Below are 57,166 nucleotides of genomic sequence, written 5' to 3'. Positions count from 1 at the left end.
AGTGTCGCTGCTGCAGACCGTGCGCACAGCCGCAGGAGCGGGGCTCCGCGCACCCGCCATCGGCGTGGTGCTGCCGGTGCCTGGCGATGTGCGCGGACTCCCTGCAGGTACCCAATTTCAGCGCGACGCGGTGACCGCAGGCGAAGCCGTCATCATCGGCCGTGATGCATCAACCGCGGTAGGTCTTGTCCCTGAATTCGAGTACGACGAATTGGAAGACGAGTCCGATTTCGAGCCGGAGCCGACCGCATTGTCGTGGACGGTGTATTCGGTGCCGACGCAGGCCTCTGCCGAATTCGTCGACCTCGGTGAGGCGGAATACGCATTGCGCGCTGCGGTCCGGTCGGCCGCAGATGCATTGGGCGCCATCCGCGCCGCGGGCACCGACGTGGCCGACCCGCGCGGACTCGTCGAGCAAGTACTCGAAGGCAGCAGGGGCCATCGGGTGCCCGATCACGCGCCCACGCGCGCGGTGCGCGTGCTCGAAAACGCCGCTCACATCGACGCGATCGTGACCGTCAGCTCCGGGCTGATCCCGATCGGATTGCAGACGTCATCGGAAGTCCAGATCGCCAGCGAAGCGCTGCGACCGCTGTCCTCGGTGGTGCGATCGGCTCGGATCGCGGCGATCAGCGCGATTCTGCACTCGGCGTGGAGCGGCTAACGCAGTTCGGCGTGCAGACCTCCCCGTTCACCGAAAACCCTTGCAGCGCAGGTGCATCGGGACCGGGCACCCTGACGGGCTCGCGGCCGTCGCGCAACTCGTCGAGTAGATCGGCGACCAGCCTCGCGAATCGCGGATCGGCGTTCGGCGTCGCGGCCCGTGCGAATGCGATGCCGAGATCCTGGGCGTGGCCGCGTAGCTCGTTGTCCAGATCCCACACCACCTCGATGTGATCGGCGACGAAACCGATCGGACAGACGATCACGGCCTTGGTGCCGCCCTCGGCAAGTGCCGTCAAATGATCGGCGATATCGGGCTCGAGCCACGGCACCTGCGGCGGCCCGGAGCGCGACTGCCAGACTTGGTCGTAGTCGGCGTAGCCGGCCGCAGTGGCGACCAAGCGCGACGCATAGGCCACCTGACGGCTGTAAAGATCTGCACCACAACGGTTTCGGGCCGCAAGCGGAATCGAATGCGCGGTGAACACCAGGCGCGCGTCCCCGGAAACGGTCTGTGCGGCAGCGCCGATGGTCTCGGCGAACATCTCGACGAACAAGGGGTGGTCGAAGTACTGGCGCAGCTTCACCAGTTCGGGCGCTCCCTCGCCGGCTGCATCCCTGGCCCTGGCGATGTCCTCCACGTACTGCGTGCAGCTGGAGTAGCCGCCCCATGCCGAAGTGGCGAACACCGCGGCCCGACGAATCCCGTTGTCGCGCATGGTCGCGACAGTGTCCTCGACGTAGGGTTCCCAGTTTCGGTTGCCGAAGTAAACGGGTAGGTCGATTTCGGCCTCGAGCGCGCTGATCAACTCGCGGTTGATGCCGTTGATCGGCGACACGCCGCCGAAGTGCAGGTAGTGCTCGGCGACCGAGGCGAGCCGTTCGCGCGGGATACCGCGGCCGCGAGTGACGTTCTCCAGGAACGGCATCACATGTTCGGGCGCCTCCGGTCCGCCGAACGACAGGAGCAGAAGCGCGTCAAAATTCATCTAGAGCAGCTGTGTGCTGGCGCCGCCGTCGGCGTAGATGATGGTGCCGGTCGTCGCGGGCAGCCAATCGGACAGCAACGCGCACACCGTCTTTGCCACCGGCGTCGGGTCCTTCATGTTCCAGCCGATCGGGGCGCGTTGATCCCAGCCCTCCTCGAGCAGCTGCATCTGGGCGCCGGCCTCCTCGCCGAGCGCACCGCCGACGATGGCGCTCATCGCCAGTGTCCGGATCGGCCCGGCGGCAACAAGATTCGACCGAACGCCGTATTTACCGGCCTCCCGCGCCACGAACCGGTTCACCGATTCGAGAGCGCTCTTGGCCACGGTCATCCAGTTGTAGGCGGGCATCGCCCTGGTGGGGTCGAAGTCCATGCCGACGATGCCGCCGCCGGAATTCATGATCGGCAGCAGCGCCTTGGCCAGCGAAGCGTACGAGTACGCCGAGATGTGAATGCCCTTGGCGACGTCCTCATACGGCGCGTCGAAGAACGGGTTGATGCCCATGCCGGTCTGCGGCATGTACCCGATCGAGTGCACCACCCCGTCGAGCTTGTTGCCCTCACCGATCACCTCGGTGACCCGGTCGGCCAAAGACGCCAGGTGCTCCTCGTTCTGCACGTCGAGTTCCAGCAGCGGAGCCTTCTCCGGCAGCCGGTCGGCGATGCGCTGGATCAGCTTCATCCGGTCGAAACCGGTCAGCACCAGCTCGGCACCGGCCTCCTGCGCCACCTTGGCGATGTGGAACGCGATCGACGAGTCGGTGATGATCCCCGTTACGAGGATGCGCTTGCCTTCGAGCAAACCTGTCATGTCAAAGTCCTTCTCTCTCTTAGTGGCCCATGCCCATGCCGCCGTCGACCGGGATCACCGCACCGGCGATGTAGCTCGCGTCTTCGGACGCCAGGAAGCTGACGGCCCCGGCGACGTCCTCGGCGGTGCCGACCCGCTTCGCCGGGATGAACTCCAGTGCCCCGGCCTGGATTCGCTCGTCCAGCGCGCGGGTCATCTCGGTGTCGATGTAGCCCGGTGCCACCACATTGGCGGTGACGCCGGCCTTGGACAGCTCCCTGGAGATCGAACGGGCCATCCCGATCAGACCGGCCTTCGCGGCCGCGTAGTTGGACTGGTTGCCGATCCCCCACATCCCCGAGACCGAACCGATGAAGATGATCCGCCCGAACCGGTTGCGCTGCATGCTGCGCGACGCCCGCTGAGCCACGCGGAACGCCCCGGTGAGATTGGCGTTGATGACGTTCTCGAACCGCTCTTCTGTCATCCGAATCAGGAACGCATCCTGGGAAATGCCTGCGTTGGACACCAGCACCTCGACCGGGCCCTGATGCTCCTCGACCTCCTTGAAGGCGCGGTCGACGGCAGCGTTGTCGGTGACGTCACACACGACGCCGAACAGCCCGTCCGGCGCGCCAGATCCGCGGTGGGTCACGGCGACCTTGTGGCCGTCGGCGGCCAGCCGTTGGGCGATGGCCAGGCCGATGCCGCGGTTTCCGCCGGTCACCAGCACGGAACGCGATACGAATTCGGGCATGACCGCCAACTTAGTGCCTGGGGAGCATTCTTAAGAAATCGCCTTACGGCGGGCAGGAGCGCAGCGACATGGGGATATGACTAGTTGGGTAGGCGCCGGTTGATGAACAACGCGCCAAGCGCCGCCAGCGCCAGCACCAACGCGCCGAGTCGCAGCCAGCCCGCGCTCGCGTCGCCCTTGCGGGTTTCGTAGCCGATCTGCTCCTGGAGGTTCGTGAAGACTTCCTTGAGCTGCTCGACATCGGACGCGGTGTAGGACTGTCCATTGGACAGCTGGGCGATCTTCTTCAGCATCTCGTCGTCGACGGGTACCGGCGTCCGCTGGCCGTTCATCTCGACGAAGCCGTACTGGGTGCCGAAGGCCACCGTGGAGATCGGCACGCCCTGATCCTTGGCGGCCCGCGCCGCGGTGTAGGCGCCCTTGGGATTGTCGGGGTTGGACGGCACCGTCTCCTTGCCGTCGGACATCAACACGATGCGGGCAGGCGGTGGGGTGTCGCCGCCGCCGATCACCGCACCGACGGTGGAGATGGCCTGCAGCGCCGTGAAGATGGCCTCACCGGTCGCGGTGCGGTCGGCCACCTGCAGCTTGTCGATCGCATTCTTGGACGCATCACGATTGGTGGTCGGCGACACCAACACGGTCGCGGTGCCCGCATAGGCGATCAGCCCGAGGTTGATGCCGGGAGTCATCTGATCGACGAACTGCTTGGCCGCCTCCTGCGTGGCCGCCAGCCGGTTCGGTGACACGTCGGTGGCCTTCATGGATTGCGACACATCGACGACGAGCATCACCACCGCACGGTTGCGCGGAATCTTGACATCGTGCGTCGGCCCAGCCATCGCGATGGTGAACAGCACGAGCGACAACACCAACAGGATCGTCGGCACATGCCGCCAACGCGGCGGTCGCTTGGGCGCAACGCTTTCCAGCAGTTCCGTGTTGGCAAAGCGCTGCATTCTCTTGCGGCGCGCCGCCTGCATGGCGAGATACAGTCCGACCAGCCCGAGCACCGCAATGAGGAACAGGAAGAACCACGGGTGGTCGAAGCCCGTCAGCGTCATCGGTCCGAGCAACGGTAAAGTCATGTGCCAGTTGTCATTTCAGTTGCGTCAGTCGGGTAGTCGGCGGTTGATCAGCATCGCAGCCAGCGCCGCCAAAGCCAGCACCAGCGCGCCGAGCCGCAGCCAGCCCGCGCTCGCATCGCCCTTGCGGGTCTCGTAGCCGATCTGCTCCTGCAGGTTGGTGAAGACTTCCTTGAGCTGCTCCAGGCTCGAGGCGGTGTAGGCCTGACCGCCCGACAACTCGGCGATCTTCTTCAGCATCTCGTCGTCAACCGGGACGGGCTGGCGCTGATCGTTGATTTCGACGTAGCCGTACGGCGTGCCGAATGACACCGTCGAAATCGGCACGCCCTGGTCCTTCGAAGTACGCGCGGCCGTGTAGGCGCCCTTCGGATTGTCCGGGTTCGACGGCACCGTCTCCTTGCCGTCGGACATCAACACGATGCGGGCTGGAGGCGGCTCATCTCCCCCGCCGATCACCGCGCCGACGGTGGCGATGGCCTGCAGCGCCGTGAAGATGCCTTCGCCGGTCGCCGTGCGGTCGGCCAACTGCAGTTTGTCGATCGCGTTCTTCGACGCCTCGCGGTTGGTGGTCGGTGACACCAGCACCGTCGCCGTGCCCGCGTACGCGATCAGCCCGAGGTTGATCCCGGGCGTGAGCTGATCGGCGAATTGTTTGGCCGCCTCTTGCGCGGCGGCCAGCCGGTTCGGCGACACGTCGGTGGCCCGCATCGACTGCGACACGTCGATGACGAGCATCACCACCGCGCGGTTGCGCGGAATGCGGACGTCATGCGTCGGCCCGGCCATGGCGACGGTGAACATCAACAGCGACAACACCAGCAGGATCGCGGGCAGATGCCGCCAGCGCGAAGGCCTTTTGGGCGCAACGCTTTCCAGCAACTCCATGTTCGCAAAGCGCAGCATTCGCTTGTGCCGGGCCACCTGCACCAGCACGTAGAGCGCGGCGATCGCGACGACAGCGATGAGGAAGAGAAAAAACCACGCGTGTTCGAAGCCCGACAGCGTCATCGGTCCGAGCAACGGTAATGTCATATGCCAGTTGTCATTTCGTCGGATTACGTCCGGCCGGCGAGTGCTCCACGGCGGCGGTTGGCGACAAATCGGACGACGTCGGCGATCCAGTCCCGGTCGGTGCGCAGCGAGAGCAACGGTGCGTCGCAACGCCGTAGCGTGCGCGCCACCTCGGCACGATGGGCGGCCGCGGCTTTCTCGAAGTCGTCGCGCAGTTGCGCGTCAATGGTGAACTCCCGGGTCACCCCGCTTTCAGCGTCCTGCAGGATGACGTCGCCCACGTCGGGAAGTTCCACATCCCGAGGGTCGAGGATCTCGATGCCGAGCACCTCGTGTCGGCCCGCTATCGCCCGCAGCGGACGCATCCAGTTGATCGGCCCGAGGAAATCGCTGATGATCACCGCCATGCCGCGGCGCCGTTCCGGACGCCGCAGCGCGTCGATGGCGGCGGCCAGGTCGCCGCGTACCCCCGTCGGCGCCTTCGGCATTGTCGCGATGGTGCGCAACAGTTCCTGCTCGTGCATGCGGCCCGACAGTGCCGGAACGCGCCGCACCGAGTCGCCGTTGGCGATGATCGCACCGATCCGGTTACCGCCGCCGCTGTTGAGGAACGTGATCGCAGCCGCGGCCGCGACCGCCAGATCGCGCTTTTCGCAACCGGTGGTGCCGAAGTCCAGGCTGGCCGACATGTCGACCACCAACCACGTCTCGAGCTCACGGTCGGCGATCATCTGACGCACATGCGGGTGAGTGGTGCGCGCGGTGACCGACCAGTCCATCCTGCGTACGTCGTCGCCGGGCTGGTAGAGCCGCGACTCCCCCGGCTCGGACCCCGGCCCCGGCAGCAGCCCGAGGTGGTCGCCGTGCAGCACGCCGTCGAGCTTGCGGCGCACAGTCAGCTCCAGCTTGCGCAGTGCCGCTGTCAGCGCGGGGTCACGAATCTCCCCGCGCTTGAGCGACGGCAGGTCGACCCCTCGTCTGGAAGTAGTCACCGATTACCGGCGGCAGCCGCTGCTGCCGGCATGACCGGCTGCACCGAATGACCTTGCTGCGGAATGGCATTCACCTGCGGGAGCGCCACCGTCTGCAGGATCCGGTTGATCACGGTCTCCGAAGAGATCTCGTCGGCCAGCGCGTCGTAGGTGAGCACGAGCCGGTGCCGCAGCACGTCGGGGATGACCTCGACGACGTCCTGCGGGATCACGTAGTCGCGGCCACGCACCAGTGCCAGCGCGCGCGAGGCCGCGATGATGCCGAGGGACGCGCGCGGCGAGGCGCCGTAGGCGATCCACGCCTTGGCGTCGGGCATGCCGAACTTCTCGGGGTGCCGGGTCGCGGTGACGATGCGCACCACATAGTCGACGAGCGCGTGGTGCACGAAGTTGTTGGACGCCACGTCCTGCAGGCGCAGTAGATCACCGGGGGCCAGGATCTGCTTGGGCTCCGGCGGCTTGACGCCCATCCGGTACACGATCTCCCGCTCCTCCTCCGGAGTCGGGTAGTCGATGTTGAGCTTGAACAGGAAGCGGTCGCGCTGCGCCTCGGGCAGTTGGTAAACACCTTCCTGCTCGATCGGGTTCTGCGTGGCCATCACCAGGAACGGGGCCGGCAACGGGAACGTCTTGCCGCCGATCGAGATCTTGCGCTCGGCCATCACCTCGAGCAGCGCCGACTGCACCTTGGCGGGTGCACGGTTGATCTCGTCGGCGAGCAGGAAGTTGACCACCACCGGACCGAGTTCGATGTCGAACTCCTCTTTGCCCTGGCGATAGATCCGCGTGCCGACGATGTCGGTTGGCACCAGGTCAGGGGTGAACTGGATGCGGGCGAACGTGCCGCCGACGACCTTCGCGAAGGTCTCGACGGCCAACGTCTTGGCCACCCCGGGCACGCCTTCGAGCAACACGTGCCCCTTGGCGAGCAGGCCGACCAGCATCCGCTCGACCAACTGATCCTGGCCGACGATGATCCGCTTGACCTCGAAGATGGCGCGCTCGAGGGTGTGCACCTCCTGCTGCAGGCCTCCGTTGTTCGGCGGCGCGGCGTGGGAGGCGGGGTTACCGGGGTTGTAGGCCTGTGTTGGGGCCTGTCCGGAATAACCTCCAGCGCCCTGCGGCGGCCCACTCGGTGAACTCATCAACGGTCCTTCCAGATCTGTTAAGACGCTGGTCGCAGCGGCGTCGGCCGGAGTTGGCCGCACGCTCGCCGTCAACTATTCCAGGCAGTCCGGAATCCGTCGACGTTGCCCAGCGAAGTGTCGCCTGGTCGAACGGCATTCACCAGGAGTGCTCAGGTTTAACTCAGGCCACGCTCAGCTTTCGATAATTCGCGCGGCGTACGGCTGCAGACCCCCCTGCCGCACTGGACTGACCGTCACGTGGCCGGCGGCGCTCGACGCTTCCAGCATCCGCCCGCCACCCAGGTACAGCGTGACGTGCTGCGTGCCGCCGGGGCCGTAGAACAACAGGTCGCCGCGTTTGGCCTGCGACAGCGGCACCTTGCGGCCGGTGTTGTATTGGTCGCCGGAGTACTTGGGGATCAGCACGCCGACGCCTGCGAACGCGTAGCGGGTGAATCCGGAACAGTCGTAGCCGATCTTGCCCGCATCTTCGTCGACGCCTGCGCTCGGACCGTTCGGCGTGCCACCGCCCCAGGAGTACGGCACACCCATCTGGGAGGCGCCGCGGCGGATCACGTACTCGATCGCCTGCGGACCACGCACGCGCGCGCCCGGGGAAACCGCTCCTGTGCTTGGCGAGCCGCCGAGGCCGATGCTGGCGAGGAACTGCTGGCCCAGATTCTGTGTCGTTTGAAGGGCCACCTGCGTCGCCTGAAACGACGCGTTGGCGATCGCGACGGGATCGCCGGGCGCACCGGCGCTGAGGATCTTCGGCAGCGTCGGATCCCATTGCCCGTCGTCGGGGGCGGCGATCGCGGGTGCAGCAAGGCCAAGCAGCAGCGCGACGGCGATCAGTAGTCCAATTGTTATGCGGCGCAGAGGATTCACCATTCGATCATTCGAGTCACGTACGGGGTCATGCCGCTGGTGCGCACCGGCGAGATCTTCACCACGGACCCCGTGTACGGAGCCTCGAGCATCTGACCGTCACCGAGGTACATCGCGACGTGCTGGCTGGCGTTGGGCCCGTAGAAGATCATGTCGCCACGACGCATCTGCGACGACGGGACCTTGCGGCCCGCGTTGTACTGCGAGCCCGAGTAGTGGTCGAGCTTGATGCCGACGCCTGCGAACATGTACAGCATCAGCCCCGAACAGTCGAAACCGACTGTGCCGGCACCGGAATCGATGCCGCGGCTCGCGCCGGCGGCGTTGCCGCCACCCCACGAGTACGGCGTGCCCCGCACCGCGAGGCCGCGGTTGATCACGTACTCGGTCGCCTGGCGGCCATACACGCGCGGAATTGCGCCGTTGGTGTAGCCGCTCGGCGTCGGCACCAGGCCGATCTTCTGCAGGAAGCCGCGACCCATCTGCTGGGTCACCTGTGCCGATGTCGACGCGTAACCGAGGATCGTGTTGATGATCGCGATCGGGTCACCGCTGACGAACGCGCTCGGGATCGCAGGAAGAGTGGGATCCCACAGCGAATCCCACTTCTGACCGCCCCCATCGCGTGCCCCCGGCGCCCGATCCCAGTTCGCGTTCGGGTCACCGACGCGCGCCGCAGCGGGCTGGGCCGCAGGCGCACCGGTTGCGGGGGCCGACCAGTTGCGCGCGTCCTCGAGCTTGGCCTGCGCCGCGGCCCGTTCGGCGGTCAACTGATCGAGTTGGGACTGCTGGTCCTTGAACGTCTGTTGCGCGGTGGTGAGCGCCGAAACCGCGTTCTGCTGACTGGCTTCGGCGTCGACGACGGCCTTGTCGGCGTTCTGCTTCGCCAACCGTGCGGCCGACTCCTTGTTCACCTGCTCGGTGCGGGCCCGCTGGAGATCGGTGATGATCTGCTGTGAACTCACTGCCAGTGTCTGACCGGCCGCCGCGGTCGACAGGATGTCGGCAGGATCGGTGGCCGTCAGATAGGAATCCGAAGGACCGCTGACATACGTTGCGGCAGCGAAGGTGTCGAATCGCTGTTGGGCCGCCGCGATCGCGGCGTTCGCCTCCGAGACGCGCTGTGCGCTTGCGTCCACTTCCTGTTGTGCGGCCGCGGCATTCTCGCGCGCTGTCTGCACATCGACGATCGCCTTGTTGACGCTTTCCTGTTGCGCCTGAATCGAGGCGCCGAGGTCTTGCAGCTTCTGATTGGCGTTCGCCACAGCCGCGACAAGCTCGCCGAGGGTGTCCGAGCTGGCGGGCTGCCCGACCGCCAGGCCAGGAGTCGCGAGCAGCATGCCGATGGCAAGCATCACCGCGCGGACCCGAGGGTTGCGTCTCATCCGACCGTGTCTCCTATGGCTCGCACGCTGTGTGCAGTCACAACAATCACAACTGCAACATCAGCCACCGATTGCACGGTACGTCACATCTGACGCTAAGGAAACTTTAGTCACAAATTACAAGTCTGTAATTGAATGTAGCGTTATCCCGCTGTGACTTTTCTATTTGCAATGCGGAAGCAGAAACGCGCCAAATGCGCTGCCAGAGGGGTTTTTACGGCTGTTCGCGGCGCGCTCTGATTTGTAACGCGCGGGTGGCGACGACCGCTGCAATCACCGCCAGCACGAGCACAATGGTGAATGGCGTCCACGGGAAATGTTGCGTCGTCAACTCACTGACGAAATTCTTGGAAGACTGCACCGCATCGCCGGTCTTGGCGACGTCCTGACCCGCCTCGAGAGTCACCCGGTCATAGGTCGGGCTGTAAGTCCCCGCCCACCCGGGGCTGATCACCAAAACGGTGGAACCGGGGTACGCCTTGCCGACCGCGGTGGCGACATCGCGCAGCGGGGTGTCGATCGGCGGGCTCTGGTCCATCACGACGATCTTGAGATCGATGCCTTTTTGCTTGGCGTCGGCGACCACGCCGGCCAGGCCGGCCTTGTCCTGGCTGGCCGAAGCACTCACGCCATCGTCGCGAACATCGGCGAAGACGAGGTTCATGCAGGCGTCCGGCGGGGTCGCCGGGTCCTGCCCGACCGTCGCGCATACCTGAGGCGGGATGTACGTCGGCAGAAACGGGAGCACGTGCGGTCCGGTCACACGGGCACGGTACGCGATGAGTGGGTATGCGGGTGGCAGCACTCACCCACGAGGACGAGACTAAAAGCACCCCTGGGTTGATTCTCAGGACAAGCGTACTGTTAGAATTGTGACCGCCGACGACACAGCCCGTCGCGGCGATATCGAGCCGGGAGTTGATGTGAGCAGCAAAGATTCGGTGAATTCGTTTGGCGCCCGCGACACCTTGAAGGTCGGGGACAAGAGTTATCAGATCTACCGCCTCGATGCGGTGGCCGGAACCGAGAAACTGCCATACAGCCTCAAGGTGCTCGCCGAGAATCTGCTGCGCACCGAGGACGGCGCCAACATCACCAAGGACCACATCGAGGCGATAGCGAACTGGGACCCGTCGGCCGACCCCAGCGTGGAGATCCAGTTCACCCCCGCCCGAGTGATCATGCAGGACTTCACGGGCGTCCCGTGCATCGTCGACCTGGCCACCATGCGCGAGGCGGTCGGCGACCTCGGTGGCGACCCGGACAAGGTGAACCCGCTGGCGCCTGCCGATCTCGTCATCGACCACTCCGTGATCGCCGATCTGTTCGGCACCGCGAACGCATTCGAGCGCAACGTCGAGATCGAGTACGAGCGCAACGGCGAGCGCTACCAGTTCTTGCGCTGGGGCCAGGGCGCGTTCGACGACTTCAAGGTGGTGCCGCCCGGTACCGGCATCGTGCACCAGGTCAACATCGAATACCTGGCCAGCGTCGTCTTCGAGCGCGACGGCGTGGCCTACCCCGACACGTGCGTCGGCACCGACAGCCACACGACGATGGAGAACGGCCTCGGCGTGCTCGGCTGGGGCGTCGGCGGCATCGAGGCCGAGGCGGCCATGCTGGGCCAGCCGGTGTCGATGCTCATCCCCCGTGTCGTCGGTTTCAAGCTCTCCGGGGAGCGGCAGCCCGGCGTGACCGCCACCGACGTGGTGCTCACCGTCACCGAGATGCTGCGCAAGCACGGCGTGGTCGGCAAGTTCGTCGAGTTCTACGGCGAGGGCGTCGCCGAGGTGCCGCTGGCCAACCGCGCAACGCTGGGCAACATGAGCCCCGAATTCGGTTCCACCGCAGCAATTTTCCCGATCGACGAGGTGACAATCGACTACCTGCGGATGACGGGCCGCAGCGATGAGCAACTCGCGCTGGTCGAGGCGTACGCCAAGGAACAGGGCATGTGGCACGACCCAGAGCGCGAGCCGAAGTACTCCGAGTACATCGAGCTCGACCTGTCCGATGTCGTGCCCTCGATCGCAGGGCCGAAACGGCCGCAGGACCGGATCGCGCTTGGCGACGCAAAGACCGCTTTCCGCAAGGACATTCACAACTACGTAGAGGAGAACCTGCCCGCCGAGCACACCAAGCTCGACGAGGCGGTCGAGGAGTCCTTCCCCGCCAGCGACCCGGCATCCAGCCTGGCCTTCGCTGATGACGACGCGGTCGTGCCTTCGGCGGCCGTCGGCGCCAACGGCAGGCCGAGCAGTCCGGTCGAGGTGAAATCCGACGACCGCGGCGAGTTCATCCTCGACCACGGCGCGGTGGTGATCGCAGCCATCACGTCGTGCACCAACACGTCCAACCCCGAGGTGATGCTGGGTGCGGCGCTGCTTGCGAAGAACGCCGTCGAGAAGGGTCTGACGGCCAAGCCGTGGGTGAAGACGACGATGGCGCCGGGTTCGCAGGTGGTCACCGAGTACTACGACAAGGCCGGGCTGTGGCCGTACCTGGAGAAGCTCGGCTTCTACCTGGTGGGCTACGGATGCACCACATGCATCGGCAACTCGGGTCCGCTGCCCGAGGAGATCAGCAAGGCGGTCAACGACGCCGACCTGTCGGTCACCGCGGTGCTGTCGGGTAACCGCAACTTCGAGGGCCGCATCAACCCGGACGTGAAGATGAACTACCTGGCGTCGCCGCCGCTGGTGATCGCCTACGCGCTGGCCGGCACCATGGACTTCGACTTCGAGGCCGAACCGCTTGGCAAGGATTCCGACGGCAACGAGGTCTTCCTCAAGGACATCTGGCCATCGCAGAAGGACATCAACGACACCATCGCGTCGGCGATCAACACCGAGATGTTCGTCAAGAACTACTCCGACGTCTTCAAGGGCGACGACCGGTGGCGCAACCTGCCGACCCCGTCGGGCAACACCTTCGAATGGGACACGAACTCAACGTACGTGCGCAAGCCTCCGTACTTCGACGGCATGCCCGCCGAGCCGCAGCCGGTCACCGACATCAAGGGTGCGAGAGTGCTGGCGCTGCTGGGTGATTCGGTGACCACCGACCACATCTCCCCCGCAGGCAGCATCAAGCCCGGCACGCCGGCCGCGCAATATCTCGACGAGCACGGGGTCGACAAGAAGGACTACAACTCCTACGGCTCGCGGCGCGGCAACCACGAGGTGATGATCCGCGGCACGTTCGCCAACATCCGGTTGCGCAATCAACTTCTCGATGACGTGTCCGGCGGCTATACCCGCGACTTCACCAAGGACGGCGAACAGGCGTTCATCTACGACGCCGCGCAAAACTATGCGGCGCAGGACATTCCGCTTGTCGTGCTCGGCGGCAAGGAATACGGCTCAGGCTCGTCGCGCGACTGGGCGGCCAAGGGCACCAGCCTGCTCGGTGTGCGCGCGGTCATCACCGAGTCGTTCGAGCGCATCCACCGGTCGAACCTGATCGGCATGGGTGTGATCCCGCTGCAGTTCCCCGAAGGCGAATCCGCCGCGAGCCTGAAGCTGGACGGCACCGAGACGTTCGACATCAGCGGCATCGAGGCGCTCAACGACGGCAAGACGCCGAAGACCGTCCATGTCACCGCCACGAAGGAGGACGGCTCGAAGGTGGAGTTCGACGCCGTCGTGCGCATCGATACCCCCGGTGAAGCGGACTACTACCGCAACGGCGGCATCTTGCAGTACGTGCTGCGCAACATGCTGAAGTCGTAAGCGCAGACATGCCCCGGGTAACCGAAGACCATCTGGCGGCGCGACGCCGGCAGATCCTCGACGGCGCCCGGCGCTGTTTCGCCGAATACGGCTATGACAAGGCCACCGTGCGACGGCTCGAGCAGACGATCGGGCTGTCGCGCGGTGCCATCTTTCACCATTTCCGCGACAAGGACACGCTGTTCTTCGAACTGGCCCGCGAGGATGCCGAGCGAATGGCCGATGTCGCGTCGCGGGAGGGGTTGGTTCAGGTGATGCGCGACATGCTTGCCGCTCCCGACCAGTTCGACTGGCTGGCGACGCGGCTGGAGATCGCGCGCAAGCTGCGCAACGATCCGGCGTTCAACCGCGGCTGGTCGGAGCGCTCGGCCGAGTTGTCGGCGGCGACCACCCAACGGCTGCGCACGCAGAAGCAGGCGGGCCGGCTCCGCGACGACGTGCCGAGCGCGGTCCTGCAGACGTATCTTGACCTTGTGCTGGACGGCCTGGTTGCGCGGCTGGCGTCCGGCGACGAACCCGAAAAGCTCAGTGCCGTACTCGACCTCGTCGAGGCCTCGCTGCGCCAGCAACCGTCCTAGCTTGCCTTGCGGCTGCGATGGTTGGGTCCGCCCCGACTGCGCATGGTCGTACCCGACTCGCGCAACATGCTATGGATCGAGCCATACGAGCGGCCGGTGTTGGCCACCAACGTACGGATGCTCGCGCCCCCCTCGTATGCGCTGCGCAATTCGTTCAGGACTTCATCCCGGGACTTGTTCAGTTTCTTCATCGACATCTCTCCCCACGTTTGATGCCCCGACCCCTACCCAATACCCAGCGTAGGAAGCGTTCACACCCAACGGGCGGAATTGATGAAACAGTTCGCAATTCGCGCTCAGGCGAGCTCGATCAGGTCGCGATAGTCGTTGGACCAGAAGTCTTCGGTGCCGTCGGGCAGCAGCACCACGCGTTGCGGGTCGAGTGCTTCGGCGGCGCCTGGGTCGTGCGTCACCAACACCACTGCGCCGACGTACGACCGCAGTGCGTCGAGCACCTGCTCGCGCGACGCGGGGTCGAGGTTGTTGGTCGGCTCGTCGAGCAGAAGCACGTTCGCGGTCGATGCCACCAGACCGGCGAGCGCGAGGCGGGTCTTCTCACCGCCGGACAACGTGCCGGCGGGCTGATCAAGCTGCGCACCGCTGAACATGAAGGCGCCCAACAGACCCCGCAGTTCCTGCTCACCCGTGTCGGGCGCGGCGTGACGGATGTTCTGCCACACCGTCGCCAAGTTGTCGAGCGTGTCGTGTTCCTGCGCAAAGTAGCCGATCTTCATTCCGTGGCCCGGCTCGAGGCCTCCGGAGTCAGGTGTCTCGACGCCGGCCAACAGCCGCAGCAGGGTGGTCTTGCCCGCGCCGTTGAGGCCGAGCACCACGACCCGCGAACCGCGGTCGATGGCGAGATCGACGCCACTGAAGACCTCCAGTGAGCCGTAGTTCTTGGTCAGACCCTTGGCCACCAACGGGGTGCGGCCGCACGGCGCAGGCGTCGGGAACTTGATCCTGGCCACCTTGTCGGCAACGCGTTCCTCGTCGAGCGCAGCCATCATCCGGTCGGCCCGACGCAGCATGTTCTGTGCGGCAACGGCTTTGGTGGCCTTGGCACCCATTTTGGCCGCCTGGGCGCGGAGGGCCGAGGCCTTGCGTTCGGCGTTGGCCCGCTCGCGGCGGCGCCGCTGTTCGTCTGTCGCGCGGGCGTCGAGGTACTTCTGCCAGCCCATGTTGTAGACGTCGACCTCGCCGCGCACCGCGTCGAGGAACCACACCCGGTTGACGACATCGGCGAGTAGTTCGACGTTGTGACTGATCACCACCAGACCGCCGGCATGCCCGCGCAGGAAATCGCGCAGCCAACCCAGCGAGTCGGCGTCGAGGTGGTTGGTGGGCTCGTCGAGCAACAACGTGGTGGCCGATCCCGACCCCGTGTCGGAGGCGGCGAACAGGATGCGCGACAGCTCCACCCGGCGGCGCTGACCACCGGAGAGTGTGCGAAGTGGTTGTGTCAGAACACGTTCGGGCAGACCAAGGCTTGCGCAGATGCGGCCCGCCTCGCTTTCGGCCGCATATCCGCCAAGCGAAGCGAAGCGCTCCTCGAGCTGGCCGTATTTGCGGACCGCCTTGTCACGCGCGGCGTCGTCGGCCACCTCGGCCATCAGCGCCTGCTGCTTCTCCAGGTCGGCAAGCAACGTGTCGAGGCCGCGGGCTGACAGCACCCGATCGCGGGCCAGCACCTCGAGATCGCCCTCTTTGGGATCCTGTGGCAGATAACCGATTTCCCCGGTCCGCGCGATGGTCCCGGCGTAAGGTTCACCCTCACCCGCCAAGATGCGCATGGTCGTGGTCTTGCCTGCGCCGTTGCGTCCGACGAGCCCGATGCGGTCGCCTGGCTGCACCCGCAGCGCCGCACCGTCTGTGGACAGCAGCGTGCGCGCTCCAGCGCGGACCTCGAGGTCCGTTGCGGTGATCACGCTGCTGTCCCCTTATTTGTCGTCGGTGAAGACCGGTGCGCGCTTCTCGGCGCGCGCCGCGACCGCTTCTTCGAAGTTGCCGGTGAGCAAACGGACGAAGAGCTGTCCCAGGCCCTCGGCCTGCATATGCCCTTCCAGGCTAGCGGCGTCCAGTCCACTCCAAAGCGTGCGCTTGGTCAATTCGATTCCCGGCCGCGAGAACGATGCGATGCGCTCCCCGAGCTCATAGCAAACGTCGAGCAGCTCATCGTCCGGCACGGCACGCGAGACCAGTCCGATACGTGCGGCCTCGTCGGCGTCGACGTCGCGTCCGGTCAGCATCAGCTCGAACGCCCGAGACGTACCGATCGCGCGCGGCAACAAGTAGGACAGCCCGAGCTCGCTCGCCGTCAGTCCGTTGTTGATACCCGCAGCACGGAAATAGGCTCCCGCACCTGCGACGCGGATATCGCAGGCAAGCGCAAGGCACAGTCCGCCGCCGATCGCCGCGCCGTTGACGGCAGCGATCACGGGCTGGTGCATTTTGCGCAGCGACAGGATGACGTCGTCGAGCACCTCCATCGATCGCAGCGCGAACGTCGGCCGGGTCAGCCCGTCGATGTGCGGCACCGAGCCTGCCGACTTGTGGTCGGCACCCGAGGAGAAGCCGCGGCCCGCACCTGTGAGCACAATCACGCGGGTGTCGTTGTCGTAGGTCAACTCGTCGAGCACCTTCTTGAGCGGGACCATGACGTCGAACGCCATCGAGTTCATCCGCTCGGGCCGGTTGAGTGTCACCAGCGCGACGTGCGGTCGCGGTCTATCTACTAGGACAAAGTTCACCCGTGCACGCTATCGCGTGCGTTTCGCTAGTTCGCTTCGCCGTTGCCCTGCGCGGCGATCGCGGCGTCGATGTCGAACTCCTTGACCCGCTGCACGAGCTGCTCGAGCGCCGCCGGCGGCAGTGCGCCCGCCTGGTTGAACACCAGCTTGCCCTTCTTGAAGGCCATCAAGGTCGGGATCGAGCGGATGTCGGCTGCCGCGGCCAGCTGCTGCTCGGCCTCGGTGTCGACCTTCGCGTAGACGACGTCGGGGTGATTCTCCGAGGACGCGGCGAACGTGGGCGCGAAGGCCTTACACGGGCCGCACCACGACGCCCAGAAATCCACCAGCACGATCTCGTTGTCGTTGATGGTGTCGTTGAACTGTTCGGCGGTGATGTCTCGCGTAGCCACGATGTTCCTAACGCTGCTGTCAATCTGTCTGTTCCCAGCCTATGGTCAGCACAAACTGGGCGGTAGTGGTCAGGTGAAGTCTTTGAACGCGTCCAGCAGGCGGTTGCGGAATGCCGGGTCGAGGTCGTCGTCGCGGATCTTGCCGACCGTGGCCACGGTCTCCCGGAACTGCTGAAGGTAGTTCTCGCAGCCATCGCACTCCAGTAGGTGCATGTCGAACCGTGCCCGCGTCTGTAGGTCGAGCGAACCGTCCAGGTAGGCGGTGACGAGCTCGACCAGTTCGTTGCAGTCCATGGCGTCGCGGCCAGTCATGAGGCGTCCTCCAAATACTCTTCGAGCGCCTGCCGGACGGCGGCCCGGCCACGGTGCAGCAGCACCCGTTGGTTGGCGACGCTGATGTCGAGCAGGCCGCACACTTCGGCGGAGTCGAAGCCGAGCATGTCGCGAAGCGTGACAACCGTGCGCTGACGGTCGGGCAGCTTCTCCAGTTCGGCGCGCGCGACCTCGACGAGCTCGTTGCCGAGCAGTGTGCCCTCGGGGGTGTCGGGGAACGGCGACGGCTCTTCGCCTTGCTTCCAATGGCCCGGGTACGGATCGTCGGCCGTGCGGAACCGGGCCGGGTCGACGGTGCCAGTGGAAGCCGCGATCGCTGCGTCGGCATCACGGCGCTCGCGCATACCCCGTGCCTTGGCGATGTTGATCATCACGGCGAAAAGCCAAGTGCGCAAAGAGGATCGGCCCTCGAAATTGTTGATGCCCTTGAGCAGCGCGATCCACGTCTCCTGGACCACTTCTTCTGCGATCTCGCGGCTGGGCACATAACCCCGCGCCACCCGCAGCATCGATGGCGCATGCTGATCGACGAGGTGGGCGAACGCGGCTTCGTCGCCGTCGCGCAACGCGGCGATCAGCGCGGCTTCGTCGACTGTTTCGGTCATCACGGTCACGGTAACCGCTCAACGGTATTCAGGATTGGCAAAGTCGTAGCGGCATCCCGCATCCCATCCCGAGCGGATGTTTCCGTAAGCGGGCACACCTCCGCTTGCCTTCAACATCCGGGCCAGATGCATCAGGTTCCACGTCATGAACGTGGTGTTGCGGTTGGTGAAGTCGTTCTCGGGCCCACCGGATCCAGGGTCCAGATACGACGGCCCCGGCCCGGCCTCGCCGATCCAGCCCGCGTCGGCCTGCGGTGGAATCGTGTAGCCGATGTGTTGGAGGGTGTATAGGACATTCTGTGCACAGTGTTTGACACCGTCCTCGTTGCCGGTGATCAAACAGCCGCCCACCCGGCCGTAGTACAGATACTGGCCGGAGTCGTTGAGCAGATGCGAGCCCCCGTAAAGGCGCTCATGCACCTGCTTCATCACGGAGCTGTTGTCCCCCAGCCAGATCGGGCCTGCGAGTACCAGAATGTCGGACGCCAGCACCTTCTCGAAGATGACGGGCCAATCGTCGGAGGCCCAGCCGTGTTCGCGCATGTCTGGCCAAACCCCGGTGGCGATGTCGTGATCGACGGCGCGAACCACCTCCACCTCGACACCGTGTTTCGCCATGATTCGTGAACTGATGTCGATCAGGCCCTCGGTGTTGCTGACCTCCGGCGACCGTTTCAACGTGCAGTTGATGAACAGGGCCCGTAGGCCACTGAAGTCGGTGTTCAACTCCGTCATCGCGATTCCCTTCTGCCCTCTTCGAAGAACTCGGTGATCTGCGCGGCCAACGCGTCCACATCGTGCGCCGGGTCGAGCGCATACACGGCGCCGAAAGGCGCGTTCCAGAACGATCCGGTGCGCTTGGTCCATGGCCCGACATACGCGTACGGCGTCGGGTGGTAGTCGTCACCTGCTGAGACGCCGTAGTTCACCTCGTCCTCGGTGGCCGCGACGTCGAAGTGCTCGGGCCACAACACGGGATGCGCCTCGGGCAGCGCGCTTTTGATCGCGTGTCCGCCTGCGTAGTGGCTCCGATAGAGCCACTCCGCAGCTGCCGCGTCGACGTCCAGCGTCGCATCCACGGGTAACGGGTCGACGATTTCGTACACCCCGGCGGGCGGGCCAGCCGCGACCCCGGCGGCTTCGGCCAACGTGCGAACCGGTCCGGCCAGTTCGGCGGCGCCATCGGGCCAGACGAACTGCGTGCCGCGCACAGCCAATGGGACGGCCACGCCTGCGAACCCATCCGGGCGCACCGCAAGCCGGACCGTGCCCGCTGACCGGTACTGCGGCCCGGCGATCAGGCTTTCGGCCACTCCCCGTAGCTGTCGCCGGGTAGCGACGTAAGACTCGTCGAGGCTCATACCGACTGAGTTACCAGATACCGGCCGAGCGTTACAGCGACTTCTCGAACCAGTGATGGGCGTAGGGCTCGTCGTTGAAGGGAGCGACTTCGCGGTACCCGGACGTCTGATACATCTGGATCGCCTCGGACAGCTCGTCGCGCGTCTCCAACCGCATCAGCCGTAGCCCCTCTGTGCGGGCCCGGTTCTCCAGCTCGTAAAGCAACCGGCGGCCCAGCCCCAGGCCGCGAACCGATGGCGCCACCCACATCCGCTTCACCAATCCGACCGCGTCGGGATGAAAGATCAGCGCGCCGCAACCGACAGGTTCGCCGTGCAGCGATGCGACCAGCAAAAGCCCTGCGGGCGGGGTCATTTCGACGTCAGCGACAGGGCTGCGCGCCGGGTCGTAGCCACCCTCGAAGCGGACAGCGAGCTCGTCGTAGTAGGTGTGCAGACAGAGCCGGGCGTCGCGGTGGCGCGGATCGCATTGCCGAACCTCGACCGTGGAGGCGATCAGCAGGCGTTCGACTTCTGCCATGGCGCTGACGAGCTCGGTGCGTTGTCGCGCGTTGAGCGGTTGCAGGATCGCCGCTGCGGCGTCGTCGGAGCGCTGGTCGAGCGCGGCGAGCTCGCGGCGGCCTGCCGCCGTCAGCCGGGCGATGCGGATGCGCCCGTCGGCGGGGGTCTGCTCGACGACGACGTGACCGGCGGTCTCCAGTGCACGCAACAGCCTGCTGACGTACCCAGAGTCCAGGTCCAGGCGTTCCCTCAGCGAGCGGACATCACAGCCGTCGACGCCGATCTCCCAGAGCAACCGGTTCTGCCCGAGGGAGCGGTCGCTGGCCAGATAGTTCTCGTTCAGCACGCCGATCCGCTGTGTGACGGTGCGATTGAACCGCCTGACCTGCGCCACCAAATCCGCCGTCATATCTCTGACCTTAGTCAGAGATCCGTCTGGTCGGCACGCCGTTTTTCGAGAATGTCGCCGGCGAGATCGGCCGCGCGATCGCTATTGGCCAGCAGCCGGTCCCGTCGCTTGGGCCACCACAACAACTCGGCCAGCAGAGCAACCAGGTAAACGAGGGAGACGATCGCGTTACCCCAGGTGCCGAAGATGCTGTCCCACAACGCCGTTCCGACGCTGACGACAAGGACGAGCGGTAGCACCCAGCGATACGGCTTGGCCTGTTCGGCCGAAGCATGCATGCCGCCGCTGTAATCAATGACCGCCGCCGCCAACTGCGGGTCGCCGATGGGCTCGCCGTGGCGGGCGGTGCGCGCGACCGTCACGCGGTTCTTGCTCGAGAGTTGTTTGGCGCCAGGCCAATAGCGGGCCATACGCCGCGGCATCCAAATTCCGTAAATCAATCCGGTGGTGACGCCCGCGAGAATGCCGGCGAGCAGCAGACCGGAGTCCAACCAGGCCATGGCTCCGAGGACGATCCCGAGAAAACCACCGATCAGCATCGCCCGGCGAAAAAAACCGCCTCGCCACACAAACGCCGGAACCGTGACCACAGTGCGATTGTGAACGAGCAGCCCCGTCCACAACCGCCGAACCGCCGACTTATCGTCGGCCGTGCAGGTTAGACCGTGAAACCCAACGCCCGCAGCTGTTCGCGGCCGTCTTCGGTGATCTTGTCAGGGCCCCACGGCGGGTTCCACACCCAGTTGATCCGGATCTCGTTGACGAGCCCGGCACCGACCAGCGCGGTGCGTGACTGATCCTCGATGACCTCGGTGAGCGGACATGCCGCCGACGTCAACGTCATGTCGATCAACGCGACGTTGCCCTGCTCCCCCTTTTCGACGTTCAGGTCGTAAACAAGGCCGAGATCGACGACGTTGATACCGAGTTCGGGGTCGACGACATCGCGCATCGCCTCCTCGAGGTCGGCGAGCAGTTCGTCGTTAGGCACTGCGGTGTCGCTCATCTGCGATCTCCTCACTGGCTTGCGCTAGAGCATCCTTGAAAGCCATCCAACCCAGCAGCGCGCATTTCACCCGCGCCGGGTACTTGGCGACGCCGGCGAATGCGATGCCGTCGCCGATCACCTCCTCGTCCCCCTCGACGGTGCCACGTGAGGACACCATCTCGGTGAACGCCGCCACTGTCTTCAACGCATCGCCGACGTTCTGGCCGATCACCTGGTCGGTCAGCACCGACGTCGAGGCCTGGCTGATCGAGCAGCCCTGCCCGTCGTAGGAGACGTCATCGACACGCTCGCCGTCGTCGCTCAGCGCGACCCGCAACCGCACCTCGTCTCCGCACGTCGGGTTGACCTGATACGACTCGGCGCCGAACGGCTCACGCAGCCCGCGATGGTGCGGGTGTTTGTAGTGATCGAGGATCACTTCCTGATAGATCTGCTCCAGTCTCACGCGAAGAACTCCACCGCCCGCCGGACGCCGGCGACCAACCGGTCGACCTCGTCGAGCGTGTTGTAGACCGCGAACGAGGCGCGTGCGGTCGCGGCGATGCCGAACCGGCGATGCAACGGCCACGCGCAGTGGTGGCCCACCCGCACTGCGACACCGTCGTCGTCGAGCACCTGCCCAACGTCGTGGGCGTGAATGCCGTCGACGACGAAAGACACCGGCGAGCCGCGGTTTTCCAATGAGGTGGGCCCGATGATCCGCACGCCGTCAATGCCGGACAGCCCGCTGAGCGCCGCGGCGACCAACTCGTTCTCGTGCGCCTCGACCGCGGCCATGCCGATCTCTCGCAAATATCTCGCCGCGGCTGCCAGACCCACCACCTGCGAGGTCATCGGCGTTCCTGCCTCGAAGCGTTGCGGCGCAGGAGCGTACGTGGTCTGCTCCATCGTGACGGTTTCGATCATCGACCCGCCGGTGATGAACGGCGGCATCGCGTTGAGCAGCTCGCTGCGGCCGTACAACACGCCAATGCCGGTGGGGCCCAGCATCTTATGCCCGGAGAACGCTGCGAAGTCGACGTCGAGCGCGTGGAAGTCGACCGGCTGATGCGGCACCGACTGGCAGGCGTCCAGCAGCGTCAGCGCACCGACCGCCTGCGCACGCGACACGAGTTCGCCCACCGGGGCGACGGCGCCGGTGACGTTCGAGTGATGGCTGAAGGCAACCACTTTCACGCGATCGTCGAGCGTCAGCGAGTCCAGATCGATGCGGCCGTCGTCTGTTACCCCGTACCACTTCAGCGTCGCGCCCGTGCGCCGCGCCAACTCCTGCCACGGAATCAGGTTCGCGTGATGCTCGAGCTCAGTGGTGACGATGACGTCGCCGGGGCCGACCGCGCGTTCGAACCGGTTGTCGCCGAGCACATAGGCGACCAGGTTGATGCCTTCGGTGGCGTTCTTGGTGAACACCAGCTCGTCGGGATTCGCACCGACGAACGCCGCGATGTCGGCGCGGCCCTGTTCGTAGGCGTCGGTCGACTCCTCCATCAACTGGTGCGCACCGCGGTGCACCGCGCCGTTGGAGGTGGTCAGAAAGTCCCGCTCGGCGTCGAGCACTTGCACCGGCTTCTGCGATGTCGCACCGGAATCCAGGTACGCCAACTGGCTTCCGCCGCGCATCACCCGCTTCAGGATCGGAAAGTCGGCCCTGACTTTTTCGATATCCCGAGTCAGGTCGAGAACCTGCGCGGCGGTCATGTCAGGCCCCGACCGCCTGCGTGAAGCGCTCGTACCCGTTCTCTTCGAGCTCGTCGGCCAGTTCCGGTCCGCCGGATTCCACGATGCGGCCGCCGACGAACACGTGCACGAATTGCGGCTGGATGTAACGCAGGATGCGGGTGTAGTGGGTGATCAGCAGGACGCCGCCGTGCTCTGCTTCCGCGTAGCGGTTGACGCCCTCGCTGACGACGCGCAGTGCATCGACGTCCAGACCGGAGTCGGTCTCGTCGAGGATCGCGATCTTGGGCTTCAGCAGCGACAGTTGCAGGATCTCGTGGCGCTTCTTCTCGCCGCCCGAAAAGCCTTCGTTGACACTGCGTTCGGAGAACGCCGGGTCGATGTCGAGGTCAGCCATCGCGCCTTTGACCTCTTTGACCCAGTGCCGCAGCTTCGGCGCCTCGCCGCGAACGGCGGTGGCCGCGGTGCGCAGGAAGTTCGACATCGACACACCTGGCACCTCGACGGGATACTGCATCGCAAGGAACAGGCCTGCGCGTGCGCGTTCGTCGATGCTCATCTCGAGCACGTCCTGGCCGTCGAGCGTGATCGAGCCCGACGTCACCGTGTACTTGGGGTGGCCGGCGATCGCATAGGACAGCGTGGACTTGCCGGATCCGTTGGGGCCCATCAACGCATGGGTCTCCCCCGAGTTCACGGTGAGGTCGACGCCCTTGAGGATCGGGATGTCGGTCCCGTCCTCCTTGGAGACGACGCTGACGTGCAGGTCCTTGATTTCCAGTGTGGTCATCAGTGAGTGATTCCTTCGGTTAGCTCAAGTTCGTGTTCGATGGCCGCGGTGAGACGTTCACGCACCGCAGGGACGGCGATCTTGCCGATGATCTCGCCGAAGAAGCCGCGCACGACCAGCCTGCGGGCCTGGTCCTCTGGAATGCCGCGGGCCTGCAGATAGAACAGCTGCTCATCGTCGAAACGACCGGTGGCACTGGCGTGCCCGGCCCCGACGATCTCGCCGGTCTCGATCTCCAGGTTCGGCACCGAGTCGGCACGCGCGCCGTCGGTGAGCACCAGGTTGCGGTTGGTCTCGAAGGTGTCGGTTCCGGTGGCCGCGGCCCGGATCAGCACGTCGCCGATCCACACGGTGTGCGCGTCCGGCTTCTTCGAATCGGGATCGCCTTGCAGCGCACCCTTGTACGTGACGTGCGAGCGGCAGTTCGGCTGAGCGTGGTCCACCAGCAGCCGCGACTCGAAGTGCTGGCCGTCGTCGGCGAAGTACAGCCCCAGCAACTCGGCGTCACCGCCCGGCGCACAGAACTTGGCCCGCGCCGTCAGCCGCACGACGTCGCCGCCGAGCGTGACTGCGACGTGGCGCAGCACCGCGTCCTTGCCGAGCGCGGCGTGGTGTGTGCTGACGTTGACCGCGTCATCCGCCCAGTCGGCGATCGACACGATGGTCAACCGGGCAGCGTCGCCGACCACGAATTCGACGTTGTCGGCATAGGTTCCGCTGCCGCGCTGGTCGATGACGACGACCGCCTCGGACAGCTCACCGACCCGCACCTGCAGGTGCCCGTAGGCGACCTTGCCCTCGCCGGGCCCGGTCACCGTCACCTGGATCTCGTCGCGGACGACGGTGTCCTTGGGCACCTCGATCAGCGTCGCGGTCTCGAACGACGAGTACGCTTGCGCCGCAACACGATCAGCGGGTGCACCCGCCGCGCCCAGTCGCGAGTCGTCACGCCCGACCCGATCGACTCGCACGTCATCCGATGTCTGGACATCGATTGTGGCCGCGCCGGTCGCAACAGCCGAACCGTCGTGCAGGCCGCGCAACCGCCTCAACGGCGTGAAGCGCCAGAGCTCGTCGCGACCGTGCGGCACCTCGAAGGCGTCGACGTCGAACGACGTGAACAGCTCCCCCTTGTTGATTCCCTCGACAGCAGTAGTCAGCTCAGCCACTATCCGACAGCGCCTTCCATTTGCAGCTCGATCAGCCGGTTGAGCTCCAGCGCGTACTCCATCGGAAGCTCCTTGGCGATCGGCTCAACGAACCCGCGCACCACCATGGCCATCGCCTCGTCCTCGGTCAGGCCGCGGCTCATCAGATAGAACAGCTGATCCTCGCTGACCTTCGACACCGTCGCCTCATGGCCCATCGTCACGTCGTCCTCGCGGATGTCGACGTACGGGTAGGTGTCGCTGCGGCTGATCGTATCGACCAGCAGCGCATCGCATTTCACGCTTGACCGCGAACCGTGTGCGCCCTTGTTGACCTGAACGAGGCCGCGGTAGGACGCGCGGCCGCCGCCGCGGGCCACCGACTTGGACACGATGTTGCTCGAGGTGTTCGGCGCCAGGTGCAGCATCTTGGCGCCGGTGTCCTGGTGCTGACCTTCGCCCGCGAACGCCACCGAAAGCACTTCGCCCTTGGCGTGCTCGCCGGTCATCCAGACCGCCGGGTATTTCATCGTGACCTTCGAGCCGATGTTGCCGTCAACCCACTCCATGGTTGCGCCTGCCTCGGCCCGCGCCCGCTTGGTGACAAGGTTGTAGACGTTGTTCGACCAGTTCTGGATGGTCGTGTAACGGCAACGGCCACCGGGCTTCACGATGATCTCGACGACCGCCGAATGCAGCGAATCACTCTTGTAGATCGGCGCGGTGCAGCCCTCGACGTAGTGCACGTAGGCGTTCTCGTCGACGATGATCAGCGTGCGCTCGAACTGGCCCATGTTCTCGGTGTTGATCCGGAAGTAGGCCTGCAGCGGGATGTCGACGTGCACGCCGGGCGGCACGTAGATGAACGAACCGCCTGACCACACAGCAGTATTCAGCGCGGAGAACTTGTTGTCGCCCGCCGGGATCACGGTGCCGAAGTACTGCTTGAAGATCTCCGGGTGTTCCTTCAGCGCGGTGTCGGTGTCGAGGAAGATGACGCCGAGCTTCTCCAGATCCTCGCGGATCGAGTGGTAGACGACCTCGGATTCGTACTGTGCGGCGACGCCAGAGACCAGTCGCTGCTTCTCGGCCTCGGGGATGCCCAGCTTGTCGTAAGTGTTCTTGATGTCCGCCGGCAGGTCGTCCCACGTGGCGGCCTGCTTCTCGCTGGAGCGCACGAAGTACTTGATGTTGTCGAAGTGGATGCCCTCGAGGTTCGAGCCCCAATTCGGCATCGGCTTCTTGTCGAACGTGCGCAGCGCGCGCAGCCGAGTCTCCAGCATCCACTCCGGCTCGCTCTTCTTGGCCGAGATGTCGCGCACCACCGCTTCGGACAGTCCGCGCTGTGCGCTGGCGCCCGCCGCGTCGGAGTCCACCCAGCCGTAGCCGTACCGGCTCAGCGAGGCGATGGCCTCGTCCTGGCTGAGCGGTTCGCCCACCTTGTGGACCTCGGGAGTGGTCGTCATGTCGACGCTCCTTGCTTGCTCGTGGTTTTTCCGACGCGGGCTGTGCGCCGGATCGATTTTGGCTTCTCGGGGGTGAGCGGGACGTGGGTGGTGCATGCGCAGTCGCCGTTGACGATGGTCGCCAGCCTCTGCACGTGGGTGCCAAGGATCTCGGCGAACGCCTCCCGCTCGGTCTCGCACAACTCGGGAAACTCCTCCGCGACGTGTGAAACCGGGCAGTGGTGCTGGCAGAGCTGAATGCCGTGGATCGGCCCGGTCACCGGTGTCGTGCTGGTCGCGTAGCCGGCCTTGGTCAGCGCCATCGCCACCCTGTCTGCCTTGGCTTCAACGTCGCCTGACCCCTCGGTTACTCCCGCGAGGATGGCATCGATGCGGCGCCTTGCGAAGGTGCGCACGGCGTCGTCGCCGCCGATCTCCCTCAGCTGTCGCATCGCGGCAACAGCCAGGTCGTCGTAGGTGTGCTGCAGCTTGGCCCGGCCCTGGGCCGTCAGCCGATACCGCTTGGCCGGCCGCCCGCGGCCGTGGTGCTGCCACGCGGCAGCGGCGGCCGATTGCGCGTCGCCGGCCTCCAACAGCGCGTCGAGGTGCCTGCGCACGCCGGCGGCGGAGATACCCAGCTGGTCGCCGATCTCACCGGCGGTGATCGGCCCGGATTCCAGCAAGAGCTGGACGATCGCGCCACGGGTGTGGCGATCGCTGGATGTCGCCACCGCGGCGGCTCCAGCGCTTTCCGGACCGAATTTCACAACACTATTGTGACGGAATTCAGGAAGGCGGTAAAGCAAGGGTCCCCTTATGGTGACGGGAACCATACGGACGGCCGTTACGCTGCTGTGGTGGCGCTCCGCCTGCGGACTCTCAGTACGTCGATCGCCGGATGGCACGGCGACGAACGCGCCGTCGGCTCCCCGCTCAACGACGCCGAGCTGATCGCGTTTCGCCGCACCCGCCTGTTCGGTGCCACCGGCACGGTGTTGATGGCGATCGGCGCGTTGGGTGTCGGCGCGCGTCCCGTGGTTCAGGACCCGACTTTCGGTGTCCGCCTGTTGAATCTGCCCTCGCGCATCCAGACGGTGTCGCTGACCATGACCACCACCGGCGCGGTGATGATGGCGCTGGCCTGGCTGATGCTCGGTCGGTTCACGCTCGGCGACCGGCGCATGACACGCAGTCAGCTGGACCGGACCCTGATGCTGTGGGTGCTGCCGCTGCTCATCGCGCCGCCGATGTACAGCAGAGACGTCTACTCCTACCTGGCGCAGAGCGAGATCTCGCTGCAGGGCCTCAACCCCTATCGCGTCGGCCCCGCCCCGGGGCTGGGCCTCGACCATGTCTTCACGTTGTCGGTGCCGAACATGTGGCGCGAGACGCCTGCCCCGTACGGTCCGTTGTTTCTGTGGATCGGGCAGGGCATCTCGGCGCTGACGGGAGAAAACATCGTGGCGGCGGTGCTGTGCCACCGGATCGTCGTGCTGCTCGGCGTCGGCCTGATCGTGTGGGCGGTGCCGCGGCTGGCGCGCCGCTGCGGGGTCGCCGAGGTGAGCGCGCTGTGGCTGGGCGCGGCCAACCCACTGCTGATCATGCATCTGGTCGCGGGCATCCACAACGAGGCGTTGATGCTGGGCCTGATGTTGGCCGGCACCGAATTCGCGCTGCGTGGCGTCGATGCGGTCGGCCCGCTACTGCCGAAACCCTGGGCCTGGCCACATGGCCGCGACGAATGGGCGCGTTGGCTGCCGATGGGCAGTCTTCTGCTCGGCATCGTGCTGATCACGTTGTCGTCGCAGGTGAAGCTGCCGTCGCTGCTCGCGCTGGGCTTCGTCGCGATGGCGCTGGCCTGCCGCTGGGGCGGCACGGTCAAAGCGTTTCTGATCTCGGGCGGGTCGCTGACCCTGGTGTCGGTGGCGGTGATGGCGCTGATCGGCTGGGCCAGCAGCCTCGGCTTCGGCTGGCTGTACACACTGGGCACCGCCAACGTCGTGCGCAGCTGGATGTCGCTGCCGACGTTGTTGGCGTTGGGGACAGGACAGGTCGGCATCCTGTTGGGGCTCGGCGATCACACCACCGCGGTGCTCGGACTGACGCGTGCGATCGGTGTGTTCACCATCGCGATCATCGTGACGTTCCTGCTGCTCGCCGTGTTGCGCGGGCGACTGCATCCGGTCGGTGGGCTTGGTGTGGCGCTCGGCATGACCGTGTTGCTCTTTCCGGTGGTTCAGCCCTGGTACGTGCTGTGGGCCGTGATCCCGCTGGCCGCGTGGGCGACCAGGCCGGCGTTTCGCACCACAACGATCGTCGTCACGCTCGTCGTCGGGATATTCGGCCCGACAGCCAACGGCGACCGGTTCACGCTGTTCCAGATCCTGCTCGCGGTGGTGGCAAGCACCGTGATCGTGCTCATACTCATCAGCCTGACGTACTACCGCCTGCCGTGGCGCAAGCTGCCAGACCCCGGGCGTCCGCAGGTGGAGCCGGTGCCGGAAATCGTCGAACCGGCAATACCGGCGCCGCAGCCTGCCAAGCCCGGCGCTTACGCTGAATCCCCGTGAGCCCCGACTCGACTGCCCCCGTGCGCCTGCGCGGCGTCGTCAAGCGGTATGGGTCGACGACGGCCGTCTCCGAACTCGACCTCGACGTGAACGCCGCTGAGGTGCTCGCGCTGCTCGGCCCCAACGGCGCAGGCAAGACCACAACGGTGGAAATGTGCGAGGGCTTCATCAAACCCGACGCGGGCAGCATCGAGATCCTCGGTCTGGATCCTTTCGCTGACAACGCCCGCCTGCGCGAGCGCATCGGTGTGATGCTGCAGGGCGGCGGCGGCTACCCGGCCGCTCGAGCCGGCGAAATGCTGAATCTTGTTGCGGCGTATGCGGCTAACCCACTCGACCCGCAATGGCTGCTGGACACTCTTGGCCTCACCGAGGCGGCGCGCACGACCTACCGCAGGCTGTCCGGCGGCCAGCAGCAGCGGTTGGCGCTGGCGTGCGCGGTGGTCGGCCGTCCTGAGCTGGTGTTCCTCGACGAGCCGACGGCGGGCATGGATGCACACGCGCGAATCGTGGTGTGGGAGTTGATCAATGGGCTCCGCCGCGACGGCGTGACCGTGGTGCTGACGACACATCAGCTGACCGAGGCCGAGGAACTGGCCGACCGAATTGTGATCATCGACCACGGTGTGGCGGTGGCGACCGGCACACCGGCGGAGCTGATGCGCAGCGGCGCCGAGAACCAGCTGCGGTTCCGCGCGCCACGGATGCTCGATCTGTCGCTGTTGGTGTCGGCCCTGCCCGAGAGCTACCAGGCGACCGAGACAGCGCCGGGCGAGTACCTGGTCGAGGGCAACATCGACCCCCAGGTGCTGGCCACCGTCACCGCCTGGTGCGCACGGCTGGATGTGCTGGCTACCGACATGCGGGTCGAACAGCGCAGCCTCGAGGACGTGTTCCTCGATCTGACCGGCCGGGAGTTGCGATCATGACCAATTTGTTTGCGTCAGGGACGTTTTCGCCCGATCCCCGCCCCGCGACCGTGCAGAAGATGCTGGCCGCGCAGTTCGGCCTCGAACTCAAGCTGCTGCTGCGCAACGGCGAGCAGCTGCTGCTCACCATGTTCATTCCGATCACGCTGCTGGTCGGGCTGACGCTGCTGCCGCTGGGGTCGTTCGGCCCGAACCGGGCGGCGACGTTCGTGCCCGCGATCATGGCGCTCGCGGTGATCTCGACGGCGTTCACCGGGCAGGCCATCGCGGTGGCTTTCGACCGTCGGTACGGCGCGCTGAAACGCCTCGGCGCGACGGCGTTGCCGGTATGGGGCATCATCGCCGGAAAGTCGCTGGCCGTCGTCACCGTCGTGTTCTTACAGGCGATCTTGTTGGGCGCCATCGGTTTTGGCCTTGGCTGGCGACCCAACATCCTCGGCTTGTTGCTCGGCGCCGCGATAATCGCGCTCGGCACCGCGGGTTTCACCGCACTGGGCCTGCTGCTGGGCGGCACGTTGAAGGCTGAAATCGTCCTGGCGATCGCCAACCTGCTGTGGTTCGTCTTCGCAGGCCTTGGCGCGCTCACACTCGAAGGCGGCATGGTGCCGCACAGCGTGCAGTGGGTGGCCCGGCTGACGCCGTCGGGCGCGTTGACCGAAGCGCTGACACGGGCGATGACGCTGTCGGTGGACTGGTTCGGCATCACGGTGCTCGCGGCATGGGGCGCAGTCGCCGGACTATGCGCGCTGCGCTGGTTCCGGTTCACCTGACCAGCCAGCGAATTTTTACGTAAACGACAATTCGGTCTGGAAACAGATGTCCGGTCAGCTAGTGTCCGGGTATCACCCGCCACGAGAGGCCCAAAATGACGGCTGAAAATCTGGCGGAGACCACTTCTGCCGACGTCGATTGTCGGGACTGTGGCTACGAGCCGGAACTGAAACGAACACTCGGCGCTTTTCAGATATTCGCGATCTCGTTCGCGTTCATCTCGGTGGCCGTCGGCATCTTCGCGACGTACGACGACCTGCTTATTACTGCCGGGCCCGTCGGTATCTGGCTGTGGATCCTCGCGGCAATAGGACAGGCTCTGGTGGCGCTGGTGGTAGCGCAGTTCGCCGCCCGCATCGCGCTCAGCGGCTCGTCGTATCAGTGGGCCTCACGGCTGGCCAACCCGAAGATCGGTTGGTTGTTCGGGTGGCTGACGTTCTGGTACCTGGCGATCGCGGTGGTCGCCCTCGACAATGCGCTGGCCAGTCAGGCGTTCATGCCGTTGGTGGGGATGCACCCGAGCGAAGACACCGCTCGGCTGATCACGGTCGCGATACTGATCATTCAGGCTGTGCTGGTGATCGCCTCGACGCGCCTGCTCGGCCTCATCACCTCGGGCGCGGTGGGAATCGAACTCGCCATCGTCGCGGTGTTGGTGGTCGCGCTGGCCGCGGTCATGGTGTTCACCGGCAGCGGCGACATCGCCAACCTCACCTCACGCGGCATCACCGCAGGGGCGCCCAACTACTTCGCCATCGGCGGCGGGTTGATGGCCGGCATGATCATGGGCCTCACCACGCTCGTGGGATTCGACTCTGCGGCGAATCTCGCCGAAGAGGCCAAGGATCCCTTTCGCAGCGTCCCGCGAGCGATCGTGGCTTCAGTGGTCGCGGCCGGCGTTCTCGGGCTGGTATTCCTGATCGCACTGACCGTCGCAATCAAGGACATTCCGCGCGTGAGCGGCAGCGGCTCGCCGGTCGCCGCGATCATCCGCGATCAGCTCGGACCGGTCACGGAGCGAATCCTGTTGGCGGGGCTGACGTTTGCCATGTTCGGCGCCGGGATGGTGGTGATGGCGGCATGCTCGCGGCAGGTGTTCGCCATGGCGCGCGACGAACGCTTCCCCGCGCACGGATTGATGCGGCGAGTCAATCCGCGCACCCAAACTCCCGTCCCTGCGACGATCCTGATCCTGGTTGTGGGTGTCGTGTTGATGCTCGCGCTCCCGGGTGCGGCGCTGATGCAGCTGATCATCGGCTCGACGATCCTGCCTGCGCTCATCTACGGCGCGATAGTGATCCTCTACCTGGCGGTGCGGAAACGACTCGAGCACAGGGAGGGCGGCTTCAGTCTGGGGCGCTTCGAGCTGCCGGTCGCGGTCGCTGCCCTGACCTGGGAGGCGTTCGTGTTGTTCGTGCTCGTCACACCCGGCGACGCCACGGTGCCCACCCTGATCGTCATCGGCCTGATCGCTGCCGGAGGGGTCTATTTCGGTTATCTGATGATGTTCAACCGCAAGGTGCTCGACACCGAGCCGGGCGATGACATCTTCGCCGCACCCGAAGCGGTGGTGTGAGGTCTACGACCGCACGGCCGGCTGAGTTGACCGGCCGCGTCGTCCGAGCGGTCGACGCCGACTACCCGATCGCCAGCGCCGGCTGGAACCTGCTCTTCACCCACAATCCCGCAGTGATCGTGTTCGCCCAAGAGACGGAGGACGTGGTCAACGCGCTGGCGTGGGCGCGACAAAACGATGTCGCACCCCGGGTGCGCAGCGGCCGGCACTGCCTCGAGGGCTGGTCAAACGTCGACCACGGCATTGTGATCGATGTCAGCGAATTGAAATCGGCAACGGTCGATGCCGCGTCGAACACGGCGGTCGTCGGCGCTGGGCTGAACCAACTCGAGGCCGTTACCGCGCTCGGCAACGCCGGCCTTGCGGCGCCAACCGGCACCGAAGGATCCGTCGGTCTGGTCGGCGCGACCCTTGGCGGCGGCTTCGGGCTGTTGACCCGCGCCTTCGGCATGGCGTCGGACAATCTCATGGCAGCCGAAATTGTCGTGGCGTCGGATGACGGTGGGGCCGACGCCATCATCGCCGACGAGCAGAACAACACAGATCTGCTCTGGGCACTCCGCGGCGCCGGGAACGGCAACTTCGGAATCGTCACATCGCTGACCTACCGGGTTCGCCCACTGACGCAGGCCATCTACCTCACCGCGACGTGGCCGCGGATGGGCGACCTACCGGGCGTTTTCGAAGCCTGGCAGCGTTGCGCCCCCTACACCGACAACCGGCTCACCAGCCAACTCGAGATCAACCGCGATGAGTTCCAGCTGGTCGGTGCGCTCGCATCCGGAACAGCGGCAGAGGCAATGCAGCTGCTGGCGCCGATCCTGTCGGTCGGCAAGCCGACCATCTCGACGGCGGACGCGACTTGGGCCGAGATCTACGCGGGCTTCCAGATACCCACAGCCGAGGAGCCCAGGAACTGGAAGTTCAACTCGCAGTTCATCTACGACCCATTTCCTGCAGAAGCTATCGAACTCGTCGCCTCATTCATGGCGAAGGCTCCCGCGCCGGGTTGCAACTATTTCACCAATGCCTTCGGCGGAGCCCTCACGGGCAGTGAACCGTCGGGCGGATCGGCGTTCGCTCACCGCAACGCGCTCTTCTACGCCGAGCCCGGCGCCGGCTGGGGTCCTCGTCGGGGCGACATACCGGCTGAGACAGTCGCGGCCGACCCGCTGACACCGAAGTGTCTGGCCTGGATCGCCGAGTTCAGCGAAGCGTTGGCGCCGTACGTGAATGGTGCGTATGTCAATGTGCCGAATGCCGGTACAGCCGACTGGGAGACCGCCTATTGGGGACCCAATGTCGACCGACTGCGCACGATCAAGGCGAAGTACGACCCCAACAATGTCTTCAGCTTCGAACAGAGCATTCCACTGCTGCACGACCGACGATAAGGGAATGAACCGATGTCGACCGACACACTGCTGATCGAAAGTGTCCTGCTGGCTGCCAGTTTGCCCGACGCAGAGATTTCGCCTCGGGTAGCCAACATCGGCCCGGATACCGTCGCCGAGGTGATGCTGGCCGAGGTGGCCTGTCGCGCCGCCCTGCTCAACGGTCCGCAACTCAAGTTCGTGATTCAGTGTGACCTGGGTTTCGGTGACGAGCGCCTTGGCTATCTTCTTACGGTGGGCGATGGTGCTCCCCACGTCGAAAAGGGTTGGGACGGCGAAGCTGCCGCGACCGTGCGCCAGGACCTAGTGGACTTGCTGCGCGAGCTCTTCGGTCCCGCAGGACCGTATGGCGTCAGCCGCGAGCTTTCCGCAAAGGAATATGCGAATACGGAATATTCGCCGTCCATTGCGACCGGAATGTGGCCGATGGTCGGTGCGATGTCGCAGCGACCGAAGGATCTGTCCGAGCTCGCCGCATGGTTTGGCTCAGACAAGTGGGGCGGGCGCTGGTATACGCCGCAGTACCAGAAGCACTTTGAGCCCTACCGGGAGCTCCCGGTCAAGGTGCTTGAGATCGGGATCGGCGGCTACGACGCGATCGACGCCGGTGGTGAATCGCTGCGAATGTGGAAGCACTATTTTCGGCGCGGCCTGATCTACGGTCTAGATATCTTCACGAAGACCGGTGTTGAGGAGAGCCGGGTGCGCGTCGTGCAAGGCGACCAGGGCGATGCGCAATTTCTTGACTCGATGGCCCGCGAATTAGGACCCTTCGACATCGTCATTGATGACGGCAGTCACATGAGCCACCACATCATCACCTCCTTTAATGCTCTGTTTCCACACGTGCGGCCTGGTGGCATTTACGTCGTGGAGGACCTCGCAACGGCGTACTGGCCGAGCTGGGGCGGCGATCCCGACCCGTCGGCCCAATACAGGTCCATCGAGTTGATCAAGAACCTGGTGGACGGCCTGCACCATCAAGAGCGCGTAAGGGACGGCAACGGACAACCGTCAATGACGGAGTCGACGATCACCGGCGTGCATCTTTACCACAACCTTGCCCTCATCGAGAAGGGACTCAATACCGAACAAGGCGCTCCCGAGTGGCTGAAGACCTTCGACCACACACACTCCTACACCGGCAAGTGAAGGCACATGGCACACATTGCGGTAACGCTGGCTGAGCAGCCGGACCTGCGCGAGCAAGCGATTCCCGATGCGGATATATGGCCGGAATTCAACCTTCATGGTGACACCTACCTGGAAATGTGGCCACGTCTGTCAAAAGACTTGTCGGAGTTCCAGTTCGCGATGTGTGACGAACAAACCCGGGAAGTTATCGCCGAGGCGCACACCGTGCCCTGCTGGTGGGATGGCACGACGGCGGGGCTGTCCGACGGTTTTGACGCGACAATCGCCGACGCCTTTGACCGGCTCGACAACGATCAGCCGGTCAACACGCTGTGCGCCATCGCGGCCGAGGTTCCGCGAGGCGCACGCGGAGGCAGTCTTACCTACGACATCCTGAAGGCAATGGGCACAATTGCCGCCCGACACGGCTTGACGCACATGATCGCGCCTGTCCGTCCGACGTGGAAGGACCGTTATCCGATCACACCGATTGAGCGATACATGATCTGGCGCCGTGACGATGGGTCGCTGCAGGATCCTTGGCTCCGGCTGCATGAACGCATGGGGGCGCGCATGGGGCCGCCAGCGCCCAGGTCATACCGGATCGACGGGACAGTCCGCGAATGGGAATCTTGGCTCGGAATGGCATTCCCCGAGTCGGGGGATTACGTGTTCCCGGGCGGGCTTTCGCCGCTGGCAGTGGACCGTGAGGCCGACCGGGGCACCTACCTGGAGCCCAACGTGTGGATGATCCACAATCTGTCGTCAGTGAAGAACTACGAAGTGGCGGCGCCCGCTCAGTGACAACAGTTGTGAGATCGCCGTCAGCGGCGAGATTTCTTGATGCCGGCCCCTTTTGGTGACGACTGCGAGCAGAGCTTGTTTGTCTGGCGATCCGGTGGTGGTGCCGGCCGCGGCCTGAGCAACAACCACACCGCCATTGCCGACACCAGTAGCAGCGCCGAGCCGACACCGGCCGCGATCGCCAGTCCGCCGGTGAAGGCGTCCCTCGCCGCGGCCAACAAGCCATCTGCGTTGTCGGCGGGCAGCCCTGCTGACGCGTCGACCGCCGCGGCGAGCGATTCCCGCGCACGCGACGCCACTGCGTCGGGGGTGCCGGGCGGAATCGCCAACCCGCGGTATACGGCGGTGATGATCGAGCCAAGTGTCGCGATTCCTAGCGCCATGCCGAGTTCGTAGGCAGTCTCCGAGACCGCCGCTGCCGCACCGGCCCGCTGAGGGATGACGCTGCCGATGATGACGTCGCTGGCCGCGGTGAAGGCCAGCCCGAGGCCAACGCCGACGAAAAACAGGGCGACGCCGAGACGCAGATAGGCGGTGGACGGGCTGATCGCGGTCAGTGACGCCATCGCGACACCGACCAGTACCAGGCCGGTCGTGAGGACGGCGCGCTGCGACCAGTGGCGCACGGCGAAACCGGCCAGCACCCCGAACACGGTCGCCGCGACCGCGGCGGGCAGTTCGGCCAGCCCGGCCTTCATCGGGCTATAGCCCTGTACCAGTTGGAAGAATTGGGAAAGAAAGAACACCAGGCCCGAAAGACCCAGCACTGAAAGCAGATTGGCCGCGACAACGCCCGAGAACGCACGGTTGCGGAACAACCGCACGTCGATAAGCGGTGCGGGCAGCCTGAGCTGACGCCGGACGAACAGCGTGAAGGCCGCGACGCCGGCGACGCCGATCACCGCGATGTCGATGCGAGGGCCGTTTGCGGCAGTTTCCTTTACGGCATAGACGAGGCCGAGCACACCGACGAGGGAAAGCGCGACACTGGGCAGGTCCCACGGCCCCGGCGTGGGGTGGCGCTGCTCCGGCAACAGGACGATGCCCCCGACGAGCAGCGCAGCCATCACCGGGACGTTGATCAGGAAGACCGACCCCCACCAGAAGTGCTCCAATAGCAGGCCGCCGACCACGGGTCCCAGCGCGGCACCGGCCGAGAACATCGAGGCCCAGACGCCGACAGCGATGCTGCGATCACGTGGCTGGAGAAACAGCCCGCGGATCAACGCCAGCGTCGACGGTGCCAGCGTGGCCCCGGCCACGCCGAGCAGCGCGCGCGCGCCGATCAGGAGCTCAGCCGACGAAGCGTATGCAGTCACCACGGACATGGCAGTGAAAGCCGTTGCGCCGCAGAGCAGCAACCTCTTGTGACCGACGCGGTCGCCGAGGCTGCCCATTGTGACGAGCAAGGCCGCCAGCACGAAGGAGTAGATATCGCCGATCCACAGGACCTGGGTCGCTGTCGACTCGAGATCCTTGGTGATGAACGGGGTGGCCACCGCCAGCACTGTGCCGTCGACGCCGATCACCAGCACTCCGAGGCTGATTACGCCGAGCGCCAGCCAACGGCGCGTCACGACGCTCTCACCCCATGCAATAGCAGTTCGGTGACCATCTCAGTGAAGTCGCGGCGCGCCGCCCGTCCGACCTGAATGAGCCACGCCGCGCCGGCGACGAGGTTGTAGAGCGCCTCGGTCAGCCAGACGGCAGACAGATCGGGACGGAATTCGCCTTCCCGCTGACCGCGCTGGAACAGTTGCCTGATCTCGGCGTCGATTTCTGCCCAGGCTTCCGTGGCCTCATTTGCGTCGAAATCCTGACTTTGGGTGTAGAGCAACGTGAGGTATCCGGCCACCGGCTCGCACGCCGACACTAGGCGCCGCAACCCCTCTTCGGCCGAACCCTCCTGCCATCGGGCTGTCTTCAGCGCCTCATGCATGTGAGCCACCGCGAGCTGGTCCAAAGCCTCGAGGAGAGCGGCACGCCCTGCGAAGTAACGATGCAAGGTCGCGCGGCTGATGCCGACGGCCGCAGCGATCTCGTCTTGGGTCGCGTTGGGCCGTCGGCTCAGGAAGTCCGCGGCTGCGCGCAACACCTGATCGCGATCCAACCTCATGAGACGACTTTATCTCATACTAGACGGTTTTGTCTCATTTGATGCCCGCCAAGGACGCCGTCCCCGCTACTACGGCGTGTAGTTGCGGTGCTCTACGATCGAGGTCGTGGCCGTCGGACGATTTCTCCTGCGAATAGTCGACCTGCTGCCCGTGCCGAGTCTTCGGGTTCAGCGCATCATCGCGCTTCTCGTCATCCTGACCCAGGGCGGGATTGCCGTCACCGGCGCCATCGTCCGCGTCACCGCGTCTGGCCTCGGTTGCCCGACCTGGCCGCAGTGCTTCCCCGGCAGTTTCGTCCCGGTCCCCCACGCCGAGGTCGCCGTCGTCCATCAGGTCGTCGAGTTCAGCAACCGGATGATCACCTTCCTCGTGGTACTGACGGCCGCACTCGCGGTGCTGGCCGTCACGCGCGCTCGGCGGCGCCGCGAGGTGCTGATCTACGCCTGGCTGATGCCGGCGTCCACCGTGGTGCAGGCCGTGATCGGCGGCATCACCGTACTGACCGGATTGCTCTGGTGGACCGTCGCCATTCACCTGCTGGCGTCGATGACCATGGTGTGGCTGGCCGTGCTGTTGTACGTCAAGATCGGTGAACCCGACGATGGCATGCCGGCGCCTGTGGTGCCAAAACCGTTGCGCCAGTTGACCGTACTGACCGCCGTCGTACTGGCCGGGCAGCTGGTGAGCGGCACGCTGGTCACCGGCGCCGGGCCGCACGCGGGCGACAAGAGCATCACGCAGCCGGTGCCGCGGCTGCAGGTGGAGATCACCACGCTGGTGCACCTGCACTCGACGCTGCTCGTCGCCTATCTGGCGCTGCTCGTCGGACTCGGCTTCGGTCTGCTCGCGGTGCGTGCGCCCCGGCCTGTCACGCTGCGGCTGAATGTGCTGCTGGCGCTCGTCGCAGCCCAGGGCTTCGTCGGCACCGTGCAGTTCTTCACCGGCGTGCCCGCCGCGCTGGTCGCGGTCCACGTGCTCGGTGCGGCGGCGTGCACCGCTGCGACCGCTGCGCTATGGGCGTCGATGCGAGAGCGGTCCAAGCCCGAGGCGCTCCAGGGCTGACTCGACACCGACCGCGAAGACCCGCTGCTGCCGGGCCCTGGTGTCCTCATCCAACTGCCGCCAGCCCAGCGACGGCTCCACCAGTTCGACCTCGAGTACATGCGCGTCGCGCCGGTCCCCGATCACGTCGACGCGGGCGTACAGCAGGTCTTCGACGTTGATGCCGAGGTGGGCGGCGGCCGCCGCCAGCGCCGCGTGGCCGATGTCCCACAGCTCGAAGTCGGGGTCGGCGGGCGTGAGGGTTTCCTCGGCGTAGGTGCCGGACGCGTCGAACACCGGCGCCTGCCCCGGGGGCGGCAGGATCGGGCCCTTGGTGAACGCGTGCGACTGCCCGCCACCGAGGAAGACCAGTGCCGTCTCGCCGTCCTCGATTCGACGGTCGTAGGGCTGTACCAAAACGGTGCGACCTTCGGCCTGCAGGGATGCGGCGTGGGCACGTGCTTCATCATGGTCAGAAAACCGCAGGGCGCCAACGGATCCCGCGCCGATCGCGGGCTTGACCACCACCTCGCCTGCAGCCAGCCGGACCTTCTCCCCCGGCGCGAAGAATTGGCTGGGGACGGTCGGGACACCAGCGTCGGCGAGGTCGGCGAGATAGCGCTTGTCGGTGTTCCACAGCACGACCTTGGGGGGGTTGAGCAGATTGCGAACGCGCTTCGTCCACACCAGGAACTCGTCGAGTCGGTCGATGTAGTCCCACGCCGCGCGCAGGATCACGAGATCGGCTTCCAGGGCCTGCGGGTCGTCCCACGACAGCCAGCGGGCATGCAGCCCACGCTGGCGCAGCGCTACGACCAGGCCGTCATCGTCGCCATCGCCCTCAGGAAGTGCCGGACAACCCGCCAGCACGATGCGCGGATGGAACACGTCGGGCCGGGCAAGCTTCACCTTGGCAGGATAGTGGGCATGAAGGCCATTGAAGTCGCAGAGACCGGCGGTCCCGAAGTCCTGACCTACGCCGACAAAGACAAGCCCACCCCCGGCCCCGGTGAAGTGGTGATCAAGGCCGAGGCGATCGGCGTGAACTTCATCGACACCTATTTCCGGTCCGGCCAGTATCCGCGCGAGGTGCCGTTCATCGTCGGCACCGAAGTGTGCGGCACCGTCGACGCCGTCGGCGACGATGTCGCGGCGCTGAGCGTCGGAGATCGGGTCGTCACCGCCCAGGCCGACGGCGCCTACGCCGAATACTGCACTGCCCCAGCCGATTTCTGTGCATATGTGCCCGAGGGCGTCAACGCGGATGTGGCCGCAGCATCCCTGCTCAAGGGAATGACCGCGCACTACCTGATCAAGTCGACGTATCCGGTGCAGGAGGGCGACGCCGTGCTGGTGCACGCAGGCGCGGGAGGTGTCGGGCTCATCCTGACGCAGTGGGCCACCAGCCTCGCCGTGCGGGTGATCACCACGGTGTCCACACCGGAGAAGCGCGAGCTGTCGCGCAAAGCAGGCGCGGTCGAGGTGCTCGGCTACCCCGATGACCCAGCCGAATTCGGTGCGACGATCAAGGAGTTGACGGACGGCGGTGTCGCCGCGGTGTACGACGGGGTGGGCGCGGACACCTTCGACGCGAGCCTGGCCAGTTGCCGGGTGCGCGGCACGGTTGCGCTGTTCGGGGCGGCCAGCGGCCCGGTGCCGCCGTTCGATCCGCAGCGGCTCAATGCGTCGGGCTCGCTGTTCCTGACCCGCCCGACGCTTGCGCATTACACCCGCACACCCGACGAGTTCGCTTGGCGCGCAGGCGAACTACTCGACGCTATTGCCGCGGGCACCATCACGGTCACGGTGAGCGAACATTACCGGCTGGAAGATGCCGAGCAGGCCCACCGCGATTTGCAGGGCCGCAAGACCGTCGGCTCGGTGGTGTTAGTGCCCTAGCAGTCTCGGCAGCGCCAAGACGGAATCCACCGCGAGCGCAAGGAAGACAACCGCGAGGTAGTTGTTCGACTGCAGGAACAGACGCAGCGGCTTCACCGACTCTCCGCGGCGCACCCCTGCGTGGAGTTGATGGGCCATCACCAGGAACCAGGTGCCCGCAAGGATCGCCACCGACGCGTACAGCCAGCCCGTCGCCAACGCGAGCGCCAAAGTCGAGACGACGGTGAGCCACGTGTACACCAGGATCTGCTTGGTGACCTGCTGCTCGGTGGCCACCACGGGCAGCATCGGTACCCCGGCCGCCTCGTAGTCGTCCTTGTAGCGCATGGCCAGCGCCCAGGTGTGCGGCGGCGTCCAGAAGAAGATGATCGCGAACATCACCAGCGCGGGCCATTGGATGGTCCCGGTGACGGCGGACCAGCCGATCATCACCGGCATGCAGCCGGCCGCCCCGCCCCACACCACGTTCTGTGAGGTGCGCCGCTTCAGCAGCAGCGTGTAGACCAGCACGTAGAACGCGATGGTCGCGCCTGCCAGGTGCGCGGACAGCATGTTCGTCGTCCACCACAACCAGAAGAAGGAGCCGACGGACAGTGCCAAGCCGAACACGAGCGCATGACTGCGCGGCACGGTGTCACGAGCCAGCGGTCGACGGGCGGTGCGCTTCATCTTCTTGTCGATGTCCGCGTCGGCCACGCAGTTCAGCGTGTTGGCGCCCGCGGCAGCCAGCATGCCGCCGAACAAGGTGTTGAGGATGAGCAGCGGGTCGACGGTGCCGCGGTGCGCCAGCAGCATCGCGGGAATGGTCGTGACGAGCAACAGCTCGATCACCCGCGGTTTGGTCAGTGACAGATAGCCGAGGAGTTTGGTGCTGATCCGGTTGGGCGCCCCTTCGACAAGGCTGCCTTCGCGAATCCTCACGCAATTACTCCTCGGGGTCGCCGCCTCGCGGCTTCTACTACAGACGATGGTAGACCGCGTGTAAACGCCGTCCTAATCGTCCCCCACGCACCTGCGGTGCCCCAGGTTCGCGCACTAGGGTGGACAAAGCGGATTGCGAAGCCCGGGCCTATGTAAGGAGTTCGCCACGTGACCACTCTCGACGAGATTTCGACCCTCACTCGTCCGAACCACCCCGACGACTGGACCGAGCTGGACTCGCAGGCTGTCGACACGGTCCGCGTGCTGGCCGCGGACGCGGTGCAGAAAGTGGGCAACGGCCATCCGGGCACCGCGATGAGCCTGGCGCCGCTGGCATACACGCTGTTTCAGCGCCAGATGCGCCATGACCCCAGTGACCCGCACTGGCTCGGCCGCGACCGCTTCGTGCTCTCGGCAGGGCATTCCAGCCTGACCTTGTACATCCAGCTGTACCTGGGCGGGTTCGGGCTCGAGCTTTCTGACATCGAGTCGCTGCGCACCTGGAAGTCCAAGACGCCGGGACACCCGGAGTTCCGCCACACCAAGGGCGTTGAGATCACCACCGGACCGCTCGGCCAGGGGCTGGCCTCTGCGGTCGGCATGGCGATGGCCTCGCGCTACGAGCGCGGCCTGTTCGATCCGGACGCAGCGCCGGGCACCAGCCCGTTCGACCACTACATCTACGTGATCGCCTCCGACGGAGACATCGAGGAGGGCGTCACCAGCGAGGCGTCGTCGCTGGCAGGCACCCAGCAACTCGGCAACCTGATCGTTTTCTACGACCACAACGAGATCTCGATCGAGGACGACACCAACATCGCGCTCAGCGAGGACACGGCAGCCCGCTACCGCGCCTACGGGTGGCACGTGCAGCAGGTCGAGGGTGGCGAGAACGTCGTCGGCATAGAAGAGGCCATCGCCGAGGCGAAGCGGGTCACCGACAAGCCGTCGTTCATCTCGCTGCGCACGATCATCGGCTACCCGGCGCCTGAGCTGATGAACACCGGCAAGGCACACGGCGCCGCGCTCGGCGACGAAGAGGTCGCGAAGGTCAAGGAGATCCTCGGCTTCGACCCGGACAAGACGTTCGAGGTGCGCGACGAGGTCATCGAGCACACCCGCGGGCTGGTGGCGCGCGGCAAGGAAGCGCACGAGAAATGGCAGAGCGAGTTCGACGCGTGGGCGCAGCGTGAGTCCGACCGCAAGGCGCTGCTGGACCGGCTGACGGCCGAAGAGCTGCCCGACGGCTGGGACGCCGACCTCACCTACTGGGAGCCGGGTTCCAAGCCGCTGGCCACCCGCGCGGCGTTTGGCCAGGTCCTCAACGACGTCGCATCGAAGCTGCCCGAATTGTGGGGCGGCTCAGCGGATCTCGCGGGCAGCAACAACACCACGATCAAGGGCGTCAAGTCGTTCGGGCCCGCGTCCATCTCCACCAAGGAGTTCACCGCGGATCCCTACGGCCGCGTTTTGCACTTCGGAGTTCGCGAACACGCGATGGGTTCGATCCTGTCCGGCATCGTGCTGCACGGGCCGACGCGCGCGTTCGGCGGCACCTTCCTGCAGTTCTCGGACTACATGCGCCCCGCGGTGCGGTTGGCCTCGCTGATGGACATCGACACCATCTACATCTGGACGCACGATTCGATCGGCCTTGGCGAGGACGGTCCCACCCACCAGCCGATCGAACACCTGGCGGCGCTGCGGGCGATCCCGAACCTTTCGGTGGTGCGGCCGGGCGACCCGAACGAGACCGCCTATGCGTGGCGCAACATCATCGCGCGCGGCGCCGGCAGCGGTCCGGTCGGTTTCATTCTGACGCGACAGGGCATCCCCGTACTGGAGGGCACCAGCGCCGAAGGGGTCGCCAAGGGTGGTTACGTGCTCGGCGGCGCACCCGACGAGGATCCCGATGTGGTGCTGATCGGCACGGGCTCGGAGCTGCAATTGGCCGTGGCGGCGCAAAAGATATTGGCGGACAAGGGAATCACCGCGACCGTTGTTTCGATGCCATGCGTCGAGTGGTTCGAGTCCCAGCCCAAGGAGTACCGCGACAGCGTGCTGCCGCCTGCGGTGTCGGCGCGCGTCGCCGTCGAGGCGGCGGTCGCGCAGAGTTGGTACAAGCTGGTCGGCGACACCGGCGAGATCGTCTCGATCGAGCATTACGGCGAGTCGGCCGACGACAAGACGTTGTTCCGTGAGTTCGGTTTCACCCCAGAGGCAGTGGTGGCCGCCGCGGAGCGATCACTAGAGAATTGACTAGCGAAAAGTTTGGAAAGGCATCAGCAATGGCACAGAATCCCAACCTTGCGGCCCTCTCCGCCCAGGGTGTTTCGGTATGGCTCGACGACCTGTCCCGTGATCGACTGCAGACCGGCAACCTGCAGGAACTGATCGACACCAAGAGCGTGGTCGGTGTGACCACCAACCCGTCGATCTTCCAGGCGGCGCTGTCCAAAGGTGACGCATACAGCGCGCAGGTCAAGGAACTCGCCGAGCGCGGCGCCGACGTGGACGCCACAATTCGCACAGTCACCACCGATGATGTACGTGAGGCTTGCGACGTTCTCCGCCCGCAGTGGGAGGCGTCCGACGGCGTGGACGGACGAGTGTCGATCGAGGTCGACCCGAGACTGGCACGCGACGAAAAGAAGACGATCGCCCAAGCCATCGAACTGTGGAAGATTGTCGACCGCCCGAACCTGTTCATCAAGATCCCCGCGATGAAGGAAGGAATCCCGGCGATCACTTCGGTTCTCGCCGAGGGCATCTCGGTGAACGTGACGCTGATCTTCTCTGTTGAGCGGCACCGCGCGGTGATGGATGCCTACCTGGCAGGCCTGGAGAAGGCCAAGGATGCCGGGCACGACCTCACCAAGATCCATTCCGTCGCGTCGTTCTTCGTTTCGCGCGTGGATACCGAGGTGGACAAGCGCCTGGAGGCGATAGGCAGCGATGAGGCGCTCGCATTGCGCGGCAAGGCCGGAGTGGCCAATGCGCGGCTGGCCTATGCGGCTTATGAAGAAGTGTTCGTGGGCGGATCCCGCTACGAGGCCCTGGCGGTCGACGGTGCACGGGTGCAGCGGCCGCTGTGGGCGTCGACTGGCGTGAAGAATCCGGATTACTCGGACACGCTGTATGTCACCGAGCTGGTTGCGCCGAACACCGTGAACACCATGCCGGAGAAGACGATTGACGCGGTCGCCGACCACGGTGTGATCACCGGTGACACCGTCACCGGGACAGCGGACGAAGCGCAGAGCGTGTTCGACAAACTCCAGGAAGTGGGAGTCGATCTGACCGACGTATTCCTCGTGCTCGAGAACGAAGGCGTGGAAAAGTTCGAAAAGTCGTGGCTTGAGCTGCTCGATGCCACGCAGGAACAGCTCGACGCCGCCAACAAATGACGCCCGAAACGGATACGGCGTCTTCAGCCGGAGCTACCTGGCGTAATCCGTTGCGGGACAAGCGCGACAAGCGCATGCCCCGCATCCCCGGCCCGTGCGGTGTGGTGATTTTCGGCGTCACCGGCGATCTGGCCACCAAGAAGCTGATGCCTGCCATCTACGACCTCGCCAATCGCGGACTGTTGCCTGCGAACTTCGGCCTGGTCGGTTTCGCCCGCAGGGATTGGGCCGATGAGGATTTCGGCAAGCTGGTGTGCGATGCGGTCAGGACGCATGCCCGCACGCCGTACCGCCAGGAGGTCTGGGACCGGCTGGCCGAGGGAATCCGCTTCGTGCAGGGCACCTTCGATGACGCGAAAGCATTTGAGCGGCTGTCGGAAACACTTCAGAAGCTCGACGCCGAGCGCGGCACCGGCGGCAACCACGCGTTCTATCTGTCGATCCCGCCCAAGGCTTTTCAGCAGGTATGCGAGCAGCTACAGAAGTCGGGATTGGCAAGGCCGCAAGAGGGCCGGTGGAGCAGGGTCGTCGTCGAGAAGCCGTTCGGCCACGACCTGGAGAGCGCCAAAGAGCTCAACACGGTGGTCAACAGTGTCTTCCCCGAGGAGTCGGTGTTCCGCATCGACCACTACCTCGGCAAGGAGACTGTCCAGAACATTCTGGCCCTTCGCTTCGCCAACGAGTTGTACGAGCCCATCTGGAACAACAACTACGTCGACAGCGTGCAGATCACCATGGCCGAGGACATCGGTCTCGGTGGCCGCGGTGGTTACTACGACGGAGTCGGCGCGGCCCGCGATGTGATCCAGAACCACCTGCTGCAACTGCTTGCGCTGACGGCCATGGAAGAGCCGGTGAACTTCAGCCCGCACGAACTTCAGGCGGAGAAGATCAAGGTGCTCTCCGCCATCAAGTTGATGCAGCCCATCGATGACACCACGGCTCGCGGGCAGTACGCCGCGGGTTGGCAGGGCAGCGAGAAGGTCGTCGGTCTACTGGACGAGGAGGGCTTTTCCAAGGAGTCCACGACGGAGACGTATGCCGCGATCACGCTGGAGATCGACACTCGTCGTTGGGCGGGTGTGCCGTTCTTCCTGCGGACCGGAAAACGCTTGGGACGCAGGGTGACCGAGATCGCACTCATCTTCAAGCGCGCCCCGCACCTGCCGTTCGACAAGACCATGACCGAAGAACTCGGCCAGAACGCCTTGGTGATCCGGGTGCAGCCCGACGAAGGCATCACCACGCGTTTCGGATCGAAAGTTCCCGGCAGCGCGATGGAGGTCCGTGACGTCAACATGGACTTCTCCTACGGTTCGGCCTTCGCCGAGGACTCTCCCGAGGCGTACGAGCGGTTGATCCTCGACATGCTGCTCGGCGAGCCATCGCTGTTCCCGACCAACGCCGAGGTCGAATTGTCCTGGGAGATCCTGGATCCCGTGCTGGATTATTGGGCGTCACATGGCAAGCCTGATGCGTATGAATCGGGTACCTGGGGGCCGCCGTCGGCCGACGAGATGATGCATCGCATGGGCCGCGAATGGAGGCGACCCTGATGATCGTCGACCTGCCCGACACGACAACAAACGACATCAGCAAGAAGATCACCGGCCTGCGTGAAGAGGGCGGCGCTATCACGTTGAGCCGCGTGCTCACGCTCGTGATCTCGCTTGACTCAGACGATCTGCTGGAGGAGTCCATCGAGGCGGCCAACTTTGCGAGTCGTGAGCACCCGTGCCGAGTGATCGTGGTGGTCCAGGGCGATCGAAGCGCCACCGAGTCGCGCCTGGATGCGCAACTTCGCGTCGGCGGCGATGCGGGTGCGGGCGAGGTCGTTGCGCTGCGCCTGCACGGTGAGCTCGCCGAACACGCCAGCAGCGTGGTCCTGCCCTTCTTGCTGCCCGATACACCGGTCGTCGCATGGTGGCCTGCCGGAGGCCCGGCGGTGCCGGCACAGGATCCGTTGGGTCACTTGGCGATTCGCCGGATAACTAATGCGACAGAGTGCTCCGACCCGCTGGCCGCGATCAAGAGTCGCCTGCAGGGTTACACCGACGGCGACACCGATCTGGCGTGGGCCCGCATCACTTACTGGCGCGCGCTGCTGGCATCCGCGCTCAATCAGCCCCCTTTCGAGCCGATCACCTCGGCGCTGGTGTCGGGCCTGCGGGACGAGCCCTCGCTCGACGTCCTCGCCGGTTGGCTCGCCGCCCGAATCGACGGCCCGGTGCAGCGGGCAGTCGGCGAATTGAAGGTCGAACTCGTGCGAGACAGCGAAACCATCACCCTGAAGCGTCCACAGACAGGGGTGACCGCAACGCTGAACAGAACCAGTAAGCCTGAAGCGCGGATACCCTTGGCGCGCAGAGACGCCAAGGAGTGCTTGGCCGAGGACCTGCGGAGGCTGGACGCCGACGAGATCTATCACGAGGCGCTGCAAGGCATCGAGAAAGTGCAATACCTGTGAGCCACATTGTTGAGAAGTATTCCGACACTGCGGCATTGGTGGCGGCGGCAGGCGACCGACTGGTAGCGGCGATCATCAGCGCCATCGACACCCGCGGCACTGCCCACATCGTATTGACCGGCGGCGGCACGGGCATTGGTTTGCTCAAGCGGGTTGGCGAGGCCAGGGACAAGATCGACTGGTCGAAGGTACATCTGTACTGGGGTGACGATCGGTTCGTTCCCGAAGACGACGACGAACGCAATTGCAAGCAGGCCCGTGAGGCGCTGCTCGACGACATCGACATCCCGACCGGCAACGTGCATCCGATGGCCGCCAGCGGCGCTGAGTTCGGCGACGACCTGGACGCCGCAGCACGCGATTACGAGCAAGTGCTCTCCGCCAATGCCGACGAGGGGCAGCCCGCACCGGACTTCGACGTGCATCTGCTGGGCATGGGACCGGAGGGGCACATCAACTCGCTGTTCCCGGATACGGCCGCGGTGCGCGAGACAGAGCGACTGGTTCTCGGTGTGCCGGACTCCCCCAAGCCGCCGCCGCAACGAATCACGTTGACGCTGCCCGCGGTTCAGCGTTCGCGCGAGGTTTGGCTCGTGGTTTCGGGCGCGGGCAAGGCCGACGCGGTGGCGGCCGCGATCGGCGGCGCCAAGCCGGTCGACGTGCCCGCCGCCGGCGCGGTCGGTCGCGACGCGACAGTGTGGCTGCTCGACGAGGACGCCGCCGCCAAGCTCTAGGAGCGCGCCGGGAGTCGGATATCTGACGGATTTCGCCGGATTTCCATCACATTCCCTACTCTGGCGGGCGTCGGCTTTCGACATCGCCCCTTTGGTCGGCCTCCGCGTCGGCGAATCCCGCGACGTACTCCGCGATACGTCGGACAAGGTCAGGGCTGGCTGAACGTGGGTTGTTCCCGCACTGCATACCTGATTCAGACGACCACTACGCTCCGGCGGTTCCATCGATGTGGTCATAATGTCGGGCATGGTTGACAAAGGCGGCAAACCCGCGCCTCGGACGGGCACCGAGCGGATCCGCAAGCTCGCGCAGGCGGCACTGAACGCCGACGTGACGGTGGAGCAGGTCGACACCATCCTGGAGGGGCTGAGCGAGACCCTGGTCGACCTGAACCATTCGACAGGCAACCTCGACGCCACCCTGGAGCGGTTCAACGAAACGATCAACCAGATCAACGAGCTCGCACCGCGACTGTTCGCGGTCGTCGATCGCCTCGAAGCCATCGTCGGTCGCGTCGAACGCATCGTCGACATCGGTGAGGCTGCAGTCGCGCCGATCGCGGCCACGGAGTCCGCAGTGCGCGGTGTCGTCAACAGGATGCGCCGAACCGCCGGACTCTAACGTCGCGTGGCTATCCGCTGTTGCGCAGCGCGGTTGCCAGCCCACTCATGGTCAGCAGGATGCCGCGCTGGACCAGTTCGTCGTCGTCTCCTGAGCGGTACCGCTGCAGCAGTTCCACTTGCAGATGGTTCAGCGGCTCGAGATACGGAAAGCGGTTGAACACCGACCGCGCCAACGCCGGGTTGTCCGCTAGCAGGTCGTCCTGGCCGGTGATCAGCTTGTGCATGCGGATCGTTCGCTCATGCTCGTCGACGATCTTGCCGAACACCCGCTGGCGCAGCGCCTCGTCTTCGACGAGTTCGGAATAGCGCGCAGCCAGGCCCATGTCCGACTTGGACAGCACCTGCGCCATGTTCGATAGCACGGTGCGAAAGAACGGCCAACGACGATAGAGGTCTTGCAGTACTTCAAGCCTTCCGTCGCCGTCGGCGATCCAGGTTTCGAACGCGGTGCCGGTGCCGTACCAGCCGGGCAGCATGACCCGCGACTGGCTCCAAGCAAGTACCCACGGAATGGCTCGTAGATCCGATATCGACGTCGTCGGTTTCCGTGACGTCGGCCTGCTGCCGATGTTGAGCGCACCGATCTCGCTGACCGGCGTGGAAGCCTTGAAATACTCGACGAAACCTGGTGTCTCATGGACTAATTCGGCATACGCGCGCTGAGCGCGGGCAGCCAGTTCGTCGAGCACCTCATAGGCAGGCCCCGCCGCATCGCCCAGGCCTTCGACGTCGAGCAGCGTGGCCTCCAACGTGGCCGCCAACAGCGTCTCGAGGTTGCGATGTGCGACACGCGGTTCGGCATATTTGGCGGCGATCACTTCGCCCTGCTCGGTGATCCGAAGCGATCCGTTCACCGCACCCGGTGGCTGGGCGAGAATGGCGTCGTAACTCGGCCCGCCCCCGCGACCGACGGTGCCACCGCGTCCGTGGAAGAGCCGCAACCGAATTCCGGTCTTGCGGGCCGACTCGACGAGGTCCAGTTCGGCGCGATACAGCGCCCAGTTTGCCGCCAGGTACCCCCCGTCCTTGTTCGAGTCGGAATACCCGAGCATCACCTCTTGGCTGTCACCGCGTGCACTCACGACGGCGCGATACAGCGGAAGGTCAAGCACTGCTTCGAGAATGGCCGAACCGCGCTGCAGGTCGTCGATGGTCTCAAAGAGCGGAACGATGCCGACGGGGGCATAGGGCTCGTCGCCCGAGGCATCGAGCAGGCCAACCTCCTTGAGCAGGATCGCCGCCTCGAGCATGTCCGAAACCGACTGACACATCGAGATGATGTAGTTCGGTATCGCCTGCGGTCCGAAGACCCGAACGGCGCGGGCGGCCGCGGCGACGATGTCCAGCTCCTTGCGGGCCAGCTCCGACAGCGCGGCGTCGTCTTTCGTCAGCGGTCGACGGGTCGCCAACTCGGCAGCCAGCAGTTCGACACGCTCCGGTTCGGCCAGCGACTGGTAGTCCGCGTGTACTCCCGCCCACGCCAGCAGCTCGGCCACCACCTCCTCGTGCACATCGGAGTTCTGGCGCAGGTCCAGGCCGGAGAGGTGAAAACCGAAGACCCGCACGGCTTCCCGCAGCCTGGCCAGCCGATCATCGGCGAGCACACCGCTACCATTGGAGCGCAATGAACCATCGATGACATCGAGGTCGGCAAGCAGTTCGGCCGGCGTCACATAGCGTTCCAGGCCGAGGTCGAGTTCGTGTTCAGGCTGGCTGTCCAGGATCTCAGCCGCGGTCGCGGTGAGCCTGCCGTGGATGACGCGCAATGCGCGGCGGTACGGTTCGTCGGCGCGGGCGGGCTCGTTGCACACATCCGCCAACGCTTTGAGCTCTTCGCTGACCTGCACCAGCCGCGCCGACATCGACAGCTCCTGCTCGAGAAAACTGATCTCGGTGAAGTAGTGCTCGAACGCGGTGAAGGAGGCCCTGCCCGTGGCTTGACGGACGACTTCGGCGGTGACGTTGGGATTGCCGTCGCGGTCACCGCCGATCCATGAGCCCGGTCGCAGAATCGGCAGCTCGAACAGGTCCGCGTCCGGCCAGCGGGCCTGCAACGCGGATCGCACCTCCGCGTTGACCTTCGGGATGACCTCGAGGAACGCCGACTGGTAATACCGCAACCCGGTCTCGATCTCATCCTGAATCTTCAACCGCGACAACCGAATCAGTGCGGTCTGCCACAGCGTGAAGATGTGCCGGCGCAGTTCGACGTTGATGTCGCGGCCGTCGTCGGTTTCGGTGTGCCCGTGCAGCCGCAACCGCATCAGTTCGGTGATCCGGTGCTGGGTGTCGAAAACCGTGCGGCGGCGGGTCTCGGTGGGATGCGCGGTGATAACCGGCGAGATCAATGCACCGCTCAGCGCTTCGGCAACTGTGGCCGAATCCAGTTCTGCCGAGTCGAGTTTCAAATACGTGGCGGCCAGAGTGCTGTTCTGCGGCGGCTCACCTGCCGCGAGATGGATCGCGCGGCGGCGTTCACGGTGAATGTCCTCGGCGACGTTCGCCAGCAGCGCGAAATGAGAGAACGCGCGGATGACGGGGATGGCCTGGTGGATGTCGATGCCGTCGAACATCCGGGCCAACTCGGCGCGATCGATCTCCGAGCGCCGCACGCGGAACGATTCGACACGGGCCCGCTCGACGAGGTCGAACACCTCCTCGCCGTTCTGCTCACGCACCGTGTCGCCGAGAATCGTGCCGAGCAGGCGGATGTCCTCCCGCATCGGCTCGGTGGCCTCGCGACCCACCTGGGTGCGCCGCACCGAACCGATCGGTGCGAGCGTGACGTCGGGTCCTTCAGCCATGGCTCAAGTATCGATGCGGGCGCTGAAGCCCGCATGACGAGGGTCCTAGTGCTGCGGAATCACGATCGGAGTGGGTGTCGGTGTGGGTGTCGGTGTGCTCGGCGTCACGGTAGGCGATGGTTTCTGGCCGGTGGGCAACACGATGGGCGCCGGCTTGGCGTCACCTGTCTTGCCGCCGCTGTCGCTGTCGGAATCCGACTTCAACGGCGGGGGCCAATCCACGGATGTCGGTGGCCAGCTTTCGATGCTGTTGTCCGATCCCGATCCCGGAGGTGCGCAGCCAGCACCGGCTCCGAAGTCACCCGCGGTGGTGCAGTCAGCATCGGCGACAGGGGCACCCCACACTGCCAGCGAGAGTGCCACTGCTGCAACGCAAATCCGCAACGTACTCATAACGTGAGAATGTCCCCGTAGGCGTTGACGCTGTCGTCCGACTTGTCCGTGTCGATCATCGCCGTCGCGAAGAACCGGACGGAGACCTGTCCTCCACAGCTGTCCACCTTGACGTGTGCGTCGTGCACCACGATCTCGCCGGTGCGACCCTTCAATTCCTTCTTGCCCAGCCCGAGGTTCGTGATGTTTCCCGGCAACAGATTGATCGAGGCGTTTCCGCCGATATCGGCATACGGGCCAACAATGTTGAGCAGATTGCCGCCGTTGAAGCCAGGGCTGATACCGGCGTCGGCATCGACACCGATGCTGCCGCCCTCGCTGAGGTCGACCTGACACCCCAGTTGCAGGCCGAAAATCAACATGCCCGAGTTCACTGCCGAGTTGCCGTTGCCGTCGATCGAAGCGACCGCTTTGCCGGTGACAAAACCTTCTCTGGTGAACGCCGTTGCGGCCATGTTCGGCACGGAGTTGATGGTCATCTTCGTCAGCGCAGCGCTCAGATGCCAGCCGTCGTCGGTGTCCGCGGATTGGGTGACGTCCGCGACGGGCAACGGGTCCGCTGCGGCGATGCCGGGTCCGAAAGACACCAGAACAACCGCAACAGCACCGGCGCGAAGAAGTTTGTGCACGAACACGCGCGCGATCCTATGGTCGACTGCTGAATGGTTCCTGGCACCGCGGGTTGCTGCCGTCCTGCTGGTGGCGCATGCTGATTGCAGAGCAAACTCCGAGGTTGGGATCCATCATGAAAGCGCTCGCCGCCACCATCTTTGCGACGTTCGTTGCGTTGGCGCTCGGCTATCCGGGCCCCGCTGCCGCCGAACCGCAGGCCTGTCCGAAGAACACTGTCACGATCGGCAACCAGGGTCAGGTGATCAATGTGCCGCAGCAGAGCCAGGTCTGCGACGATGATCCGACGGGCGGACTGCTCGGCGACCTGCCGGTGCTTGGCAATCTGCCCGGCCTTGGCGGCATCCTCTAGCCGCTAGAGAGCGGCAAAGAGCAGCATCAGCGCCAGGATCAGCAGCCCGCCGCCGATCAGCGCGACCACCGGCCAGACTCCCCGATACCGCTGCGGCGGCGGGCCCAGCGATCCGCGGGCGAAAGTGAACACCGGCGCCCGGTATTCGAGTTCGACGAACTCCCCCGGCGGCACCACGACCGTGTAATCGGCGGGACCGGTTTTCGGCGGAAAGAAATACCTCGTATAGACGTGCACCTGGTGCCTGCCCGCCGGGACGAGCAGATCGGCCTTGCCCCAGCGTTGGCCGGGAATCTCGGCGCCGTCGACGAATATCTTCGGGCCGAAGAAGTCAAAGAAGCTGCCGAAAGCCCTGTTGTACAAGAAGGTGATCGCGATGCCCTCGACGGGCGTGTAGTACGGCTGCCGGCTGTGTTCCGGCGTGTTCATGGCCGCCCTAGGTGTACTTGATCAACAGCGCGACGCCGATGATCGAAACCAGCCAGATGCCGGTCACGAAGAGCGTCAGCCGGTCGAGGTTCTTCTCGACAACCGTCGACCCCGACAGGCTGGACTGGACGCCACCACCGAACAGCGTGGACAGGCCACCGCCCTTTGCGCGGTGCAGCAGGACCAGGAGCACAACCAGCACACTGGTCACGACCAGGGTTATCTGCAGGGCCAATTCCATGGCAGCCAGACTACAGGCTCCTGAGCTGCTATCAGGGCAGGGGGCCGCCGGCCGCGATGGCCGACAGTGTCGCGAATTGCTCGCCGTCCAGCGACGCGCCACCGACCAGTGCGCCGTCCACATCCTCCTGTGCGACGATCTCGCCGACGTTCTTGGCGTTGACCGAACCGCCGTAGAGCACGCGGACCCCGGATGCCAGTTCCGGCGTCGCCAGCTTGCCGAGCTCGTCGCGGATGGCCTTGCAGACCTCCTGCGCGTCGGCCGCGCTGGCCACCCGGCCGGTGCCGATGGCCCAGACCGGCTCGTAGGCAATCACGGAGTTGCCGATCTGCTCGGAAGTCAGGCCGGCCAGCGAACCGCGCAGCATCTCCACGTTGTGTTCGACGTGGTTGCCGGCCTCGCGGACCTCGAGCTGCTCACCGATGCAGATGATCGGCGTCAGGCCGTGCTTGAAGGCCGCGGCCGACTTCGCGGCGACGAGGGCGTCGTCCTCGTGGTGGTACGTGCGCCGCTCCGAGTGCCCGACGACGACGAACGTGCAGCCCAGCTTGGCCAGAAAGGCTCCACTGATTTCGCCGGTGTAGGCACCCGAGTCGTGCTGCGACACGTCCTGTGCACCGTAGGTCAGCCGCAGCTTGTCCCCGTCGACCAGGGTCTGCACGCTGCGCAGGTCAGTGAACGGCGGGATCACCGCGACGTCGACCTTGTCGAAGTACTTGTCCGGCAGCGAGAACGCGATCTTCTGGACGAGCGCGATCGCCTCGAAATGGTTGAGGTTCATCTTCCAGTTGCCGGCGATCAGCGGCTTACGGCTCATGATTCCAGTACCTCCAGGCCGGGCAGTGTTTTGCCCTCAAGGTATTCCAGCGAGGCCCCGCCTCCGGTGGAAATGTGGGAGAAGCCGTCTTCTGGCAGGCCGAGTTGACGCACCGCGGCGGCCGAGTCACCGCCGCCGACCACGCTGAACGCGCCCTTGCCGGTTGCCGCGATGATCGCCTCTGCGACGCCCTTGGTGCCCGCCGCGAATGCGGGGAATTCGAAGACGCCCATCGGGCCGTTCCAGAACACCGTCTTGGCGTTGGACAGCAGCGCGGTGAACCGTTCGACCGAGCCCGGCCCGATGTCCAGACCCATTTTGTCCTGCGGAATGCGGTCAGCCGCAACGATTTCCGATGGCGAATCGGCTTTGAACTCGTCGGCCGCGACGATGTCGACAGGCACGTGGATCACGTCACCGTAGTCCTCGAGCAGCTTGCGGCAAGTCTCGATCATCCCCTCTTCGAGCAGCGACTTGCCCACCGAAACACCTTGTGAGGCAAGGAAGGTGAAGCACATGCCGCCACCGATGACGATGCTGTCGGCCTTGGTCGCCAGATTCTCGATGACAGCCAACTTGTCCGACACCTTCGAACCGCCGAGCACCACCGCGTACGGCCGCTCGGTCGAGCTGGTCAGCTGCTGCAGGACCTTCACCTCAGCGGCCACCAACGTGCCCGCATAGTGCGGCAACAGCGTCGCCACGTCATAGACCGAGGCCTGCTTACGATGCACCACCCCGAAGCCGTCGGACACGAAAGCGCCGTCATCGCCGACCAATTCGACCAGCGCCTTGGCCAGTGCCAGCCGCTCGCCATCGTCCTTACTCGTTTCGCGAGCGTCGAAGCGAATGTTCTCCAGCAGCAGGACGTCACCGTCGGTCAGACCTTCGGCACGCGCAAGAGCATCAGTGCCGACCACGTCTGTGGCCAGCTGAACGTGACGACCGAGCTTCTCCCCCAACGCCTTTGCCACCGGTGCGAGCGAGAACTGCGGGTCGGGGCCGCCCTTCGGCCGACCCAGGTGCGCGGTGACGATGACCTTGGCGCCCGCATCGGACAGCGCCTGCAGTGTGGGCACCGACGCGATGATGCGGCCGGGGTCGGTGATGTTCCCGTCGTCGAGCGGGACGTTCAGGTCGGAGCGCACGAGTACGCCCCGGCCCGAAACGCCTTCTGCGAGTAAGTCTTCGAGTGTCTTGATAGCCACTGGGCTACAGGGACTTGCCGACCAGCGCGACCAGGTCAACGAGGCGGTTCGAGTAACCCCACTCGTTGTCGTACCAGGACACCGTCTTGGCCTGGTTGTCGATCACCTTGGTCAGCCCGGCATCAAAGATCGAGCTGTGCGGGTCGGTGACGATATCGCTGGACACGATCGGCGCGTCGTAGTACTTCAGGATGCCCTTCAGCGGTCCGTCGGCGGCGGCCTTGAATGCCGCGTTGATCTCCTCGGCGGTGGCCGACTTGGACAGCTCGGCGGTCAGATCGGTGCACGAACCCGTCGGGATCGGCACCCGCAGCGCGTAGCCGTCCAGCTTGCCCTTCAACTCGGGCAACACCAGGCCGATGGCCTTGGCCGCGCCGGTCGAGGTCGGCACGATATTGAGCGCGGCGGCCCTGGCACGGCGCAGGTCTTTGTGCGGGCCGTCCTGCAGGTTTTGGTCCTGGGTGTAGGCGTGCACCGTCGTCATCAGGCCCTTGACGATGCCGAACTCGTCATTGAGGACCTTGGCCAGCGGGCCAAGGCAGTTCGTGGTGCACGAGGCGTTGGAGATGATGTTCTGGCTGCCGTCGTACTTGTCGTCGTTGACGCCGAGCACGATGGTGATGTCCTCATCGGTGGCCGGCGCGGAGATGATGACCTTCTTGGCCCCCGCATCCAGGTGACCCTTGGCCTTGGCGGCGTTGGTGAAGATACCGGTGGACTCGACGACCACGTCGACACCCAGGTCACCCCAGGGCAGGGCGGCCGGGCCTTCCTTGACCTCCAGCGACTTGATCTTGGTGCTGCCGATGACGATCGTGTCGTCACCCTCCAGGCTGATCTCCTCCGGGTAGCGGCCCAGGATCGAGTCGAACTTGAGCAGGTGCGCCAAGCTGGCGTTATCGGTGAGGTCGTTGACCGCGATGACCTCGATGTCGGTGCTCTTGCCCTCGGCCTTCTGCGCCGCGAGAGCCCGGTAGAAATTGCGTCCGATGCGGCCGAAGCCGTTAACGCCGACCCGGATGGTCACTTTGTGTCTCCTCTTAGTCGCCTAATCGCTCGCGACCAGCCTAGTGGTGTGATAGACGCCACGTGCGGGCTGGTTCAGTGGACGGCCGAGCTTTGGTCCGCATCGGGCTTGCCCAGCCATTTCTGACGGATGCGCGGCAGGGTGCCGTCGGCCTCGAGTTCGGCCTGCGCGACGGTGACGCGGCTGAACAAGGCCTGGTCGTCGAGCGGTACCGCGATCGCGATGTTCTCGACTGAGATGCCGCGCTGGACGACCTCGACGCCGGCGATCGGCGTGACCAATTCCGTCAGCACCGGGGCGAGCTTCATGAACGCGTCGCAGTCGCCGGTGGTCAGGTCGGTCAGCGCGGTGCGGATGGTGCCGTAGTCGTAGACGCGGACCTCCGCGGCCTTGCCGTCGGCGACGAGGCGCTCGGCGATGGGCTGGCTGGTGTTGCCCTGCTGTACGCCGATGGTCAGGCCT

General features: G+C 65.4%; 59 protein-coding genes (2 of these 59 running past the window's edge). 19 read left to right on the top strand and 40 right to left on the bottom strand.

What is annotated here, in order from left to right:
* A protein-coding gene (locus J3E61_RS24060; protein WP_210085236.1) for a hypothetical protein crosses the window boundary here: on the top strand, positions 1-664 show its 3' portion. Its footprint begins 182 nt before the window's first position; 664 of the gene's 846 nt are visible here — the last part of the coding sequence; its start codon lies off the left edge, out of view; it ends in the stop codon at positions 662-664.
* Here the strand turns inward: J3E61_RS24060 and J3E61_RS24055 are convergent.
* The 10 genes from J3E61_RS24055 to J3E61_RS24010 all read right to left on the bottom strand — a co-directional run bounded on the left by J3E61_RS24055 (position 630) and on the right by J3E61_RS24010 (position 10,452).
* The gene (locus J3E61_RS24055; RefSeq protein ID WP_210085235.1) at positions 630-1,652 is read right to left on the bottom strand and encodes a ferrochelatase; all 1,023 of its coding nucleotides are present in this window, start codon (positions 1,650-1,652) and stop codon (positions 630-632) included. The two genes, J3E61_RS24060 and J3E61_RS24055, sit on opposite strands and share 35 nt — an antisense overlap.
* On the bottom strand, positions 1,653-2,462 hold the full coding sequence (gene fabI, locus J3E61_RS24050) for an enoyl-ACP reductase FabI (protein ID WP_192720606.1): 810 nt from the start codon (positions 2,460-2,462) through the stop codon (positions 1,653-1,655). It abuts the gene before it with no gap.
* 19 nt (positions 2,463-2,481) lie between these two features.
* A complete protein-coding gene (locus J3E61_RS24045) occupies positions 2,482-3,198 on the bottom strand; it encodes a 3-oxoacyl-ACP reductase FabG (protein ID WP_192720607.1) in 717 nt (238 codons plus the stop codon).
* Positions 3,199-3,278: 80 nt separating this feature from the next.
* Positions 3,279-4,286 carry a VWA domain-containing protein gene (locus J3E61_RS24040; RefSeq protein WP_192720608.1) on the bottom strand — a complete coding sequence of 336 codons (1,008 nt, stop codon included), beginning with the start codon at positions 4,284-4,286 and terminating at the stop codon, positions 3,279-3,281.
* Positions 4,287-4,310: 24 nt separating this feature from the next.
* Positions 4,311-5,318 (bottom strand): VWA domain-containing protein, encoded by a 1,008-nt coding sequence (locus tag J3E61_RS24035; RefSeq protein WP_192720609.1) that lies wholly within the window; start codon positions 5,316-5,318, stop codon positions 4,311-4,313.
* Between the two features lie 23 nt (positions 5,319-5,341).
* The gene (locus J3E61_RS24030) at positions 5,342-6,289 is read right to left on the bottom strand and encodes a DUF58 domain-containing protein (protein WP_210085234.1); all 948 of its coding nucleotides are present in this window, start codon (positions 6,287-6,289) and stop codon (positions 5,342-5,344) included.
* Positions 6,286-7,434: an AAA family ATPase gene (locus J3E61_RS24025; protein ID WP_192720611.1), complete on the bottom strand. Its 1,149-nt coding sequence runs from the start codon at positions 7,432-7,434 to the stop codon at positions 6,286-6,288. Before J3E61_RS24025 ends, J3E61_RS24030 begins: the two co-directional genes overlap by 4 nt.
* A gap of 174 nt (positions 7,435-7,608) precedes the next feature.
* Positions 7,609-8,307, bottom strand: coding sequence for an NlpC/P60 family peptidoglycan endopeptidase RipB (gene ripB / locus J3E61_RS24020; RefSeq protein ID WP_192720612.1), 699 nt, complete (start codon positions 8,305-8,307; stop codon positions 7,609-7,611).
* Complete coding sequence (gene ripA, locus J3E61_RS24015) at positions 8,301-9,689, bottom strand: NlpC/P60 family peptidoglycan endopeptidase RipA (protein ID WP_210085233.1); 1,389 nt, start codon at positions 9,687-9,689, stop codon at positions 8,301-8,303. Before ripA ends, ripB begins: the two co-directional genes overlap by 7 nt.
* 214 nt (positions 9,690-9,903) lie before the next feature.
* Positions 9,904-10,452 (bottom strand): hypothetical protein, encoded by a 549-nt coding sequence (locus J3E61_RS24010; RefSeq protein ID WP_192720614.1) that lies wholly within the window; start codon positions 10,450-10,452, stop codon positions 9,904-9,906.
* 160 nt (positions 10,453-10,612) lie between these two features.
* Between J3E61_RS24010 and acnA the strand changes: the two genes are divergently transcribed.
* Complete coding sequence (gene acnA / locus J3E61_RS24005) at positions 10,613-13,420, top strand: aconitate hydratase AcnA (protein ID WP_192722343.1); 2,808 nt, start codon at positions 10,613-10,615, stop codon at positions 13,418-13,420.
* A gap of 8 nt (positions 13,421-13,428) precedes the next feature.
* Entirely contained in the window at positions 13,429-13,998 is a 570-nt protein-coding gene (locus J3E61_RS24000) for a TetR family transcriptional regulator (protein ID WP_192720615.1), read from the top strand.
* Here the strand turns inward: J3E61_RS24000 and J3E61_RS23995 are convergent.
* From J3E61_RS23995 to J3E61_RS23915, 17 genes are all read right to left on the bottom strand, one after another.
* Positions 13,995-14,189 carry a transcriptional regulator gene (locus J3E61_RS23995; protein WP_192720616.1) on the bottom strand — a complete coding sequence of 65 codons (195 nt, stop codon included), beginning with the start codon at positions 14,187-14,189 and terminating at the stop codon, positions 13,995-13,997. The genes J3E61_RS24000 and J3E61_RS23995 overlap by 4 nt on opposite strands.
* Positions 14,190-14,294: 105 nt before the next feature.
* Positions 14,295-15,923 (bottom strand): ATP-binding cassette domain-containing protein, encoded by a 1,629-nt coding sequence (locus J3E61_RS23990; protein ID WP_192720617.1) that lies wholly within the window; start codon positions 15,921-15,923, stop codon positions 14,295-14,297.
* A gap of 12 nt (positions 15,924-15,935) precedes the next feature.
* Complete coding sequence (locus tag J3E61_RS23985; protein ID WP_192720618.1) at positions 15,936-16,745, bottom strand: enoyl-CoA hydratase; 810 nt, start codon at positions 16,743-16,745, stop codon at positions 15,936-15,938.
* 26 nt (positions 16,746-16,771) lie between these two features.
* On the bottom strand, positions 16,772-17,137 hold the full coding sequence (trxA, locus tag J3E61_RS23980) for a thioredoxin (RefSeq protein ID WP_192720619.1): 366 nt from the start codon (positions 17,135-17,137) through the stop codon (positions 16,772-16,774).
* Between the two features lie 69 nt (positions 17,138-17,206).
* Positions 17,207-17,431 (bottom strand): zf-HC2 domain-containing protein, encoded by a 225-nt coding sequence (locus tag J3E61_RS23975; RefSeq protein WP_192722344.1) that lies wholly within the window; start codon positions 17,429-17,431, stop codon positions 17,207-17,209.
* 14 nt (positions 17,432-17,445) lie between these two features.
* A complete protein-coding gene (locus J3E61_RS23970; RefSeq protein ID WP_192720620.1) occupies positions 17,446-18,075 on the bottom strand; it encodes a sigma-70 family RNA polymerase sigma factor in 630 nt (209 codons plus the stop codon).
* Positions 18,076-18,093: 18 nt separating this feature from the next.
* Positions 18,094-18,810 carry a flavodoxin family protein gene (locus J3E61_RS23965; RefSeq protein ID WP_210085232.1) on the bottom strand — a complete coding sequence of 239 codons (717 nt, stop codon included), beginning with the start codon at positions 18,808-18,810 and terminating at the stop codon, positions 18,094-18,096.
* On the bottom strand, positions 18,807-19,436 hold the full coding sequence (locus J3E61_RS23960; RefSeq protein WP_210085231.1) for a hypothetical protein: 630 nt from the start codon (positions 19,434-19,436) through the stop codon (positions 18,807-18,809). The genes J3E61_RS23965 and J3E61_RS23960 overlap by 4 nt, the downstream gene beginning before the upstream one ends.
* 31 nt (positions 19,437-19,467) lie before the next feature.
* The gene (locus J3E61_RS23955) at positions 19,468-20,346 is read right to left on the bottom strand and encodes a MarR family transcriptional regulator (protein WP_210085230.1); all 879 of its coding nucleotides are present in this window, start codon (positions 20,344-20,346) and stop codon (positions 19,468-19,470) included.
* A 14-nt stretch (positions 20,347-20,360) separates the two neighbouring features.
* Positions 20,361-20,936, bottom strand: coding sequence for a hypothetical protein (locus tag J3E61_RS23950; protein ID WP_210085229.1), 576 nt, complete (start codon positions 20,934-20,936; stop codon positions 20,361-20,363).
* 68 nt (positions 20,937-21,004) lie between these two features.
* Complete coding sequence (locus tag J3E61_RS23945; protein ID WP_210085228.1) at positions 21,005-21,352, bottom strand: metal-sulfur cluster assembly factor; 348 nt, start codon at positions 21,350-21,352, stop codon at positions 21,005-21,007.
* Entirely contained in the window at positions 21,330-21,800 is a 471-nt protein-coding gene (locus J3E61_RS23940; RefSeq protein ID WP_210085227.1) for an SUF system NifU family Fe-S cluster assembly protein, read from the bottom strand. Before J3E61_RS23940 ends, J3E61_RS23945 begins: the two co-directional genes overlap by 23 nt.
* Positions 21,797-23,053 (bottom strand): cysteine desulfurase, encoded by a 1,257-nt coding sequence (locus J3E61_RS23935; RefSeq protein WP_210085226.1) that lies wholly within the window; start codon positions 23,051-23,053, stop codon positions 21,797-21,799. The genes J3E61_RS23940 and J3E61_RS23935 overlap by 4 nt, the downstream gene beginning before the upstream one ends.
* Before the next feature lies 1 nt (position 23,054).
* Positions 23,055-23,822 carry a Fe-S cluster assembly ATPase SufC gene (gene sufC, locus J3E61_RS23930; protein ID WP_192720628.1) on the bottom strand — a complete coding sequence of 256 codons (768 nt, stop codon included), beginning with the start codon at positions 23,820-23,822 and terminating at the stop codon, positions 23,055-23,057.
* A complete protein-coding gene (gene sufD, locus J3E61_RS23925; protein WP_210085675.1) occupies positions 23,822-24,994 on the bottom strand; it encodes a Fe-S cluster assembly protein SufD in 1,173 nt (390 codons plus the stop codon). Before sufD ends, sufC begins: the two co-directional genes overlap by 1 nt.
* Positions 24,991-26,436 (bottom strand): Fe-S cluster assembly protein SufB, encoded by a 1,446-nt coding sequence (gene sufB / locus J3E61_RS23920; RefSeq protein ID WP_210085225.1) that lies wholly within the window; start codon positions 26,434-26,436, stop codon positions 24,991-24,993. The genes sufD and sufB overlap by 4 nt, the downstream gene beginning before the upstream one ends.
* On the bottom strand, positions 26,433-27,248 hold the full coding sequence (locus J3E61_RS23915; RefSeq protein ID WP_210085224.1) for a transcriptional regulator: 816 nt from the start codon (positions 27,246-27,248) through the stop codon (positions 26,433-26,435). The genes sufB and J3E61_RS23915 overlap by 4 nt, the downstream gene beginning before the upstream one ends.
* A 24-nt stretch (positions 27,249-27,272) precedes the next feature.
* On the opposite strand from J3E61_RS23915, the gene mptB reads away from it, so the two are divergent.
* The 7 genes from mptB to J3E61_RS23880 all read left to right on the top strand — a co-directional run bounded on the left by mptB (position 27,273) and on the right by J3E61_RS23880 (position 35,593).
* On the top strand, positions 27,273-28,985 hold the full coding sequence (gene mptB / locus J3E61_RS23910) for a polyprenol phosphomannose-dependent alpha 1,6 mannosyltransferase MptB (protein WP_192720631.1): 1,713 nt from the start codon (positions 27,273-27,275) through the stop codon (positions 28,983-28,985).
* Entirely contained in the window at positions 28,976-29,914 is a 939-nt protein-coding gene (locus J3E61_RS23905; RefSeq protein ID WP_210085674.1) for an ABC transporter ATP-binding protein, read from the top strand. The genes mptB and J3E61_RS23905 overlap by 10 nt, the downstream gene beginning before the upstream one ends.
* Positions 29,911-30,684: an ABC transporter permease gene (locus tag J3E61_RS23900; RefSeq protein WP_210085223.1), complete on the top strand. Its 774-nt coding sequence runs from the start codon at positions 29,911-29,913 to the stop codon at positions 30,682-30,684. The genes J3E61_RS23905 and J3E61_RS23900 overlap by 4 nt, the downstream gene beginning before the upstream one ends.
* A 95-nt stretch (positions 30,685-30,779) precedes the next feature.
* Positions 30,780-32,261, top strand: a complete 1,482-nt coding sequence (locus tag J3E61_RS23895) for an amino acid permease (protein WP_192720633.1) — start codon at positions 30,780-30,782, stop codon at positions 32,259-32,261.
* Positions 32,258-33,655 carry an FAD-binding oxidoreductase gene (locus tag J3E61_RS23890; protein WP_210085222.1) on the top strand — a complete coding sequence of 466 codons (1,398 nt, stop codon included), beginning with the start codon at positions 32,258-32,260 and terminating at the stop codon, positions 33,653-33,655. The genes J3E61_RS23895 and J3E61_RS23890 overlap by 4 nt, the downstream gene beginning before the upstream one ends.
* Before the next feature lie 12 nt (positions 33,656-33,667).
* Positions 33,668-34,807, top strand: coding sequence for a class I SAM-dependent methyltransferase (locus J3E61_RS23885; protein WP_210085221.1), 1,140 nt, complete (start codon positions 33,668-33,670; stop codon positions 34,805-34,807).
* Between the two features lie 6 nt (positions 34,808-34,813).
* Entirely contained in the window at positions 34,814-35,593 is a 780-nt protein-coding gene (locus J3E61_RS23880) for a hypothetical protein (protein ID WP_210085220.1), read from the top strand.
* Positions 35,594-35,613: 20 nt separating this feature from the next.
* Here the strand turns inward: J3E61_RS23880 and J3E61_RS23875 are convergent, their stop codons facing one another.
* Both J3E61_RS23875 and J3E61_RS23870 read right to left on the bottom strand, forming a co-directional pair.
* A complete protein-coding gene (locus J3E61_RS23875) occupies positions 35,614-37,170 on the bottom strand; it encodes an MFS transporter (protein ID WP_210085219.1) in 1,557 nt (518 codons plus the stop codon).
* Complete coding sequence (locus J3E61_RS23870) at positions 37,167-37,709, bottom strand: TetR/AcrR family transcriptional regulator (protein ID WP_210085218.1); 543 nt, start codon at positions 37,707-37,709, stop codon at positions 37,167-37,169. Before J3E61_RS23870 ends, J3E61_RS23875 begins: the two co-directional genes overlap by 4 nt.
* Before the next feature lie 133 nt (positions 37,710-37,842).
* Here J3E61_RS23870 and J3E61_RS23865 point away from each other — a divergent pair, with 133 nt between their 5' ends.
* Positions 37,843-38,772 (top strand): heme A synthase, encoded by a 930-nt coding sequence (locus J3E61_RS23865; protein ID WP_210085673.1) that lies wholly within the window; start codon positions 37,843-37,845, stop codon positions 38,770-38,772.
* On the opposite strand, the gene J3E61_RS23860 is transcribed toward J3E61_RS23865, so the two are convergent.
* Complete coding sequence (locus tag J3E61_RS23860) at positions 38,722-39,660, bottom strand: hypothetical protein (RefSeq protein WP_210085217.1); 939 nt, start codon at positions 39,658-39,660, stop codon at positions 38,722-38,724. The two genes, J3E61_RS23865 and J3E61_RS23860, sit on opposite strands and share 51 nt — an antisense overlap.
* A gap of 18 nt (positions 39,661-39,678) precedes the next feature.
* On the opposite strand from J3E61_RS23860, the gene J3E61_RS23855 reads away from it, so the two are divergent.
* Positions 39,679-40,650, top strand: a complete 972-nt coding sequence (locus J3E61_RS23855; RefSeq protein WP_192720638.1) for a zinc-binding dehydrogenase — start codon at positions 39,679-39,681, stop codon at positions 40,648-40,650.
* Here the strand turns inward: J3E61_RS23855 and J3E61_RS23850 are convergent.
* Entirely contained in the window at positions 40,639-41,571 is a 933-nt protein-coding gene (locus tag J3E61_RS23850; protein ID WP_192720639.1) for a heme o synthase, read from the bottom strand. The genes J3E61_RS23855 and J3E61_RS23850 overlap by 12 nt on opposite strands.
* A gap of 168 nt (positions 41,572-41,739) precedes the next feature.
* On the opposite strand from J3E61_RS23850, the gene J3E61_RS23845 reads away from it, so the two are divergent.
* The 6 genes from J3E61_RS23845 (at position 41,740) to J3E61_RS23820 (ending at position 48,801) form a co-directional block, all read left to right on the top strand.
* Entirely contained in the window at positions 41,740-43,830 is a 2,091-nt protein-coding gene (locus J3E61_RS23845; RefSeq protein ID WP_210085216.1) for a transketolase, read from the top strand.
* A 29-nt stretch (positions 43,831-43,859) separates the two neighbouring features.
* Entirely contained in the window at positions 43,860-44,978 is a 1,119-nt protein-coding gene (tal, locus tag J3E61_RS23840; RefSeq protein ID WP_192720641.1) for a transaldolase, read from the top strand.
* Positions 44,975-46,534 (top strand): glucose-6-phosphate dehydrogenase, encoded by a 1,560-nt coding sequence (locus J3E61_RS23835; protein WP_210085215.1) that lies wholly within the window; start codon positions 44,975-44,977, stop codon positions 46,532-46,534. The genes tal and J3E61_RS23835 overlap by 4 nt, the downstream gene beginning before the upstream one ends.
* Complete coding sequence (gene opcA / locus J3E61_RS23830; RefSeq protein ID WP_192722348.1) at positions 46,534-47,445, top strand: glucose-6-phosphate dehydrogenase assembly protein OpcA; 912 nt, start codon at positions 46,534-46,536, stop codon at positions 47,443-47,445. Before J3E61_RS23835 ends, opcA begins: the two co-directional genes overlap by 1 nt.
* Positions 47,442-48,179: a 6-phosphogluconolactonase gene (gene pgl / locus J3E61_RS23825; protein ID WP_210085214.1), complete on the top strand. Its 738-nt coding sequence runs from the start codon at positions 47,442-47,444 to the stop codon at positions 48,177-48,179. The genes opcA and pgl overlap by 4 nt, the downstream gene beginning before the upstream one ends.
* 247 nt (positions 48,180-48,426) lie before the next feature.
* The gene (locus J3E61_RS23820) at positions 48,427-48,801 is read left to right on the top strand and encodes an ATPase (protein ID WP_192720644.1); all 375 of its coding nucleotides are present in this window, start codon (positions 48,427-48,429) and stop codon (positions 48,799-48,801) included.
* 10 nt (positions 48,802-48,811) lie between these two features.
* Here the strand turns inward: J3E61_RS23820 and ppc are convergent, their stop codons facing one another.
* The 3 genes from ppc to J3E61_RS23805 are packed head-to-tail and all read right to left on the bottom strand — an operon-like array spanning position 48,812 to position 52,569.
* The gene (ppc, locus tag J3E61_RS23815) at positions 48,812-51,607 is read right to left on the bottom strand and encodes a phosphoenolpyruvate carboxylase (RefSeq protein WP_210085213.1); all 2,796 of its coding nucleotides are present in this window, start codon (positions 51,605-51,607) and stop codon (positions 48,812-48,814) included.
* Positions 51,608-51,652: 45 nt separating this feature from the next.
* Entirely contained in the window at positions 51,653-52,000 is a 348-nt protein-coding gene (locus J3E61_RS23810) for a hypothetical protein (protein WP_210085212.1), read from the bottom strand.
* Entirely contained in the window at positions 51,997-52,569 is a 573-nt protein-coding gene (locus J3E61_RS23805) for an MspA family porin (RefSeq protein WP_192722349.1), read from the bottom strand. The genes J3E61_RS23810 and J3E61_RS23805 overlap by 4 nt, the downstream gene beginning before the upstream one ends.
* A gap of 176 nt (positions 52,570-52,745) precedes the next feature.
* On the opposite strand from J3E61_RS23805, the gene J3E61_RS23800 reads away from it, so the two are divergent.
* Entirely contained in the window at positions 52,746-52,982 is a 237-nt protein-coding gene (locus J3E61_RS23800; protein ID WP_192720647.1) for a hypothetical protein, read from the top strand.
* Between the two features lie 3 nt (positions 52,983-52,985).
* Here the strand turns inward: J3E61_RS23800 and J3E61_RS23795 are convergent, their stop codons facing one another.
* The 6 genes from J3E61_RS23795 to J3E61_RS23770 all read right to left on the bottom strand — a co-directional run.
* Positions 52,986-53,411, bottom strand: coding sequence for a hypothetical protein (locus tag J3E61_RS23795; protein ID WP_192720648.1), 426 nt, complete (start codon positions 53,409-53,411; stop codon positions 52,986-52,988).
* 7 nt (positions 53,412-53,418) lie between these two features.
* The gene (gene secG / locus J3E61_RS23790) at positions 53,419-53,652 is read right to left on the bottom strand and encodes a preprotein translocase subunit SecG (protein ID WP_192720649.1); all 234 of its coding nucleotides are present in this window, start codon (positions 53,650-53,652) and stop codon (positions 53,419-53,421) included.
* A gap of 31 nt (positions 53,653-53,683) precedes the next feature.
* Positions 53,684-54,469, bottom strand: coding sequence for a triose-phosphate isomerase (locus J3E61_RS23785; protein ID WP_210085211.1), 786 nt, complete (start codon positions 54,467-54,469; stop codon positions 53,684-53,686).
* Entirely contained in the window at positions 54,466-55,677 is a 1,212-nt protein-coding gene (locus J3E61_RS23780; RefSeq protein ID WP_210085210.1) for a phosphoglycerate kinase, read from the bottom strand. The genes J3E61_RS23785 and J3E61_RS23780 overlap by 4 nt, the downstream gene beginning before the upstream one ends.
* Positions 55,678-55,681: 4 nt before the next feature.
* Entirely contained in the window at positions 55,682-56,704 is a 1,023-nt protein-coding gene (gene gap, locus J3E61_RS23775; protein ID WP_192720652.1) for a type I glyceraldehyde-3-phosphate dehydrogenase, read from the bottom strand.
* Positions 56,705-56,778: 74 nt separating this feature from the next.
* A protein-coding gene (locus J3E61_RS23770; RefSeq protein ID WP_210085209.1) for an amino acid ABC transporter substrate-binding protein crosses the window boundary here: on the bottom strand, positions 56,779-57,166 show its 3' portion. It continues 323 nt past the right edge of the window; only the last 388 of its 711 coding nucleotides appear in the window; the start codon falls outside the window, past its right edge; the stop codon is at positions 56,779-56,781.

It is taken from the genome of Mycobacterium sp. OAE908 (assembly GCF_017872775.1).
Lineage (GTDB): Bacteria > Actinomycetota > Actinomycetes > Mycobacteriales > Mycobacteriaceae > Mycobacterium.
The sequence above is the reverse complement of the archived record's forward strand: the minus strand, read 5'-3'. Positions and strand labels throughout refer to the sequence as shown.

Coding starts and splice junctions, on each gene's coding strand:
- opcA (WP_192722348.1), top strand. CDS start 46,534: ATGATCGTCGACCTGCCCGACACGACAACAAACGACATCAGCAAGAAG.
- secG (WP_192720649.1), bottom strand. CDS start 53,652: ATGGAATTGGCCCTGCAGATAACCCTGGTCGTGACCAGTGTGCTGGTT.
- J3E61_RS24035 (WP_192720609.1), bottom strand. CDS start 5,318: ATGACATTACCGTTGCTCGGACCGATGACGCTGTCGGGCTTCGAACAC.
- J3E61_RS24045 (WP_192720607.1), bottom strand. CDS start 3,198: ATGCCCGAATTCGTATCGCGTTCCGTGCTGGTGACCGGCGGAAACCGC.
- J3E61_RS24040 (WP_192720608.1), bottom strand. CDS start 4,286: ATGACTTTACCGTTGCTCGGACCGATGACGCTGACGGGCTTCGACCAC.
- J3E61_RS24025 (WP_192720611.1), bottom strand. CDS start 7,434: ATGAGTTCACCGAGTGGGCCGCCGCAGGGCGCTGGAGGTTATTCCGGA.
- J3E61_RS23895 (WP_192720633.1), top strand. CDS start 30,780: ATGACGGCTGAAAATCTGGCGGAGACCACTTCTGCCGACGTCGATTGT.
- J3E61_RS23795 (WP_192720648.1), bottom strand. CDS start 53,411: ATGAACACGCCGGAACACAGCCGGCAGCCGTACTACACGCCCGTCGAG.
- J3E61_RS23800 (WP_192720647.1), top strand. CDS start 52,746: ATGAAAGCGCTCGCCGCCACCATCTTTGCGACGTTCGTTGCGTTGGCG.
- J3E61_RS23975 (WP_192722344.1), bottom strand. CDS start 17,431: ATGGACTGCAACGAACTGGTCGAGCTCGTCACCGCCTACCTGGACGGT.
- J3E61_RS23915 (WP_210085224.1), bottom strand. CDS start 27,248: ATGGTTCCCGTCACCATAAGGGGACCCTTGCTTTACCGCCTTCCTGAA.
- J3E61_RS23970 (WP_192720620.1), bottom strand. CDS start 18,075: ATGACCGAAACAGTCGACGAAGCCGCGCTGATCGCCGCGTTGCGCGAC.
- J3E61_RS23820 (WP_192720644.1), top strand. CDS start 48,427: ATGGTTGACAAAGGCGGCAAACCCGCGCCTCGGACGGGCACCGAGCGG.
- tal (WP_192720641.1), top strand. CDS start 43,860: ATGGCACAGAATCCCAACCTTGCGGCCCTCTCCGCCCAGGGTGTTTCG.
- J3E61_RS23935 (WP_210085226.1), bottom strand. CDS start 23,053: ATGACCGCCGCGCAGGTTCTCGACCTGACTCGGGATATCGAAAAAGTC.
- J3E61_RS23835 (WP_210085215.1), top strand. CDS start 44,975: ATGACGCCCGAAACGGATACGGCGTCTTCAGCCGGAGCTACCTGGCGT.
- sufB (WP_210085225.1), bottom strand. CDS start 26,436: ATGACGACCACTCCCGAGGTCCACAAGGTGGGCGAACCGCTCAGCCAG.
- J3E61_RS23995 (WP_192720616.1), bottom strand. CDS start 14,189: ATGAAGAAACTGAACAAGTCCCGGGATGAAGTCCTGAACGAATTGCGC.
- J3E61_RS23785 (WP_210085211.1), bottom strand. CDS start 54,469: ATGAGCCGTAAGCCGCTGATCGCCGGCAACTGGAAGATGAACCTCAAC.
- sufC (WP_192720628.1), bottom strand. CDS start 23,822: ATGACCACACTGGAAATCAAGGACCTGCACGTCAGCGTCGTCTCCAAG.
- J3E61_RS23955 (WP_210085230.1), bottom strand. CDS start 20,346: ATGACGGCGGATTTGGTGGCGCAGGTCAGGCGGTTCAATCGCACCGTC.
- J3E61_RS23855 (WP_192720638.1), top strand. CDS start 39,679: ATGAAGGCCATTGAAGTCGCAGAGACCGGCGGTCCCGAAGTCCTGACC.
- J3E61_RS23810 (WP_210085212.1), bottom strand. CDS start 52,000: ATGAGTACGTTGCGGATTTGCGTTGCAGCAGTGGCACTCTCGCTGGCA.
- ripB (WP_192720612.1), bottom strand. CDS start 8,307: ATGGTGAATCCTCTGCGCCGCATAACAATTGGACTACTGATCGCCGTC.
- J3E61_RS23900 (WP_210085223.1), top strand. CDS start 29,911: ATGACCAATTTGTTTGCGTCAGGGACGTTTTCGCCCGATCCCCGCCCC.
- J3E61_RS24055 (WP_210085235.1), bottom strand. CDS start 1,652: ATGAATTTTGACGCGCTTCTGCTCCTGTCGTTCGGCGGACCGGAGGCG.
- fabI (WP_192720606.1), bottom strand. CDS start 2,462: ATGACAGGTTTGCTCGAAGGCAAGCGCATCCTCGTAACGGGGATCATC.
- ripA (WP_210085233.1), bottom strand. CDS start 9,689: ATGAGACGCAACCCTCGGGTCCGCGCGGTGATGCTTGCCATCGGCATG.
- J3E61_RS23965 (WP_210085232.1), bottom strand. CDS start 18,810: ATGACGGAGTTGAACACCGACTTCAGTGGCCTACGGGCCCTGTTCATC.
- ppc (WP_210085213.1), bottom strand. CDS start 51,607: ATGGCTGAAGGACCCGACGTCACGCTCGCACCGATCGGTTCGGTGCGG.
- J3E61_RS23870 (WP_210085218.1), bottom strand. CDS start 37,709: ATGAGGTTGGATCGCGATCAGGTGTTGCGCGCAGCCGCGGACTTCCTG.
- J3E61_RS23945 (WP_210085228.1), bottom strand. CDS start 21,352: ATGAGCGACACCGCAGTGCCTAACGACGAACTGCTCGCCGACCTCGAG.
- J3E61_RS23885 (WP_210085221.1), top strand. CDS start 33,668: ATGTCGACCGACACACTGCTGATCGAAAGTGTCCTGCTGGCTGCCAGT.
- J3E61_RS24000 (WP_192720615.1), top strand. CDS start 13,429: ATGCCCCGGGTAACCGAAGACCATCTGGCGGCGCGACGCCGGCAGATC.
- J3E61_RS23880 (WP_210085220.1), top strand. CDS start 34,814: ATGGCACACATTGCGGTAACGCTGGCTGAGCAGCCGGACCTGCGCGAG.
- J3E61_RS23960 (WP_210085231.1), bottom strand. CDS start 19,436: ATGAGCCTCGACGAGTCTTACGTCGCTACCCGGCGACAGCTACGGGGA.